Genomic DNA, 56069 nt, shown 5'->3' on the forward strand with positions numbered 1-56069 from the left:
GCATCAGCCAGGAGGGGCAGGCCAACCTGGAGCAGGCGCTGCGGGAGGAGACCGGCCCGGCCGAGGGCCATCCGCTGCACACCTGGTGGTGGGTCAGGTCGGCTGGATGTGCAGCACCGCCATGGCCGTCACCGGACGCGAGATGGTCAAGGGGCTCGATCCGCGCGAAGTGTCCCGTGAGGTCCTGGAACTTTTGGATGACATCGAGGAGCTGTTGAGCGAGAAGGTGCTCAAGTACGCCGTCCGTGCCCCGGAATGACCCGTGCCGGTGTGATGTCCGTCATCTGAGACGTGACGCGCGTTACTAACCGGTCACACCGGCCCTCACGAGCGCTAGTGTCCGCCCGAGAGGCATAGAAGGCGCGTCAGGGGAGTCGCACAGTGGCACGGAAGCTTGCCGTCATCGGGGCCGGACTCATGGGTTCTGGTATTGCCCAGGTATCGGCCCAGGCCGGCTGGGACGTCGTCCTCAGGGACGTCACGGACGAGGCGCTGAACCGTGGCACGGACGCCATCAAGGCGTCGTACGACAAGTTCGTGAGCAAGGGCAAGCTGGAGGCGCAGGACGCCGACGCGGCGCTCGCCCGCATCACGGCGACCACCGACCTCGACGCCGCCGCCGACGCGGACGTCGTCATCGAGGCCGTCTTCGAGAAGCTCGAGGTCAAGCACGAGATCTTCCGGACGCTCGACAAGCTCGTACGCGAGGACGCCGTGCTCGCGTCCAACACCTCCGCCATCCCGATCACCAAGATCGCGGCGGCCACCGAGCACCCGGAGCGCGTCGTCGGCGTGCACTTCTTCTCGCCGGTTCCGATGATGCAGCTCGTCGAACTCGTCCGCGGCTACAAGACGAGCGACGAAACCCTGGCCACCGCCCGCGAGTTCGCGGAGTCCGTCGGCAAGACCTGTATCGTCGTCAACCGCGACGTCGCCGGTTTCGTGACGACCCGTCTCATCTCGGCACTCGTCGTCGAGGCCACCAAGCTGTACGAATCGGGCGTGGCCACCGCCGAGGACATCGACCTCGCCTGCAAGCTGGGCTTCGGCCACGCCATGGGACCCCTGGCCACCGCCGACCTCACCGGCGTCGACATCCTGCTGCACGCCACCGGCAACATCTACACCGAGACCCAGGACGAGAAGTTCGCTCCGCCCGAGCTGATGCGCCGGATGGTTGACGCGGGTGACATCGGCCGCAAGAGCGGGCAGGGCTTCTACACGTACTGACACCGCGGGCCCTCTCGGGGATCACCCTCCCGGGTGAATTCGGTATCGGTTCGCCAACGATCGGCAACCTGACCGCTCTCCAGGCAGTCAGACGTTGCACAACCACAACGCGGAGTAGACAGCGACGCACTCTCGGGGAGCGCATATGCACATCAGGGGCGACCACGCCGAGCTGGTCGTCGGGGGCCGCCTCGACGTCCACAGCGCGGCGGACGCCCGTACGGTCCTGCACTCGGCCGTCGACGACGGCGTCGGCGACCTGGTGCTCGACCTGTCCGAACTGGACTCCTGGGACGCCACTGGGCTCGGGGTGATCATGGGGGCCCACCGGCGGGCCGGGCGGTGCGGCCGACGGCTGGTGCTGCGTGGTGTACCGCCGCAGATGCAGCGCCTGCTGGTGGCCACCCGACTGCACCGGATCCTGGCCATCGAGGGCGGCATCGGGGTGGAGTCACTGCCCCGGGTCTGACCGGGCGGTGACCGGACGGCACGGGTTTCGCCGGCGCCAGGCGGGTGACCCGGAGACCGGCCCCCAGGGGTGAACGCCGACGAAACGTGCGTCGTGCGCAATCCTCACGAGACTGTGATGTCTCGGACGGCGCGGTACCCCGGCCTGTCGGAGATACTGACCGAAGGTTTAGGGTTCGGCTGCCCGCCGCCCTCAGGCCCTCGAGCGGGCACCGGACCAGAAGCGACAGCGCAGTGTGCGGCAAGGCCGGGAGGGGCTCAGGCACACGACGCTTTTGGGGGGCTTGGACCTATGGACCCGAACAACCCGGGACCCGAGCAGTACGGCCGGGACGGCGCTGGCGACGCGCCGGGCCGACGACCGCCGCGGGACCCCATCACACCCGACTTCGGACAGCCGGCACCGGCACTCGCCCGTACCGTCCAACTCGTGACGGGCGACTTCCTGCTCACCGTCAACCCCGTCGACGGCAGCGAGATCGAGGTCTGCCCGCCTGGGGAGCGCCCCGCGCGCCCGGCCAGGTGCACCGCCGACGAGCGCAGCGGCCGCGAGCGCGCCGCCAGGCCGCCCGTACCGCCCGGGCCCTCGCAGGCACGGCTGCCGCTGCTCGAGCGCCAGGAGGAGCGCGAGCGGCTGGTGCGGCTGCTGGCCCGCGGCCGCTCGGTCCGGCTCACCGGACCCTCCGGCTCCGGTCGCACCACGCTCCTCGACGTCGTCGCCGAGGACTGCGCGGATCTCGCGCCCGACGGCGTCGTACGCCTGACCGGCTTCCGGCGCACCACCGACGACCTGCTGTACGACCTCTTCGCCGCCGTCCACAAGGCGCCTCGGCACCGGCCCGACCGGGAGGAGCTGCTCGGGTACGTCCGCGAGATCGGCGCCGTCGTCGTCCTGGACGACCTGGAGTTCGGCGGCAGCGCGCTCGACGAGCTGCTGGACGCCACACCCGAGTGCGCGTTCCTGCTCTCCGCCACGCCCGACGTGCCCGCGCCCTCCGCCGGCTCGCACGTGGAGGAGGTCTTCCTCGGCGGACTCGCCCGCGCCGGAGGCCTGGAACTCCTCGAACACGCGGTCGGCCGCGACCTCACCGAGGAGGAGGCGAACTGGGCGGGCGACCTGTGGTTCGAGTCCGAGGGACTGCCGCTGCGCTTCGTGCAGGCCGGGGCGCTGCTCAGGCAGCGCGACCGGCAGCGGGCCGACGAGGGCGCCGTCGACGAGTTCGGCGTCTTCCAGGACGTCGACGTCCCCGTCGACGCGCCCTTCGACGCCGGGGACGACCGTGACGTGCCGCTGCCGTCACTCGCCGAGGCCGCCGCGCCCGCCCCGCTGCTCGCCTCCCGGCTCAGCGCCTCCGCGCGTGAGACGCTGAAGTTCGCGGTCGCGCTCGGCGGAGAGGTGCCGCACCAGACGCACCTGCCGGCCCTCGTCGACGACACGCACGCGGACGCGGCGCTCGCCGAACTCGTCGGCTGCGCCCTGGTCTCCCCGGTCGGCTCCCGATACCGGCTCGCGGCCGGAGTGCTGACCCAGCTGGAGGCCGCCGGATACGCGACCGGCGCGGAGGAGTACGCGCTCAAGGCCGCCCAGCACTACTCCTGGTGGGCCGGGCACCCCTCGGTCACGCCCGAGAGGGTCTCCGCGGAGGCCGACGCCGTACTGGCCGCGCTGAGCGCCCTCGTGCCCGTCACCTCCCCGCCCGCCGAGGGCGAGCACAGCGCGGCGGTCCTCCTGGCCCGGCAGGCGGCGCCCGCGCTGGCCGCGGGGCTGCACTGGAGCGCCTGGGAGCGGGCACTGCGCTCCGGCGCGGAGGCGTCCCGGCTGGCCGGTGAGGTCGGGGAGCAGGCCTACTTCCATCACGAGCTGGGCGTCTTCGCGCTCTGCGGCGGACAGCTCGACCGGGCGCGGGCCGAGCTGGAGGCGTCCATCGGGCTGCGCGGCGCCCTCGCCGACAAGCGCGGCACGGTCGCGGGGCGGCGCGCCCTTGCCCTGGTCGCCGACCGGTCCGGTGAGACGCCGCCCGGTGTGGAGCTGCCCGCGGAACCGACCCCGCCGACCGGCTTCCTGGTGCCCACGCCCTCCGACGACATGGGGACCCTGCTCACCCGGCAGGCGTCGGCCCGCCCGTCCGGCGGCCTGCGCGGCGCGGCCAAGGGCACCCGGCGCAACCTGGTGGCCGCGGGTGCGGGCGCGGCCCTGGTCGCGGTGCTCGGCACGGTCGTCACGCTCGGCATGACGTCGAACGACGACGGCAAGGCCCCGGCGGACCAGGTCCGCGTGGGCCCTTCGGCAAGCCAGGGCACGGACGGCGGAGGCTTGGGAGCGGACAAGGCGGGCGACGACTCGGGCGGCAAGTCCGGTTCGGGCTCGGTGGGCGCGGCGACGGCGAAGGCTTCCGGCGGGACCGGCACGCCCGGTACTACGGGCGGCCCGACGCCGGGCACCTCGGATCAGCCGTCGAGCGATCCGACGGGTACGCAGGGGTCGACTCCGCCGAAGTCGACCTCGAAGCCGTCGTCGAAGCCGACTCCGACGAAGTCGTCCACGCCGACGCCCCCCAAGCCGTCGTCGAGCAGCCCGTCGCCGGACCCGACGCAGACGACGCCGCCCGCCGACCCGCCACCGACGACCTCGGCCCCGCCGAGCACGTCCACGTCCGCCAGCGGCCCCGCCTCCAGCGCCCCTGCCACGTCAAGCAGTTCGGCAAGTGCCCCCACCACCACCGGCTCCGGCACCCCGAGCAGCCCCGGCACGGTGATGTAGCGCCCCGGCGACGCAAAAGGGCCGGGTCCGCCTTCCGGACCCGGCCCTCTGCCGTCGTACCGTCCCTCGGGACGAATCGCCTCAGAACAAGCGGAGCTTGTCGTCCTCGATGCCCCTGAGGGCGTCGTAGTCCAGCACCGCACAGCTGATCCCGCGGTCCGTGGCCAGCACGCGGGCCTGCGGCTTGATCTCCTGGGCCGCGAAGATGCCGCGCACCGGCGCGAGGTGCGGGTCGCGGTTCAGGAGTTCCAGGTAGCGCGTGAGCTGTTCCACGCCGTCGATCTCGCCACGCCGTTTGATCTCCACCGCCACGGTCTGCCCCTCGGCGTCCCGGCACAGGATGTCCACCGGCCCGATCGCCGTCATGTACTCGCGGCGGATCAGCGTGTAGCCCTCACCGAGGGTCTCGATGCGGTCGGCGAGCAGTTCCTGAAGGTGCGCTTCCACGCCGTCCTTGATCAGCCCCGGGTCGACGCCGAGTTCGTGCGAGGAGTCGTGGAGGATCTCCTCCATCGTGATGATCAGTTTCTCGCCCGTCTTGTTGATCACGGTCCACACGCCCTCCTCGTCGCCCGAACCCTCCTTCAGCGTGCAGGGCGGCGACATCCAGTTGAGGGGCTTGTAGGCACGGTCGTCCGCGTGGATCGAGACGCTTCCGTCCGCCTTCACCAGGATCAGGCGGGGAGCGGAGGGGAGGTGAGCGGTGAGACGGCCCGCGTAGTCGACGGAGCACCGGGCAATGACGAGACGCATGGTCGGCAACGCTACTCGACGCCCCCGTCCGCACGCGATTCGACCTTGAGCGAGCCGGCCCCCGGCGCTCCTCCCTTTTTCCCGAGATGCCCCCGTTCGGTAATGGCTGGTTGTGTGCCCAGTGGGATTTCGCTGTGTTCGCATTTTCCTGGTGCCGTCATCGGCGGTTGCCTACCGTAGTGAACGGGAGGTCGCGAGGTGTGTACTCAGCGTGTTCGATATAGCGAACTCCCTCACTTGTCCATCAACCCCTGTTGTCTCGGGGTGCGAGAGGAGAACCCATGTCGCTCGACGTCTCACCGGCCCTACTCGAACAGGCCGAGCGAGGCGAGGTCGACGAAGCCGAATTCGTCGACTGCGTCCGGACCTCCCTGCCCTACGCGTGGGAGATGATCAGCTCCCTGGTGGCCCAGCTGAAGGTGGACGGCGGTGACTTCGCCGACAACCAGACGCCCCCGCCGGACGAGCAGGCACGTGGACAGCTGCTGCGCGCGCTCGCGAGCGACGCGATACGCGGCGCGTTGCAGCGGCACTTCGGAGTGCGCCTGGCGTTCCAGAACTGCCACCGAGTGGCGGTGTTCCCGCTGGACTCCTCGGTGGACGACACGCTGGCCCGCTTCACCTCGGTCCGCAGCCAGCTCCTCAACCAGTCACCGGAGTTGCGCGACTGCTGAGACCCGCGGAGTCGTACGGCTTGCCGCTCCGCACGCGGGAAGTGCATCGGTTTCGGAGCGGCAAGCTCCCGCGTGTGCGGCAATGCGGCAAGCTCCCGCATCCGTGACCCGCCCGGTGGTCAGCGGAGGTGGGGGAGTACCTCGGCGCCCAGCCTGCGGACGTTCTCCACCGTCGCCGCCAGGTCGCCGGAGCCCTCGACGAGCAGCGCGAAGCGTGTGATGCCGGTCCGCTCGGAGGTCGCCGCGAGCCGGTCGGCGCACAGCCGCGGGGTGCCCACCGGGTGCAGCCCGCAGAGGAGTTCGGTGTACGCGAGCGGGTCCCGCATCGCGCGGGCCCGCCCGTCCACCGTCACATGCGCGTCGAGCCCCTGTTTCAGCCAGCCTGGCATCGCCTTCGTCAGCGCCTCGACGGCGTCGGTGCGCCGGTCGGCGATCTGGCAGACACCGGCCGAGACATGGGCGGCGCCGGCGATCGTGTCGCCGTCGACTCCGGCCGCCTGCGCCTGACTCCGCCACAGCGCGACCATGTCCGCCTTCTCCTCGTCCCCCACGTGCATGCCGAGCAGCATCGGCAGCCCCCGCTCGGCCGCCAGCCGTACGCTCGCCGGCGAGGTGCAGGCGACGACGACCTCCGGGCCCTCGGCGTCCGTGAGTGACTCCGACGGGCGCGGGACGACGGGGACTTCACGGAAGGTGAATCGTTCCCCCGCGGCGGCGACGGACGGTTCGCGCAGCCAGCGCACCAGCAGATCGAGTGATTCCGGGAAGCCCGTCTCATACGCCTTCAGTCCCGCGCCGAACACCTCCAGGTCCACCCACGGTCCGCCGCGCCCCACGCCGAGCGAGAACCGCCCGCCGGAGGTGATGTGCAGCAGCGCGGCCTGCTCGCCGAGTGCGACCGGGTGCGCGGTGGGCAGGACGCTCACCGCCGTGCCGACCCGGATCCGGCGGGTGCGGCCCAGCAGGAGGGCCGCCAGCGTGATCGCCGACGGGCAGGTCCCGTACGGCACGAAGTGGTGCTCGGCCAGCCACACCGTGTCCAGGCCCGCCTCCTCGGCGGCCTCGGCCGACCGCACCGCGCGGTGCAGCGCCTCCCCCTGGCCCTGTCCCGGAAACTGGGCGGCCAGTACAAAACTTCCAACGCGCATCGCACTTCCTGCTTTCCTGGCTCCGACGCGGAGCTCCCCCACGGGGCATAACTGCCTGACATGTGCCCAAGTCACGGGTTGGCGGAGAGATTTGCGGATTGTCTGCCGAATGGGCCGTTGGGAGGGCGGATCCGCGGAGTTGGTGACGTACGCGTACCCCTGTCGGTGCCGCGTAGGCTGGATACGGCCGCTGCTCCCTGTATAGCCCTGTGAGGTGTCCCGTGTCCCCGCGTCGCAACCGACCCAAGGGCCCAGGCTCGTCCGGCCGGACCGCGGACGACGACAGGGAGCGGTACGGCGGCTGGCAGTCCACCGAGAGCTGGCAGGGCGAGGAGTGGAGCGTGCGCCATGTGGCGGGCGCGAGCGCCGAGGGCAAGACCTACCGGTGCCCCGGCTGCGACCAGGTGATCTCCTCGGGCGTCCCGCACGTGGTGGCCTGGCCCGCGTTCGCGGGGGTGGACGAACGCCGGCACTGGCACAAGTCCTGCTGGAACGCGAAGGACCGCCGCACCACGCGGGTGCAGCGGTCCCGTAACGCGCCGAAGTACTGAGGCCCCGGGCCCGGGGCCTACACGTCCCGCCGCTCCAGCAGCAGCCAGGCGCCGGCGAAGGCGACGGCCGCGAGGCCGAGGACGATCCACACCGGCTCCCAGCCCGTGGGGCCGGAGCCGCCGAGGGACTCCCCGTACAGGGCGCTGAGCTGGCTCGGGATCGAGTACTCCAGCAGGAACCTCTGCAAGCGCTGCATCGACTCCGAGAACAGGAACATCGCGATGACGAGCGGGGCGAGCACCAGGCCGATCATGATGGTGATGGCACCCGCCGAGTGCCGGATGACGGAGCCCACGAACAGCGACAGCAGGCCGAGCAGCGCCACGTACAGGCCGATGCCGACCGTACCCTTCAGCCACTCCATGCCGGTGGGCTGGGCCAGGCCGTAGCTCTTCAGCATGGCGGTCTGGAGGATGCCGACGAGCAGCGCGGACACCGTCGTGATCACGAACGCCACGGCGAAGAAGACGATCGCCTTCGCCAGCAGCACCCTGGTCCGGCTCGGGCACGCGGTCATGGTCGTCCGGATCATCCCGGTGCCGTACTCGGACGCGGTGGTCAGCACGCCGAGCGTGATGATGCAGATGCTGCCGGTCAGGACTCCGCCGATCCCGAGGCCCAGCGGCGAGTTGCCCTCCAGGCGGGCATCCGACGCGGCGGCGATGGCGGCGAACAGCGTCCCGATGCCGATCATGAGGACGAGGAAGACACCCAGCGTCCACATCGTGGAGCGCACCGACCTGATCTTCGTCCACTCCGAGGCGATGGCGTGTCCGAGGTGGGTGCGCACCACGGGGATCGGCGAGGTGTAGGTCGGGTACCCGGAACCGGGCGCCGCCTGCCAGGTGGGCGCGGCCTGCGGCATGGGGGGCTGGGGCGTGCTCATCGGGCGTCCTCGGACTTGGTCGGGTCGGCAGCGGCGGTGGCGTCGGCGGCGGGCGCCTGCGCGGGCGGGGCGGCGGGGACCGGTGCCTGGTCCTGGGGCGCCGGCTGCGCATAGGGATTCGGCTGCTGCCCGGCGGACGGTGCGGGCGGGGCGGTGTACGGCCCCGTGGGCGGCTGCCCGGGCTGCGCCGGCATGGAGAACGGCTGTCCGCCCTGCTGCGGCGGCGGTGGGGCGTACCAGCCCGGCTGGCCCTGCCCCGGCACCGGGACCGGCGGCTGGACGCCGGGCGGCAGCGGCTGCATCAGGCCCGCCTTCTGGTCGATGCTCGAGCGGTAGTCGACGGCTCCCTGCGTCATCCGCATGTACGCCTCTTCGAGCGAGGCCTGGTGCGGCGACAGTTCCCACAGGCGCACGTCGGTGTCGTGCGCGATGTCGCTGATGCGGGGCAGCGGCAGCCCGGTGACCCGCAGCGCGCCGTCCTGCTCGGGCAGCACGTGCCCACCCGCCTCGGTGAGTGCGGCCGTCAGCTTCTCCCGCTGCTGCGGCTCGGTGTCGGGGGTGCGCACGCGGGCGAAGTCGGCGGAGTTGGCGGAGATGAAGTCCTTCACGCTCATGTCGGCGAGCAGCTGCCCGCGTCCGATCACGATCAGATGGTCGGCGGTGAGCGCCATCTCGCTCATCAGGTGGGAGGAGACGAAGACCGTACGGCCCTCCGCCGCGAGGGACTTCATCAGGTTGCGGACCCACAGGATGCCCTCGGGGTCGAGGCCGTTGACCGGTTCGTCGAACAGCAGCACCTGAGGGTCGCCGAGCAGCGCGGCGGCGATGCCGAGCCGCTGCCCCATGCCGAGCGAGAAGCCCTTGGACCGCTTCCCGGCCACCTCCTGCAGGCCCACGACGGCCAGCACCTCGTCCACGCGGCGGGCCGGGATGCCCGAGAGCTGGGCGAGGGACAGCAGGTGGTTGCGGGCGGCCCGGCCGCCGTGCACGGCCTTGGCGTCGAGCAGGGCGCCGACCTGGCGGGGCGCGTTGGGCAGCTTCCGGTAGGGGTAGCCGCCGATCGTCACCGTCCCCGAGGTCGGGTTGTCCAGGCCGAGGATCATCCGCATGGTCGTCGACTTGCCCGAGCCGTTCGGCCCGAGGAAGCCGGTGACGGCTCCCGGCCGCACCTGGAAGGAGAGGTTGTACACAGCGGTCTTGTCGCCGTAGCGCTTGGTCAGGCCGACTGCCTCGATCATGCTCCGCACCCATCGCAAGGTTCAGCACAGCGGGGCGCACGCCCCCCGTAAGGGTTAGGAGGATATCGGGGCGCTGACGGTTCCGCCCAAGGGCAGGTAAAACCGCCTGCGGCCGGGCGTCGCGTCGTTTTCCACCCCCCGAACACGGTCCGAGGCCACCCCGAGACGGCGCGAAGCCCCCCGCCACTCGAGTGACGGAGGGCTTCGCGGATGTTCAGACGCCGTACGGCCCGGTGTTACCGGGACTGCTGCGCCGGGACCCCGCGCGAGATCGGCTCGTCCTCGGCCGGCGTGCCGGTCGCGGCGACCGCGGCGCCCGTGAGCGTCGCCAGCATCTCGCGGACGTTGGTGAGCTGGGCGTTGATGGAGTCGCGACGGTTCGTCAGCGCCGCCAGCTCGCGCTCGGATTCCGAACGGATGCGGTCGGCCTTGGCGTTCGCGTCCGCGACGATGTCCTCGGCCTGGCGCTGGGCCGTCTCCACCGTCTGGCGAGCGCGGCGCTCGGCGTCCGTGCGCAGCTTCTCCGCCTCCAGGCGCAGCTGCTCGGCGCGGTGCTCGATCTCCGCGAGGCGCTTCTCGGCCTTGGCCTGACGGGAGGCCAGGTCCCGCTCGGACTGCTCACGCCGCTTGGCGAGGTTCGTCTCGAAGTCGGCGGCGGCCTGCGCGGCCTTGGCGCGGGTCTCCTCGAAGAGGGCGTCCGCCTCCTCGCGCTTGGACTGGGCGTCCTTCTGGGCCTCGGCACGCAGCTGAGAGGCGTCGCTCTTGGCCTTCTCGACGATGCGGATGCCCTCTTCCTCGGCCTTGGCCTTGCGGTCCGCGGCGAACGACTCCGCGTCGTTGCGCACCTGCTGGGCGGCCGACTCCGCGAGTTCGCGGTGCTGCTCGGCGGCGCGGCGGGCCTCCTCGCGCAGGTCCTTGGCCTCTTCCTCGGCGAGGCGGAGGATCTTCTCGACGCGCGCGCCGAGACCCGCGTAGGACGGCTCCGCGTCGCTGACGGCGGCCTGGGCGTTCTGCGTCTCGAGGTGGAGCTCCTCGATGCGCTTCTCCAGGGCGGTGATGCGGGCGAGAGCACTGTCACGGTCGGAGACGAGCTTGGAGATCCGTTCGTCCACCTGAGCGCGGTCGTACCCACGCCGCACAAGCTCGAAGCCGTAGGGGGAAGTGTCGCTCATGGGGTTCCTGTCGAATGAGACCGGTGAGGTGATAGGGGAATCCTAGGGCGCAAAGCGGCGTGTCATCGAGCGGATGCGTGTTTGATCTGGAGAATGACACTCCTTTTGGGTGGCTGAGCTGTCGGGGGGCTTGCCAGGAGCTGTACGGAGCCTCCCGGCAAGCATAGAACGACGCTTCTGGCTAGCCTTCTGACGCCTTGCCACCCGAACGAGGTGCACCCACGGTGGCGCCCGCCTTGACACCCGAGTCCTTGCCGGCGGACGGCGCCTCGAAGGACTCGAGCGCCTCCAGGACGTCCTGGACACGGGAGATCTCCGCGTTGATGTCCTCCCGCCGGCGCACCAGGATCTCCAGCTCCCGCTTGCCCTCCTCGACGGCCTTGCGGGCCTCGCGGATCGCCTCGGCCTTGATCTGCTCGGCCTCGGCGACCAGCGTGGCCTTCTTCTGCTCGGCCTCCTTCAGCAGACCCTCGGCCTTCTTGACGGCGGCGATACGGACCTTGCCCGCCTCGGAGTTGGCCTCCGACAGCAGCTCCTTCGCCTGCGCCTTGGCCTTCTCCAGCTGCTCCTCGGCGGCCTTGACCAGTGCGTCGCACCGCTCGCCCGCCGACTTCATCGCCTCGGCCGACTCGCGCCGCGCCCGCTCGTGCAGCTCCTCGATCTCGGCGGTGATGCGCTCGCGCAGCTCCTCCGCGCGCTCCCGGATCTGGGTGGCGTCCCGGCGCGCACCGACGAGCAGTTCGTCCGCGTCCGCCCGGGCCCGCTCCACCAGGGTGTTGCCCTCGACCGTCGCCTCGGAGACCAGACGGTCGGCCTCCGTGCGGGCGGCACCCACCATCGTGTCGGCCTGCGCCTCGGCGTCCGCGGTCGTCTTGCGGGCCGTCTGCTGGGCCTCCGTGAGGAGCTTGTCGGCCTCTGCGGCGGTCTCCGTGATGAGCTTGTCCACCTGCTCGGCCGCCTCGGAACGCCGCTTGTTGGCGTCCTTGCGGGCCTCGTCCAGGGTGCGCTCGGCCTCCTCGCGGGCCGCCGTCGTGATCCGCTCGGCCTCCGCCTCCGCGTCCGCCTTGACCCGCTCCGACTCGGTGCGGATCCGCTCGGCGTGCGCCTGCGCGGAGCCCACCGTCTCGGCGGCCTCGGCGCGCAACCGCTCCGCCTCGTCGGTGGCGTCCGACAGCAGCTTCTCCGCCTTGGCCACGGACTCCGCGCGCACCCGCTCGGCCTCGGCGGCGGTCTCCGTGGTGAGCCGCTCGGCCTCCGCGCGCGCCTCGGTGATGAGGGTGTCCGCCTGCGTGGCCGCGTCCGACCGGATCCGGTTGGCGTCCTCGCGCGCCTCCGCACGGGTGCGCGCCGCCGCCTGGTCGGCCTCGGCGAGAGTGTCCGACGCCTCGGTCCGCACGCGCTGCGCGTGCTCGGCGGCGTCCGTACGGAGCCGCTCCGCCTCGGCGATCGCCTCCGAAACCGTCCGCTCCGCCAGCGCCTTGGCTGCCTCCGACTCCTCGGTGGCCTGCCGCCGGATGCGGTTCGCGTCCTCGGTGGCCCGCTCGCGCTCCGCGTAGGCGTCGGAGCGGACCCGGTCGGCCTCCTCCTGCGCCTCGGTGCGCGTACGCTCCGCCGCGTGCTCGGCCGCGGAGCGCAGGCCGGTGATCTCCTCCTGCGCCTGCTCGTGCAGCCCGGCCACGGAGTCCCGCACCTGCTGGGCGTGCTGTTCGGCCGCCGACACCATCTCCGTGGCGCGCCGGTCGGCCTCCTCCACCAGCCGTACGGCCTCGGCCTGGGCCTCCTCGACCCGGGCGCGCGCCACCGCGAGCAGCTCCTCGCTCTGCTCCCGGGCGCGCTCGCGCTCCTGGTCGGCCTCCTGGCGGGCGGCGCCGAGGAGTTCCTCGGCCTCCCGGCGGCGCCGGGCGGCCTCCTCCTGGGCGGCGGCCAGCGTCTCCGAGGCCTCCGTGCTCAGCCGCTCGGCCGCGGCCTGCGCCTCCGCGCGAACCCGGTCGGCGGTGTCCTGCGCCTCCGACTTCAGCCGCTCGGCCTCGGCCGCGGCCTCCGAGCGCAGGCGGACGGCGATGGCCTCGCCCTCCGCGCGCGAGGCCGACGCGTCCGAGGCAGCCTCCGTGCGCAGCCGCTCTGCCTCGGCCTCGGCCTGCGCCTGCAGCGTACGAATGCGCTCGGAGGCCTCCGTGCGCAGCCGGTCGGTCTCCTCGGCGGCCTCCCGGCGGATCCGCTCCGCCTCCGCACGGGCGTCGGAGAGGGCCTGCTCGGCCGAGGCGAGCCGCTGCTCGGCCTCCGACTGCAGGCGGGCCAGCTCCTCGGCGGCCTCCGCGCGGCGGGCCTCCACGGCCCGCTCGCTCTCCTCGCGCAGGGCGCGGGCGACCTTCTCGGCCTCCTCCTTGATCGCGTCCGCCAGCTCGACGGCCTCGGCGCGCTGGGTCTCGGTCTCCTTGCGGGTGCGCTCCAGGGCCTCCTCCGCCTGGCGGCGCAGCATCGAGGCGCGCTCGATGGCCTCGGTGCGGACCTTCTCGCTGTCGGCGGTGGCGGTGGTGCGCAGCTCGTCCGCGTCGGCCTTCGCCTTGGCGAGCAGCTCCTCGGCGGTCCTGGCCGCCTCCTCGATCTGCTGGACGGCCTCTCGGCGCGCCTCGGCGCGGATCTTCTCGCCCTCGGCGACCGCCTCGGCGCGCAGCTGCTCGGCCTCGCCGCGCAGCCGGCGGGCCTCCTCCTGCAGCTCGACCGTCTTGGCGCGGTACTCCTTGGTGTCGTCCTTGGCGGCGCCCTTGAGCTGCTCGGCGATGTCGTGCGCCTCGGCGCGCAGCCGGTCCGCCTCGGCCTCGGCCTCCTTGCGGATCCGGTCGGCCTCCTCGGCGGCGGCCTTGGTGGTCGCGGCGGCGTCCTGAGACGCCTTGTTGAGGACCTCCTCGGCCGTACGGGCCGCCTTGCCGAGCTGGGAGGCGGTCTCCTCGGCCGTGATCGTGCGGGCCTTCTCGGCGGCCTCCGCGACGATCTTCTCGGCCTCGGCGCGCGCGTCCGCGACGACCTGCTCGGCCTCGGCCTTCGTGGCCTCGGCCTCCTTGGTTGCCTCGCTGACCAGCCGGGCGACCTGCTCCTTGGCGGTACGGGTGCGCTGCTCGCCCTCCGTCTCGGCGCTCGAAAGGGCCTTGGCGGCGGCCTCCTTCGCCTCCGCGACGACCTTGTCGGCCTGGGCGCGGGCCTCGCGCAGCGCGGCCTCCGCCTCGGCCATCCGCTGCTCGGCGGCCCGGCTCAGCTCGGACGCCTGCCGACGGGCGGCCTCGGACTCGGTGGCGGAGCTGGAGCGCAGCTGCTCGGCGTGGTCGGTGGCCTCCTGGGCCTGGGTGGAGGCGGCGTTCAGCAGCCGTTCGGCGTCCGCGCGGGCGCGGCGCAGGATCTGGTCGGCCTCCGCACGCGCGGACTCGGCGTCGCTCTGCAGCCGCTGCCGGGCCTCGGCGACCAGCCGCTCGGCCTCGGCGCGGGCGGCGGCGAGGGCCTGCTCGGCCTCGGCGCGGGACTCCTCGACCAGGCGGCGGGCCTGGGCCTCGGAGCGGGCGCGCAGCTGCTCCGCCCAGGCCACGTTCTCGTTGACGTGCGACTCGACGGTCGCCCGGCGCTCGGCCAGCTCCTGGTCGAGCTGCTGGCGGCGGGCGACCGCCTCCGCGTGCAGCTCCGCCTGGAGGCGGGCGGCCTGCTCGGCGTGCTCCTGGAGGATGCGCTGGGTCTGCGCGCGGGCCTGGCTCAGCTCGCGCTCGGCCTCCGCCCGCAGCTGGTCCGCCTGCATCTGGGCGGTGCGCAGCATCTGCTCGGCCTGGTAGCCGATGTCGGCCCCGTCGTACGCGGGACGGGACATGAGGGTGCGGCGCGCCTCGTGCAGCTTGGCGCGCAGCACCTCGACCTGGTAGCCGAGGTCCTCGGCGTGCTGGATCGCCTTTTCCCGCTCGGTCTTCAGCCGCTCCATCTCGGCCTCGAACCGAGAGAGGTGGTCGACGTCAGCCGCCGGCTCTCGCTCCTGGCGTTCGTAGCCCCGCACTGCGCGGTCCCATCCGTCCCCTGGTCGCAAGTCTCTCCAAACGAGCTCCGTCCATCCGCCGAACGGGGCCCCCGGGGAATGGTGTCAGATCAACGGCGGAGCATGGGCTGCTGCCCCGGCGCTCGTCCCCCGAAACCCGGACCCCGGCACGTCCCGCCGGTGTCACGGCGGGACCCGGTCGCCCTGCTGGAGCGGCGACCGCCCCCAACCCTACCGGCCCCTATGTACGGGAGTCAGTGCTCAGGTGTCTCAACGGCCGCCGATGTGACCAGTTCTGTGAGAACGCCGTGGCAGTCCTTGGGGTGCAGGAAGGTGATCCGCGAGCCCATGGAGCCGCGCCGCGGCTCGTCGTACAGCACCCGCACGCCCTTGTCCCTGATGTCGGCGGAGTCGCCGTCCACGTCCGCCGTGCCGAAGGCGATGTGGTGCACGCCCTCGCCGTTCTTCGCGAGCCACTTGGCGACGGTGGAGTCCTCGCGGATGGGTTCCAGCAGTTGCAGGTAGGAGGCGCCGCCGTCGTCCGTGTTGTTGATCTTCAGCATGGCCTCGCGGACACCCTGTTCCTCGTTGACCTCGGTGTGGAACACGGAGAAGCCGTACGTCGAGGTGTAGAACTCGACGGTCTTCTCGAGGTCGAAACAGGCGATTCCGATGTGGTCGATTCGCGTCAGCATGGATTCAGTGCAGCGCTCCTCGTGTGGTTACGCAACGTGCGCGCGATCACACTGACAGCCCGGTGACGGTTTGCCCTACCGCTCAGTACATTCGAAGTAAACCCTCGTTCACTCCTCGGCTGTGCAGGCCGGAAGGGGATCGCAGCTCATGTCTGGAACGAACAGCACGACCAGCGTCATCGTCGCGGGTGCGCGCACACCGATGGGGCGGCTGCTCGGCTCGCTGAAGTCCTTCTCCGGAGCCGACCTCGGCGGCTTCGCTATCAAGGCCGCCCTCGACCGTGCGGGGATCGGTGGCGACCAGGTGCAGTACGTCATCATGGGCCAGGTGCTGCAGGCCGGGGCCGGGCAGATCCCGGCACGTCAGGCCGCGGTCAAGGCGGGCATCCCGATGAGCGTCCCGGCCCTGACGATCAACAAGGTGTGTCTGTCGGGTCTCGACGCGATCGCGCTCGCGGACCAGTTGATCCGTGCGGGTGAGTTCGACGTGATCGTCGCGGGCGGCCAGGAGTCCATGACCAACGCCCCCCACCTGCTGCCCAAGTCCCGGGAGGGCTTCAAGTACGGCGCGGTCCAGATGCTGGACGCGATGGCGTACGACGGGCTGACCGACTCCTTCGAGGGCATCGCCATGGGCGAGTCCACCGAGAAGCACAACACCCGCCTCGGCATCGGCCGCCAGGAGCAGGACGAGATCGCCGCCCTGTCCCACCAGCGGGCCGCCGCCGCCCAGAAGAACGGCGTCTTCGAGGCGGAGATCACCCCGGTGGAGATCCCGCAGCGCAAGGGCGAGCCGGTCCTCTTCGCCAAGGACGAGGGCATCCGCGGCGACACGACGGTGGAGTCGCTGGGCAAGCTGCGGCCGGCGTTCAGCAAGGACGGCACGATCACGGCCGGTTCCTCCTCGCAGATCTCGGACGGTGCGGCGGCCGTGGTCGTGATGAGCAAGGCCAAGGCACAGGAGCTGGGCCTGGAGTGGCTCGCGGAGATCGGCGCCCACGGCAACGTGGCGGGGCCGGACAACTCCCTGCAGTCGCAGCCGTCGAACGCGATCCTGCACGCTCTGAAGAAGGAGGGCCTGGAGGTCGCCGACCTCGACCTGATCGAGATCAACGAGGCCTTCGCTGCGGTCGCCGTGCAGTCAATGAAGGACCTTGGGGTTTCCACCGAAAAGGTGAATGTCAATGGCGGTGCCATTGCCCTGGGGCACCCGATCGGGATGTCCGGCGCCCGGCTCGTCCTGCACCTCGCCCTGGAGCTGAAGCGGCGCGGTGGCGGCGTGGGCGCGGCGGCGCTGTGCGGGGGCGGCGGCCAGGGTGACGCGCTGATCGTGCGGGTACCCAAGGCCTGAGCACCCTCGAACCGACCTCTTTGCGTGAACACGTGAACGGAGCTGTGATGCAGGACGTCTCCTCGCTGGTGGCCCAGGCCAGGGAAGGCCGGCCGCGGGCCGTGGCCCGGCTGATCTCCCTGGTGGAGGGGGCGTCCCCGCAGCTCAGGGAGGTCATGGCGGCGCTGGCCCCGCTGACGGGCAACGCATACGTGGTGGGCCTCACCGGCTCACCGGGCGTCGGCAAGTCCACCTCCACGTCGGCGCTCGTGACCGCGTACCGCAAGCAGGGCAAGCGGGTCGGCGTGCTCGCCGTCGACCCGTCGTCGCCCTTCTCGGGCGGCGCCCTGCTCGGCGACCGGGTGCGGATGTCGGATCACGCCTCCGACCCCGGCGTCTACATCCGCTCGATGGCCACGCGCGGCCACCTGGGCGGTCTGGCGTGGGCGGCCCCCCAGGCCATCCGGGTCCTGGACGCGGCGGGCTGCGACGTGATCCTGGTGGAGACGGTCGGCGTCGGCCAGTCGGAGGTCGAGATCGCCTCCCAGGCGGACACCTCGGTCGTCCTGCTGGCTCCCGGCATGGGCGACGGCATCCAGGCCGCGAAGGCGGGCATCCTCGAGATCGGTGACGTGTACGTCGTCAACAAGGCCGACCGGGACGGCGCGGACGCCACCGCGCGTGAGCTGAACCACATGCTGGGCCTGGGCGAGTCGCGGGCTCCCGGCGACTGGCGCCCGCCGATCGTGAAGACGGTCGCGGCCCGTGCCGAGGGCGTCGACGAGGTCGTGGAGGCGCTGGAGAAACACCGGGCGTGGATGGAGGAGCGCGGAGTCCTGGCGGAACGCCGCCTGGCCCGCGCGGCCCACGAGGTCGAGACGATCGCGGTGACGGCACTGCGCGAACGCATCGGAGACCTCCACGGCGACCGCCGACTGAGCGCGCTGGCGGAGCGGATCGTGGCGGGGGAGCTGGACCCGTACCGGGCGGCGGACGAACTGGTGGCGGGGCTGACGCAGGGCTGACGGGAAAGTGCGTGGTTCGCACGCGGGTGCGTTGATACGTTGATCCGCATGTTCCGCCTCTTGGCCTAGGGCCCGCCCAGGACCGCGACCGACGAGCAGCAGTGGCTGTCGTCGTCGCGGCACTCCGGCGTCCCTTCATCGCCTCGAGCCGAGGAACTTTGCGCGTGTCCACGCCCCCTTCCGCTGCTTGCGTGCGGCCCTCCTACGCCGCCGTTCTCCGTGCCCCGCACGTCCGCCGTACCCTCGCCGCCTCCCTGGTCGCGCGGCTGTCGTACGGGACGGCTCCCCTCTCCGTGATGCTCGCCGTGACCCGGGCCAGCGGGTCGTACGCCGTGGCCGGGACGGTCCTGGCGTTGTTCGGGGCCACGACGGTCCTGCTGTCACCGCTGAGGGCGGCGTTCGTCGACCGCTACGGGCCCCGGCGGGCGCTCCTGACGATGGCCCTGCTCTACGCCTGCGTCCTGTGCCTGCTCGCGGTGGTCAGCCGGCGGCCCGGCGCCCCGGCGCCGCTGCTGGGCGCCCTGGGCGCCGCCGCCGGTGTCTTTCCACCTCCGCTCGGGCCCACCGTGCGGGCCGTGTGGAGCGCCCTCTTCGACGACCGCCGGCTGGTGCAGCGGGCGTACGGACTGGATGCCGTGGTCGAGGAGCTGACGTTCGTCGCGGGCCCGCTGCTGGTCGGCACGACGGTCCGGTATGCACCACCGGCGGCCGGAGTGGCGCTGAGCGCGCTGTTGGTGACGGCCGGGACGATCGCCTTCGTCACCTCCCCGGGGGTGGCGCGTGTGCGGCCGCCCGCGGGGTCACAGGTGCGCCTGATGCGCGGACGGCTGCGGGATGCGCGGGGACTGGCGCAGCCGGTGCTCGTGGCCGCAGGCGCCGGACTGGCCGTCGGCGCGCTGGACCTCCTGGTCATGGCGTTCGCCGAGCAGCGAGGGCATGGCGACGACGTGGTGGCCTGGGTGCTCGCGGCACTGTCCGCGGGCAGCGCGGTCGGCGGGCTGCTGAACGGGGCGGTCGAGTGGCGGGGGAGCGCTCGGGTGCGCCTGCCGCTGCTGGGCGCGGGTCTGGGGCTGGCGGTGGCGGCGGCGGGGCTCGCACCGGGCCTCGGCGTCCTCACGGCGGCGGTGATCTGCGCGGGCCTGTTCATCGCCCCGGCCCTGACGACGTCGTACCTGCTCGCGGACGAGTCGTCCCCTGCGGACTTCCGCACCCAGGCGGGCGCCTGGGTGAACATGGCCGTGAACGGCGGCATCTCGGCCGGCTCCGCAGCGGTAGGGGCGTTGCTGGGGCATCTGCCGCTGGGATGGTGCTTCGCGGTGTCGGGGGCGGTCACGGTGGCTGCTGCGGGCTTGGCCGCCGGTGGCTGTCCCCGCGCCCGAAGGGGCGCGGGGCGTGGCATCACGCGGCTCGGCCGCAGGGGCGCGACCAGCCACCGGGCCCGCAGGTGAGCACTGACGCGCGCCCCCTGCGGCTCCACCCGGCGGAGCGCTACGGCTTGCCCCGCTGGCCCCGCAGATGTTCCGCGATGGGGCGCAGGGACTTGTGGAGGTGCTCCAGGTCGTCCGGGGGCAGCAGGTCGATGAAGTGGCGCCGCACGGACGCCACGTGGTGTGGCGCGACCTTCTTCATCGTCTCCAAGCCGTGGTCCGTCAGGACCGCGTACAGACCCCGGCGGTCGGACTCGCAGTTCTCCCGGCGTACCAGATCCGCGTTCTCCATACGGGTGATCTGGTGCGAGAGGCGGCTCTTGGACTGGAGGGTGGCCGCGGCCAGGTCGCTCATGCGCATCCGCAGGCCCTCCGACTCCGAGAGGTTCACCAGGATCTCGTAGTCGTTCATCGTCAGGCCGAACGGCTGCAGATCCCTTTCCAGCTGGTAGGTCAGCAGCTTGTTGACCTCCAGGTGGGTGCGCCAGGCGCACTGTTCCGCATCCGTCAGCCAGCGCGTGGCCGTCTCGGTCTCCATGTATGAAGTCTACCTAAAAGGTTGAAAGGCGAACTAGTGAGGGTGGTGTGACTGTGCGCACGCGTTCGACGTCACACTCCGCAGACTACCGCTCACAGCCCGAAGCGACGCTGGAGGTCTCCCAGCTGTCCGGGAAGACGCGGTGTCCCCGGCTGCCCCTGGTGGCCGGGTACCCCACCGCCGCCGGGTACGCCGGGCTCCTGCGGGACCACCCCGGTGTCCTGCTCGGCCATCAGCGTCTCCGAGGACTGCAGGAGCACCGTGCCCGCCCCGACGAACTCGAACTGGTGCTCCTCCCCGGAGGCCCCGCCGAGCCCCGTCATCGCACGTAGACCGCCCCATACGCCCGTCAGGTACCCATGGTCGTAGTGGTGGCACGGCGACGGGCAGTCGGCCCAGCCGACCAGCGCCTGCGGGTCCACCCGGATCGGGGGTTCCATGAACACCACCGGACCGTTGGACGCGGCCACGAACTTCCCGGTTCCGATGAGCGTGAGGAAGCCCGGAATGATCGACTGCTTCAGCGACAGACTTGGCTGAAAAGCGAGCAGGTTGCCCGAGCGAATGGTCAGATTGCCGTCCTCGAGGTCGTACGAATTCACGTCGAAGGCCCGGTCGGCGAGCAGCATCTTGCCCGAGCCCGCCGCCACCACCCAGTCGCTCGCGTGCAGTGGCGAATGGAACGACGTACGGACGAGACGGTCCAGACGGCCGTGCCCGATGCCGTTGAACTCCATCGAGCCGTAGTAGGCGATCATCTTGCCCTTCTGCAGGAACCACTGGCTCCCCTTGAGCTCCACGCAGAAGGTGTACTTGTCGACGTTGTCGTCGGCCGGCAGCGTCATCGGGTCGTACACGACGGGCCCCGCGCCCGGGTAGGTGGTCACAGCTTCTCCTCCGACGCCTGCACGTACACCACACCACTGCCGCTCAGCTCCAGCTGGAACGCCTCGCCGGAGCCGCGGCCCACCATGTCGCGCCAGCCGAGCGCGGTGGACAGCTTGTTCCGCACGTCGCCGTGGTGCGCGACATACGCCTGGGGGTCGACGTGGACCGGGCGCTGCGGGGTGATCGGCACCTCGAAGACGCCGCCGTGCGCCATGACGGCGACCGCGCCGTGCCCCGTCAGGGTGGTCGTGAACAGGCCCTGGCCGGTGACCTGGCCCCGCACCAACCCCATGACACCGCCCTGGGAGCCCATGAACATCGTGCCCTGCTGGAGGGTTCCCTCGAAGGCGAGCAGCCGGTCCGCCTCGACGTACAGCGTGTCGCCGGTCAGGTTGATCACCTGGACGTGGTGGCCGCCGTGCCCGAACAGCACGGTGCCGCTGCCCTCGACGGTCATCAGCGGCGTCGCCTCGTTCGCGATGCGGCGGCCGATCATCGACATGACCCCGCCCTGGCCGCCCTGGATGTTGGGGGTGAAGGAGACGTCGCCCTTGTAGGCGAGCATCGCGCCGCGCTGGCTGAACAGCCGTTGCCCGGGGATCACCGTCGCCTCGATCATCTTGGAGTTCACTTCGCGGAAGGCCATGTCAGAGGTCCCCCGCGATCGTGTTGCGCTCGCTGGGCTGTACGTACACCAGTCCGTCCCCCTCGAAGCGGATCTGGAAGGCCTCGCCGCCGCCCTCGCCGAGGAATGTGCGGAAGGTCACGCCCGACTGGAACGACTGCCGCAGGTTCCCCTGATGCGCCACGTACGCGCCCGGGTCGACGGTCAGCGGGTACTGCGCGCTGACCCGCAGCACCACCGCCGGGCCGTCCGACATGATCGCCGCCTGGCCGTGGCCCTCGACCGTCGTCGTGAACAGGCCGTTGCCCTGCGAGGCGCCGCGCAGGCCGGTGAACGTCGTGCCCGTGCGCAGGCCGGCGTCCGTCGCGAGGAGGTTGCTGGACTCGACGAACAGCTTGTCCCCCTGGAGGCTGACGAGGTTGATCTCGGAGGCCCGGTCCGCGAACCAGCACGTCCCGTGCCCCTTCACCTCCATCACGGTCATCTGCTCGCCGGTGAGCCGCCGGGTCACCATCCCGCGGATCCCCTCGCCGCCGCCGGTGAGCTTCTTGAAGGTCATCTGGCCGTCGTACGCGACCATGGAGCCGTTCTTCGCCTTCACGCCGTCCCCGGTCATGTCGACGGCCAGCACCTTGCTGCCTTGGAGTCGGAACATCGCCACGGAGCGAAGGTAACGGCCCGGTGGGTGGAGCGGACAGAGCCCGAAGGTGGATCCGCACCCTGAGCCCACCCCTAGGGGTGTCCGGCGGTCGAGCAAGGGATCAGTCGGCGTGTCGCCGACACCCCGTACCCCGTGCCCGGCCCGCCGCGTCCCGGATGTCACAATGGGCGGGCGCTTGTGCGTGCGTTCACAAAGCGCCCGCCCCTTCCGGACGAACCTCCCACCGAAGGTGACCCGTGGACATAAAGACCGCCACCGCCCTCCGCCGGCTCCGACTGGTCTCGGCCCCCGAGGCCGTCTCCTTCCTGTTGCTGCTCGTCTGCTCGGTACTGAAGCGCACCACCGACTTCAACGCCGTGCCCGTGATGGGCTCGATCCACGGCATCCTGTTCATCCTGTACGTGATCTTCTGGGCGGACGCCTGGAACCGCACCAAGTGGCCGCTGAAGACCGCCGCCGTCTACTTCGTCCTCTCGGTGCTGCCGACCGGCGGCTTCTTCGCCGAGCGCAAGCTGCGCCGCGAGGCCGAGGACGCCGTCATCGCGGCCCGCGCCCGCAAGGAAGGGATCGTGAACGCGTGATCGTCGCCTTCTCCGTGACGCCGCTGGGTGTCGGCGAGGACGTGGGGGAGTACGTCGCCGACGCCGTCCGGGTCGTACGGGAATCCGGTCTGCCGAACCGCACCGACGCCATGTTCACCTCGATCGAGGGGGAGTGGGACGAGGTCATGGACGTGGTCAAGCGTGCCGTCGCGGTGCTCGAGGAGCGGGCGCCGCGGGTCTCCCTGGTCCTCAAGGCGGACATCCGTCCGGGCGTGACGGACGGCCTCACCTCCAAGGTGGAGACGGTGGAGCGGCACCTGGCCGGCGGGTGAGGCACCGCCGCCCGGCGACGGAAAGCGCAACCCCGGCCCCAGGGCCGGGGTTTTTTCACGCCCGCCCGGCGGACCGTGCCGAGGGGCCCTCGCTCAGCTCCCCTGCTCCACGTACTCCTTGAAGTGCTCCAAATCGCTGCGCACCAGCCGTTCGATGGCGCTCGCCTGGGCGAAGCCCCTCGGGCCGCCGAACGTCTCCCTGACCGCACCCGGGTCGTACGCGAGCCGCGCCTGCACCCGGGTGTGGTCCCGGTCGATCGACTGCAGTGAGAAGGAGCCCTTCAGCTGCGGTTCGCCCGTGGTGCGCCACTCCATCACGCGTTCCCCGCCGCGGTCGGAGACCTCCGCCTCGATCTCCCGGGCCCGGCCGCCCGCCTCGACGCCCAGATGCGCCCGTCCGCCCGCCTCCGTACGGGCGTCGCGCAATCCGTCCACGAAGCGCGGATAGTTCTCCACCCGGTGCAGGCTCTCCCAGGCCGTGTCGATCGGGACTCCCACATCCACGTGTTCTTCGAGGGTGCTCATGGCTGACCTCCGCGTTCGGTTCGTCCCCCTCCTGTCTTCTGCTTCCAGTGTGCGCCCGGCGACGGCCCGTGGACCGAAAAGCGAGACGGGGCTGACCAGCATGTGACCGGCCGGTAAGGTCGATGGCGTGCCGAAGCCCCTCAGTCTGTCCTTCGACCCCATCGCCCGCGCCGACGAGCACTGGAAGCAGCGGTGGGGAAACGTGCCGTCCATGGCCGCGATCACCTCGATCATGCGGGCGCAGCAGATCCTGCTGGCCGAGGTCGACGCGGTGGTGAAACCGTACGGACTGACCTTCGCGCGCTACGAGGCGCTGGTGCTGCTCACCTTCTCCAAGGCGGGCGAGCTGCCCATGTCCAAGATCGGCGAGCGGCTCATGGTGCACCCCACGTCGGTCACCAACACGGTGGACCGCCTGGTCAGGTCCGGCCTGGTCGCCAAGCGGCCCAACCCCAACGACGGCCGCGGCACCCTCGCCTCCATCACCGACAAGGGCCGCGAGGTCTGCGACGCGGCCACCCGGGACCTGATGGTGATGGACTTCGGGCTCGGCTGCTACGACGCGGAGGAGTGCGCCGAGATCTTCGCGATGCTGCGTCCGCTGCGTATCGCCGCAGGGGACTTCAAGGAGGACTGACCGGCGGTCGTGCGGCGCTGGGGGTGCCGGGGGTGCCGGAAGATCGACGCAAACCGGCCGTTACGCTCGGAGCCATGAAAAAGAGCGTGCTGACCCGCTACCGCGTGATGGCCTACGTCACCGGTGTGCTGCTGGTCCTGCTGACCCTCGGTGTCATCGCCAAGTACATCCTCGACGTGAACGGCGCCGCCGACTTCACCCGTGTCATCGGCATCGCCCACGGCTGGCTGTACGTCATCTACCTGGTCTTCGCCTTCGACCTGGGCTCCAAGGCGAAGTGGCCGGTCGGCAAGCAGCTGTGGGTCCTGCTCGCGGGGACGATCCCGACGGCCGCCTTCTTCGTGGAGCGCAAGGTCACCCACGAGCTCGAGTCGAAGATCGCGGAGGACGCTCCCGCGGTCGCGAAGGCGTAGCGGACACCGCCGTACGAAGCCGTACGGCGGTCTGCCGTCGACATTTACTTGGACGTCCTAGTAAATTCGGGGGTATGGACGCTGACGCCATCGAGGAGGGCCGCCGACGCTGGCAGGCCCGGTACGACGCCTCACGCAAGCGCGAGGCCGATTTCACGACGCTCTCCGGCGATCCCGTGGAGCCTGTGTACGGGCCCCGGCCCTCGGACACGTACGAGGGTTTCGAGCGGATCGGCTGGCCCGGTGAGTACCCCTTCACCCGCGGCCTGTACCCGACCGGCTACCGGGGGCGGACCTGGACCATCCGCCAGTTCGCCGGGTTCGGCAACGCCGAGCAGACGAACGAGCGCTACAAGATGATCCTGGACGCCGGCGGCGGAGGCCTGAGCGTCGCCTTCGACATGCCGACCCTCATGGGCCGCGACTCCGACGACCCGCGTTCGCTCGGCGAAGTCGGGCACTGCGGTGTCGCGATCGACTCGGCCGTGGACATGGAGGTCCTGTTCAAGGACATCCCCCTCGGTGACGTCACCACCTCGATGACGATCAGCGGGCCGGCGGTCCCCGTCTTCTGCATGTACCTGGTCGCCGCCGAGCGCCAGGGCGTGGACCCCTCCGTGCTCAACGGCACGCTCCAGACCGACATCTTCAAGGAGTACATCGCCCAGAAGGAGTGGCTCTTCCAGCCCGAGCCGCATCTGCGCCTCATCGGCGACCTGATGGAGTACTGCGCGTCCCGCATCCCCGCCTACAAGCCGCTGTCCGTCTCCGGCTACCACATCCGGGAGGCGGGCGCGACGGCCGCGCAGGAGCTGGCGTACACGCTCGCCGACGGGTTCGGGTACGTGGAGCTGGGGCTCAGCCGCGGGCTCGATGTGAACGTGTTCGCGCCGGGCCTGTCCTTCTTCTTCGACGCGCACGTCGATTTCTTCGAGGAGATCGCCAAGTTCCGTGCGGCGCGGCGCATCTGGGCGCGCTGGATGCGGGACGTGTACGGGGCGACGAGCGAGAAGGCGCAGTGGCTGCGCTTCCACACGCAGACGGCCGGGGTCTCGCTGACCGCGCAGCAGCCGTACAACAACGTGGTGCGTACGGCGGTGGAGGCGCTGGCGGCGGTGCTCGGCGGCACCAACTCCCTGCACACCAACGCCCTGGACGAGACGCTCGCGCTGCCGTCCGAGCAGGCGGCGGAGATCGCGCTGCGGACCCAGCAGGTGCTGATGGAGGAGACCGGGGTCGCCAATGTGGCCGATCCGCTGGGCGGTTCTTGGTACGTGGAGCAGTTGACGGACCGGATCGAGGCGGACGCGGAGAAGATCTTCGAGCAGATCAAGGAGCGGGGCCTGAGGGCCCACCCCGACGGGCAGCACCCCATCGGGCCGATGACGTCCGGGATCCTGCGGGGCATCGAGGACGGGTGGTTCACCGGGGAGATCGCGGAGTCCGCGTTCCGGTACCAGCAGGCGCTGGAGAAGGGCGACAAGAAGGTGGTGGGCGTGAACGTCCACACCGGGTCGGTCACCGGGGACCTGGAGATCCTGCGGGTCAGTCATGAGGTGGAGCGGGAGCAGGTACGGGTGCTGGGCGCCCGGCGCGCCGCTCGGGATGACGCGGCGGTGCGTGCGGCTCTGGACGGGATGCTGGCCGCTGCGCGGTCCGGGGCCAACATGATCGAGCCGATGTTGGATGCGGTTCGGGCTGAGGCGACGCTGGGCGAGATCTGCGACGCGTTGCGGGACGAGTGGGGGGTGTACACGGAGCCGGCCGGGTTCTGAGTGCGGCCGGGTGGGGGTGCCCCTGCATGCTCTCGCCCCCGCCGCCCCTACCCTTCCCGTCCCTGGGGGCGCAGCCCCCAGACCCCTTGCCGGGGGTTGCGCCCGCTGACCCGTTGCCGGGGGCTGCCCCCGGCCTCTTTGCCCCTGCCGGGGGCTGGGGGCTGCGCCGTTTGGTCCCGGGTGGGTTGCGCCCCCAGCCCCTCGCCGTCGGTCGCCTGCACGGTCTCGTGCTCAGTCGGCGGGCGGGCTTGCTGCGGTCAACCCGAGCAACAGGACCCGCGTGAGACCCCGCACCCACTCCTCGTCCGCCGGGCGGGCGCTCACCAGGGTGCGGTGCACCACCGCGCCCGCCACCATGTCGAAGATCAGGTCGGCCGTGCGGGCCGCCCCCTCCGGGTCGGTCTCGGGGGGCAGTTCCCCGCGGGCCGTCGCGCGGGCGCGGCCCGCCAGGACCAGGCGTTTCTGGCGGTCGACGATGGAGGCGCGGATCCGTTCGCGCAGGGCGTCGTCCCGGGTGGACTCCGCCACCACCGCCATCAGGCCGCTCTTGGCCTCCGGGCGGTCCAGGATCGCCGCGAACTGCAGCACCACCCCCTCGATGTCCGCGGCCAGGCTGCCCCGGTCCGGCAGCTCGAGCTCGTCGAAGAGTTCGGCCACCGCGTCGACCACGAGTTCGTTCTTGCCCGCCCAGCGGCGGTAGAGGGTCGTCTTCGCCACCCCCGCCCGTGTCGCCACGTCTCCCAGCGTGAGCTTCGACCAGCCCAGCTCGACCAGCGCCTCGCGCGTCGCCGCCAGGATCGCGGCGTCCGCGGCGGCGCTGCGAGGGCGCCCCGGACGGCCGGCGGACGGGCTGCTCTGCATGTCAGTGACCATATCCGGCCCCGTCGATGGCCATATCCGTCCGTCGTGTGAAGTGGTGAGGGAGATCACCGCCGGACTGGTCACAGCCACCCCCGGAGACAGTTACGCTACGACTCGTAGCGAAAGCGTGAGCGCGCACCGCGCGTGCCGTGTTCGCGAGCGACGACCACTGGTGCCGGGTGGGGACCCGGCCACGGAGCACGACCCGCCGGGCGCGGTCCCGGGCACGGCTTTGACCATGCTTTTCACAGCGGCGTACGGAAGGGGGAGGATGTACTCATGCAGCCACGGAACATGTCCATGAGCGGAGTCGTCGACCTCGCCGCGGTGAAGGCAGCCCAGGAGGCGAAGGCGAAGGCGGAGCAGGCGCGCGCCGAAGCGGCCCGGCAGGGCGGGGGAGGGGCGGTCTCCCCGGCCGACCTCGTCATCGACGTCGACGAGGCGGGGTTCGAGAGCGACGTCCTGCAGCGGTCCACCGAGGTGCCCGTCGTCATCGACTTCTGGGCCGAGTGGTGTCAGCCCTGCAAGCAGCTGAGCCCGGTCCTGGAGCGGCTGGCCGTCGAGTACAACGGCCGGTTCGTGCTCGCCAAGATCGACGTCGACGCCAACCAGATGCTGATGCAGCAGTTCGGCATCCAGGGGATCCCGGCCGTCTTCGCCGTCGTCGCCGGGCAGGCGCTGCCCCTCTTCCAGGGCGCCGCCCCCGAACAGCAGATCCGCGCGACCCTCGACCAGCTCGTCCAGGTCGCCGAGCAGCGCTTCGGTCTGACCGGTCTGACCGTCGACCCCGACGCCGAGCCGGGCGGCGCCCAGCCCGCCCCTCAGGCCCCGGCGGGCCCCTACGACGCGGCGCTCGAAGCGGCCGTGGAGGCGCTGGACGCGGGCGACTTGGGCGGTGCGATCCAGGCGTACAAGAACGTGCTGAGCGACGACCCGGGCAACACGGAGGCCAAACTGGGCCTCGCCCAGGCCGAGTTGCTGCAGCGGGTGCAGGGGGCCGACCCGCAGCAGGTGCGCAAGGAGGCCGCGGAGAAACCCGGTGACGTGGCGGCACAGATCGCCGCGGCCGACCTGGATCTGGTGGGCGGACACGTGGAGGACGCGTTCGGGCGGCTCATCGAGACGGTGCGGCGAACGGCGGGGGACGACCGGGACGCTGCGCGGGTGCGGCTGCTGGAACTCTTCGAGGTGGTGGGCGCCGACGACCCGCGTGTGACGGCGGCGCGGAGGGCGCTCGCGAGGGCCTTGTTCTGACCAGTCGCTAAACGCCCGGGGTTGTGATGCCCGGGTGAAAGGTTTGCCGACAGAGGTTGACGGCGGTCGCGCTTTACCAAATCTTGGTAATCGCGGCCGCTGTTACTGCGAGTAAGGCGAGCCCGTTGTTCTGTCGGGTTCTGTCCGCTCTTCAACCGTTTCGCCATCCCCCTTTGTGCCACGAAGAGTTGCCGGGCGATGCCGGGCGGTCGTCGGGCGGTTATCCGGCCGTTACTAGTGAGTAACGAACCCCCTTGCGGGGGCGGCGAGAATGCACCACGATCGGCCACGCTCGGTCCATCGCCGTACCCGACACCCAGCCGGGGCAACGGATTTTCGTGGGTCCCCACCGAGCAGGAGCCGGCGGCAGTGGCGTCGGCTCCTGGACAGGGGGGTCTCCGTCGCGGCGGAGCCTGTCCGGAGGTTGTGCGTGATGCGTGTCAGGCGCGACCAGTGGTTGTCGCTCGGGGGTGATCGCCGGTGATTGGGGCGCGGTTCGCGCCTCCGAGCGCGGGCGCTCTCCTTCCCGAGGACGTAGCACTTCTCCCATCCCTGCCCGGCCAAGCCGCCGACCGGCAGCGAGCCGGGATCAGGAGATGTACGTCCGAGAAGGAGGAAATATGGAGTCCCAGGTGCGTGGCGGGACCAGATGGAAGCGGTTCGCTGTGGTCATGGTGCCCAGCGTGGCCGCGACAGCAGCAATAGGTGTCGCCCTCGCGCAGGGCGCTCTCGCCGCGTCGTTCAGCGTGTCGGGGCAGGATTTCAAGGTCAGTGCCGGGAAGCTGGTCGGCCACGGTTTCACCCAGTACGGCGCTCTCGACACGGGCAAGGGCCTGGATGGCAAGGACCAGGCGCACCCGGTGGCGATCTCCGCGTTCAACAGCGCCGAGATCACCAACATGTGCCAGTCCGTGGTCACCCCGATCCCGTTCTTGAACAAGAACGTCACCTTCAAGCTGACTGCGGGTGACAAGGGCAAGGACGTCGAGGCGGACCAGCTCTTCATCGATGTCGCCAACCTCGACGCGAAGACGGCTGACTTCAGCCACATCGACATCGGCGTCGCGGCCGGAAGTGTCACCAAGGGCCCGAAGCCCAAGGCCGACGAAATCCAGCAGCAGAAGACGAGCCCCTACGGGTTCGCCCAGCAGGCCGACGAGGCCGTGCTGACCGGCGTGCAGCAGACGGCGTGGGCGACCACCGCCGGCACGTTCAAGCTCGCCAACCTGCACATGGGACTGCAGTGGGGCAGCGGCGACGGAATCGAGTGCTACTAGGCACTCGGTGACGGGCGAGGGAGCCACCGGTCTCCCCGCCCGTCGTCTTGCCCTCATCCCCCCACGCAGCACCTCCCCCTCACCGCAGCAACACCGCTCCAGGGAGCTATTCGATGAACGCCGAGTCGCCCGCGCAGAACGAGCACTATCTCCGCGCCTTCCGGCGGCACTTCCGCGACTGGCGGGGCGCCCGTCCGTTCTGGGCCGGACTCTTCGTCCTGTTCGGCGGCTTCCCGATCATGTACTTCCCGTATGCGCACATAAAGATCGGTGCGCTCACGGTGGCGATGGCGACCACCGCGGGGGCGGGTTCCCTGATCATCGGTGTGCTCCTCGTGGTCCTGGGCCTGACCCTCTGGTTCCAGCAGCACGTACGGGTCTTCGCGGGCGTCGCGGCGATCCTGCTGGCGCTGGTGTCCATCCCGGTGTCCAACTTCGGCGGCTTCGTCGTCGGCTTCCTGTCCGCCCTCATCGGCGGGGCTCTGGCCGTGGCGTGGGCGCCGGGTGTGCCGCCCGAGCCGCAGGCGGCGCAGGATGCCGGTCCGGGTGAGGGCGGCGCCCCGGAGGCCGTGGACGGGGTGGGCGAGGCGAACCATCTGTCAGGAACGAGCCCGGCCAACGGGGCGAACGGGAGGCACAGTGCCGGCTGACGAGGTGACCCACGGGGCGGACGTGGACGCGTCCCGTGTGAGAACCGGGCCGCGCCACGCGGCCCCCAGGAAGCCGCTGTTCACCAGGTTCCACATGCCGGCCGGGAAGGCGATAGCCCTGGCGGCGATGCCGACGGCGGTCCTCATGGGCATGGGGCTCACGCCGACGCTCGCCAGCGCCGCCGACCACTCGCCGTCGTCCAAGAACCTGACGGTCGACGAGTACCAGAAGTGCGTGGAGGCCCTGGACAACTCCAAGGACTCCAAGGACGCCTCGGCCTCGCCGTCGCCGTCGTCGTCCGCTTCGGCGAGCCCCTCCAAGTCCGCCGACACCCCCGAGCCGACGTCCTCGGCGTCCCCAAAGGCGAGTTCGGGGAAGACCTCGGACAAGACGTCGGGTACGACCTCTTCGCCGGATTCAGGTTCCGGCGACAAGGCCGCGCCGACGCCGTCGAAGAGCACGTCCGGTACGTCCTCGGGCGGCGGTGCGTCCACGCCGAGCCCGTCGGCCTCCGCGAGCGGCGGGAACCTGCTGGAGACAATCGGCGACGCCATCACGGGCGTTCTCACCGGCGGCGGCTCCACATCCGGTTCCGGCTCCTCCGTGACCCCCTCCGCCACGCCGTCCCCCTCGGCCTCAACGTCCGCCCCCAAGGACACCGGGTCGTCGAAGGACGTGTCCGGTACGGTCAAGGACACGACCGGGAAGGTCACCGGCACGGTCGAGGACACTGTGAAGGGCGCGACGGACACGGCGTCGAAGGCGGCCTCCCAGGCGACCAAGGCGGCGGGCGACACCGTCAAGGCGGCCGAGTCCGCGGCCGCGAGCCCGTCCCCGAGTTCCGGCACGTCCGCCGAGGACTGCCCGGCGGCGACCGACGACGAAGGCGGCGTCGAGAGGATCGTGGCCCTGCCGGACAAGCCGTGGCACCTTGAGGCCAGCTCGCTGACCCTCAGGGGCGCGGACTACCAGGGCGTGGTCAAGGTGCGCACCGCGAGCGGCACGGTCAAGCGCGTCCTGAAGTACGTCATCTCCGACGGCACCATCATCGGTGACCTGCACCAGCTGGTCGACGGCCCCAACGGCGTGACCTACCACGTCCAGTCCGCCAAGGGCATGGACTCCACGATCACCGGCGGCAAGACGGTGATGTACACGGAGAGCATCTCCGGCAACCTGCTGGGCCTGGTCCCGGTCACGTTCACCCCCGACAGCCCGCCGCCGCTGAACATCCCGTTCATCTTCATGACCAACGTGAAGGTCACCCAGGCCGGCCAGTTCGGTGGAACGCTGACCATCCCGGGTATGCATCAGTACGTCACCGGCGCGAACTGAGCGCCCCTGAGGACCCGTTCGGGAGCCGCACACAGAGGGCGCCCCCCGCCGCACGGCAGGGGGCGCCCTCGCGTGTGTCAGTTGCGTCCGCCCTCGCCCAGGTGGTGGACGCGGACCATGTTCGTGGTGCCGGGGACGCCGGGCGGGGAGCCGGCGGTGATCACCACGATGTCGCCGTCGTTGAACCGGTTGAGCTTGACCATCTCCTGGTCGACCAGCTCCACCATCTCGTCGGTGCTGTTCACGAACGGCACGATGTGCGACTCCACGCCCCAGCTCAGCGACAGCTGGTTGCGCGTGGACTCGTCCGTGGTGAACGCCAGGATCGGCTGGGCCGCGCGGTAGCGGGACAGCCGGCGGGCGGTGTCGCCGGACTGGGTGAAGGCCACCAGGCCCTTGCCGCCGAGGAAGTCCGCGATCTCGGCCGCGGCGCGCGCCACCGAACCGCCCTGCGTGCGCGGCTTCTTGCCCGGGACCAGCGGCTGCAGGCCCTTGGAGAGCAGCTCCTCCTCGGCCGCCTGGACGATCTTCGACATCGTCTTGACCGTCTCGATCGGGTACGCGCCCACGCTGGACTCGGCGGAGAGCATGACCGCGTCGGCGCCGTCCAGGATCGCGTTGGCCACGTCGGAGGCCTCGGCACGGGTCGGACGGGAGTTGGTGATCATCGACTCCATCATCTGGGTCGCCACGATCACCGGCTTGGCGTTGCGGCGGCACAGCTCGATGAGCCGCTTCTGCACCATGGGGACCTTCTCGAGCGGGTACTCGACGGCCAGGTCGCCGCGGGCGACCATCACGCCGTCGAACGCCATCACGACGTCCTCCATGTTCGCCACCGCCTGCGGCTTCTCCACCTTGGCGATGACGGGGACCCGGCGGCCCTCCTCGTCCATGATCCGGTGGACGTCCTTGACGTCGTTGGCGTCCCGCACGAAGGACAGTGCGACCATGTCGCAGCCCATGCGCAGCGCGAACCGCAGGTCCTCGACGTCCTTCTCGGACAGCGCCGGCACGTTCACCGCGGCGCCGGGCAGGTTGATGCCCTTGTGGTCGGAGATGACGCCGCCCTCGATGACGATCGTCCTCACCCGGGGGCCCTCGACGTCCAGGACCTTCAGCTCGACGTTGCCGTCGTTGATCAGGATCTGGTCGCCCTTGGAGACGTCCCCCGGCAGGCCCTTGTACGTCGTGCCGCAGATCGACTTGTCGCCCGGCACGTCCTCGGTGGTGATGGTGAACTCGTCACCGCGCACCAGCTCGACGGGACCCTCGGCGAAGGTCTCCAGGCGGATCTTCGGGCCCTGCAGGTCGGCGAGGACGCCGATGGCCTTGCCGGTCTCGGCGGACGCGGCACGGACCCGGACGTAGCGGCCCTCGTGCTCTTCGTGCGTGCCGTGGCTGAAGTTGAAGCGGGCCACATTCATGCCGGCTTCGATCAGCGAGACGAGCATCTCGTGGGAGTCGACCGCGGGGCCGAGAGTACAGACGATTTTCGAACGGCGCATGGGGCGATCCTATCGGTTTGTTTCGCTACGGAATATTCCGTCTGGCGGAAAATACAAATGGGCGGGTTCGCGCTCAGGCGAGAGCCGTCGAATTTCTTCAGTTGCCCTTTCCGGTGCCCTTGCCGACCAGTGCGTAGGTCTGCGTGGCGATCTCCAGTTCCTCGTCGGTCGGCACGACCGCGACCGCCACCCGCGCGGACGCGGGCGAGATCAGCCGCGGCCGGTCGCCGCGCACCGCGTTGAGGTCGCCGTCCACCGCCAGGCCCAGCCCCTCCAGGCCCGCGATGGCGGCCTCGCGCACCGCTGCGGCGTTCTCGCCCACACCCGCCGTGAAGGCGACCGCGTCCACCCGGCCGAGTACCGCGTAATAGGCGCCGATGTACTTCCTCAGTCGATGGATGTAGATGTCGAAGGCGAGCCGCGCCTCCTCGTCGCCCTCGTCGATCCGCCGGCCGATCTCCCGCATGTCGTTGTCGCCGCACAGACCGAACAGACCGCTCCTCTTGTTGAGAAGAGTGTCGATCTCGTCCATGGACATTCCGCCAACACGCTGCAAATGGAAGATGACGGCCGGGTCCAGGTCACCGGAGCGCGTCCCCATCACCAGACCCTCCAGGGGGGTGAGCCCCATGGAGGTGTCCACGCACTTCCCGCCCCTGACCGCCGATGCGGACGCCCCGTTGCCCAGGTGCAGCACGATGACGTTGACGTCCTCGGGCGTCTTGCCCAGCAGCTCCGCGGTCGCCCGGGACACATACGCGTGCGAGGTCCCGTGGAACCCGTACCGCCGGATCCGGTGCCGGTCCGCGATCTTCGTGTCGATCGCGTAGCGCGCCGCGTGCTCCGGCATCGTCGTGTGGAACGCCGTGTCGAAGACGGCGACCTGCGGCAGGTCGGGGCGCAGCGCCATGGCCGTGCGGATGCCGGTGAGGTTGGCCGGGTTGTGCAGCGGCGCGACCGGGATCAGCCGCTCGATCTCGGTGAGCACGGCGTCGTCGATGACGGTGGGCTCGGTGAAGAACATGCCGCCGTGCACCACGCGGTGGCCGACGGCGGCCAGCTCGGGCGAGTCGACGCCCAGCCCGTCCCTGCCCAGCTCCTCGGAGACCGCCTTCAGGGCGGCCTGGTGGTCGGCGATCGGCCCGTTCTGCTCCCGGGTGTCGCCCGTGGTGAGCGCCGTGTGCTTGATCCGCGAGGTCTGCTCGCCGATGCGCTCGACGAGGCCCACGGCCAGCCTGCTGCCGTCACGCATGTCCAGCAGCTGGTACTTCACGGAGGAAGAGCCGGAGTTCAGGACGAGGACACGGGACGGGCTCACTGGGCGGTTGCCTTCTGCTCGGGGGTCTGGGCCTGGATCGCCGTGATGGCGACGGTGTTGACGATGTCGGAGACGAGGGCGCCCCGGGACAGGTCGTTGACGGGCTTGCGCAGGCCCTGCAGGACCGGTCCGACGGCGATCGCGCCGGCCGAGCGCTGCACGGCCTTGTAGGTGTTGTTGCCGGTGTTCAGGTCCGGGAAGATCAGCACCGACGCCTGCCCGGCGACCTCCGAGCCCGGCAGCTTGGTGGCCGCGACGCTGGGCTCGACGGCGGCGTCGTACTGGATCGGACCCTCGATCTTCAGATCACTGCGGCGCTGCCGCACCAGCTCGGTGGCCTCGCGCACCTTGTCGACGTCGGCGCCGAAGCCGGAGCTGCCCGTGGAGTACGACAGCATCGCGATCCGCGGCTCCACCCCGAACTGCTCGGCGGTGGCGGCCGACTGGATGGCGATGTCGGCGAGCTGCTCGGCGTTCGGGTCCGGGTTCACGGCGCAGTCGCCGTAGACGAGGACCTTGTCGGCGAGGCACATGAAGAAGACCGAGCTGACGATCTTCGCGTCCGGCTTGGTCTTGATGATCTCGAAGGCGGGCCGGATGGTGGCGGCCGTGGAGTGCACGGACCCGGACACCATGCCGTCGGCGAGCCCCTCCTGGACCATCAGGGTGCCGAAGTAGTTCACGTCGGAGACGACGTCGTACGCCAGCTCGACCGTGACCCCCTTGTGGGCGCGCAGCGCCGCGTACTTCTCGGCGAAGGCGTCACGCAGCTGAGAGGTGGCCGGGTCGATCAGCTGGGAGTCGCCGAGGTCGATGCCGAGATCGGCGGCCTTCTTGCGGATCTGTTCGACGGGCCCGAGCAGCGTGAGGTCGCACACCCCGCGGCGCAGCAGCACCTCCGCGGCGTGCAGCACCCGCTCCTCGGTGCCCTCCGGGAGGACCACCCGGCGCTTGTCGGCGCGGGCCTGCTCCAGCAGCTTGTGCTCGAACATCATCGGCGTGAGCCGGTCGCTGCTCGGCGCGGAAACCCGCTTGTTCAGATCCACGGTGTAGACGTGCCGCTCGAAGAGCCCGAGCGCCCGCTCCGTCTTGCGCGGGGTGGCCGCGTTCAGCTTCCCCTCCATGGAGAAGAGCTGCTCGGCGGTGGGGAAGCTGGTGCCGGACACCGAGAGCACCGGGGTGCCGGGGGCGAGGCGCGCGGCGAGGGCGAGGACCTCGTCGCGGGGCACCTCGTTCAGTGTCAGCAGCACACCCGCGATCGGCGGGGTCCCGGCGCTGTGCGCGGCCAGTGAGCCCACGACGAGGTCGGCGCGGTCGCCCGGGGTGACCACCAGGCAGCCCGGGGTCAGGGCGGCGAGGAAGTTCGGCAGCATGGCACCGCCGAAGACGAAGTCGAGGGCGTCGCGCGCGAGGCCCGAGTCGTCGCCGAGCAGCACCTTGGCGCCGAGGGCGTGGGCGATCTGGGCAACGGTCGGCGCCGAGAGGGCGGGTTCGTCGGGAAGCACGTAACAGGGCACCGGGAGGCGGGATTCGAGCCCTTCGGCGATATCGTCGCGGTCCTCGCGGGCCACCCGGTTGACGACCATGGCGAGAACGTCGCAGCCGAGTCCCTCGTAGGCGCGGTAGGCGTTCGCCGTCTCGGCGCGCACCGACTCCGCGGTCTGCCGGCGGCCGCCCACGACCGGGATCACCGACGCCCCGAACTCGTTGGCGAGCCGGGCGTTCAGGGACAGCTCGTCCGGGAGCTGGGTGTCGGCGAAGTCGGTGCCGAGGACGAGGACGACCTCGTAGTCGCGGGCCACCGCGTGGAACCGGTCGACCAGCGTGGACACCAGTTCGTCCGCGCCGCGCTCGGCCTGGAGCGCGGCCGCCTCCTGGTAGCCCATGCCGTACACGGTCGCCGGGTCCTGGGACAGCCGGTACCGGGCGCGCAGCAGCTCGAAGAGGCGGTCGGGGCCGTCGTGGACGAGCGGACGGAAGACGCCGACCCGGTCGACCTGGCGGGTCAGGAGCTCCATGACTCCCAGCTCGACGACCTGGCGGCCGTCGCCGCGGTCGATCCCGGTCACGTACACGCAGCGCGTCACGCGTGCTCTCCGTTTCGTCTCTCGAGGGGGTGGGCTTGACCGATTCCGAATGCTTTTGTGGAGTTCTGCGGAGGCTGAAAATCCTCCACGCGGGTGAGCAGAACCCTCTTGACAATACCCCTGGGCGCGGATAAGGCGCCCCTCAGGTACCAGGGATCGGGGGCGGGCATGCGCGATCGGCACCGGCCTGTGAGCCGTGAAACAATCGGACTGGCTCACCGGTATCGACAGCGAGCAGGAGACACAGCACGATGCGCATCGGAGTACTCACCGCAGGCGGCGACTGCCCGGGCCTGAACGCAGTGATCCGGTCGGTCGTGCACCGAGCGGTAGCGCAGTACGGCGACGAGGTCATCGGCTTCGAGGACGGTTACCGGGGCCTTCTGGACGGCCACTACCGCACCCTCGACCTCGACGCCGTGAGCGGCATCCTCGCCCGTGGCGGCACCATTCTCGGCTCCTCCCGGCTGGAGCGCGACCGGCTGCGCGAGGCCTGCGAGAACGCCTCGGACATGATCCGCGACTTCGGCATCGACGCCCTCATCCCGATCGGCGGCGAGGGCACCCTGACGGCGGCGCGCATGCTCTCGGACGCGGGCCTGCCGGTCGTCGGCGTGCCCAAGACGATCGACAACGACATCTCCTCCACGGACCGCACCTTCGGCTTCGACACCGCGGTCACCGTGGCCACCGAGGCCATGGACCGCCTGAAGACGACGGCCGAGTCGCACCAGCGCGTGATGGTCGTGGAGGTCATGGGCCGCCACGCCGGCTGGATCGCCCTGGAGTCGGGCATGGCGGCCGGCGCCCACGGCATCTGCCTCCCCGAGCGCCCCTTCGACCCGGCCGACCTGGTCAAGATGGTCGAGGAGCGCTTCGCCCGCGGCAAGAAGTTCGCGGTGATCTGCGTCGCCGAGGGCGCCCACCCCGCCGACGGCACCATGGACTACGGCAAGGGCGAGATCGACCAGTACGGCCACGAGCGCTTCCAGGGCATCGGCACGGCCCTCGCGTACGAACTGGAGCGGCGGCTCGGCAAGGAGGCCAAGCCGGTCATCCTCGGCCACGTCCAGCGCGGTGGCGTACCGACCGCCTACGACCGGGTGCTCGCCACCCGCTTCGGCTGGCACGCGGTCGAGGCGGCGCACCGCGGCGATTTCGGCAGGATGACGGCGCTGCGCGGCACCGACGTGGTGATGGTGCCGCTGGCGGAGGCGGTGACCGAGCTGAAGACGGTGCCGAAGGACCGGATGGACGAGGCGGAGTCGGTGTTCTAGAACACCGGGTTCGTCGTTCTGGAACCCCGGGTTCGTCGCTAGGAGTTCCTCTCGACCGTCTCCCAGAAGATGTCCACCACGCGGTCGAGGCAGTCGCGGCCGGCCTCGCCGGCGTCGGCCGCGGCGGACCCCGCGCCCCGGTTCAGCGTGGCGGTCATGCGCCCCTGGTAGTCGGCGTGCATCTCCTCGAGGACGTCCTCGAGGAGCGGCCGCTCCAGGGGCAGCAGTTTGCCGACCTGGCGGACGTACGCCTGCCAGCGGGTGGTGACCGCGCCGCGCAGCAGTCGCGCGAGCCGGCCCTCGCGCCCGGTCACGGTGACGAAGTCGGGCAGGGACAGCTGGAGCACCTCGGCGAGCGCGGCGGACTGCCGGTCGTTGCCGCGCCAGGCGTCCGCCTCCTCCATCCGCACGTAGGCGAGGAGCTCCAGGCCCACGGCGTGCGCCACGTCCTCCTGCGCGAGCCCGCGCGCGAGACGGTGCTCGCGCAGGGTGCGGGGCGCGGCGATGAGTTCGCCAGGAGCACACCACAACACGCCCGCGAGCGCGGTCAGTTCGTGCGGCCTCGGAGTGGCGGCCCCGCCCTCCCAGTCGATCACGAGGTCGGGCGTGACATGGGGGAGCCCGTACGAGGAGCGCATGGTGTGGGCGACGTGCTCGGGTGCCATGCCCAGGGCCGCCCGGAGGCGGCGGGCGGCGGCGGCGTCGAAAGCCGGGGTGGGCTGGTGCGGTTGCCGGGCCTGCGGTGGATGCACGAGCACAAGGTAGAGCGCCGGGGCTCAGGCGACTACGGACTGTTCAGCCATACTCACGCATCGTGGATAACGCGTGGTGTCTGTCCGCTCGCCACTGGGCGGCGGCACCCGGCGCGGCCCTCCCGGCACAGCCATGCCATGGGGGTGAGGGCCGCGGCCCCACCGGCCGAGACGCGAGGGCTCGGTGGTGGCGGAGTACTGCGGATGCACCCAGCAGCAGCGCGTTCGGTCGGTAGTGCGGGCCAGGCACGGATCGCTCCAGTGCAGTCAGGTAGTTCCATGAATTCACACCTGTCCTGACTCAAAACCGCACCGGCCCCGCCGCACCATCTCATGAAGCTTGTACCCAAAGTTGCTCGATCGTGAGCAGGTGGGCGAGGCGGGCGCCGCGCCGGGTGGACGAGAAGAGGCCGCTGAAGTTTCAGAGAGGAGAGTCGAGTTGGGTGGAGGAGCCGGCAATTTTCTGATTCACATCACTGGGGGCGGCCGCACCTGCCTTAGCCAACGCCCACCCCAGCGGAACGAATACGGCGAGACCTCCACCAAAGCCAGACCGTGTGGCCCACCAGAGCGACCGCAACGGCAACAGCCGTGAACCGAACGGTGGTCCAGGTACCCAGAACAACCTGACTCGGCCCCCGCGACTCCGTCTCCAGGCGCATGGAAGTCTCATAAAAAGCCACCAGGGGAACAAGCAGCCGGAAGAAGAGGCCGCCGATGCCCGGCACCTGTGCGAGGTTCCCCAGGAGCCCAAGGGGTGCTCCGAAAAAGAATGCCAGCACACCCCAGAGGGCAATTCCGGATGATCCCGCACCTGAGGAATCCAGCCCACCCAGGGACGCGAGGTATCCCTTAGTCAGGTAGTAGGTGACGACACCGATAGTCAGCCCCAGAGGCGCGAGAACAACCGATTCGATTTTGGACCGGCGGAAATAACCCACCAGAAAAGCGTAACAGGCCCACGGCCACCCACCGGTGAAAACGGCGCCCACGGCCGCACCTGGACGGCCGCCCCAATGCTCGGCAGTAGGCCCCATCAGGCCAAGCGACAAGCCAAGCCCGAGTGGCACCACAAGCGACGCGGCCCGAGCACCCCGAAAGTCCACTCTCTCCCCTTCCGGCCCTAATGCGGCAACACTCCGGACCCGTGTGGGCCCGGAGTAATGATCCAATCGAGGGAGATCAGCCCTCATCGCGGTGGACACATTTACGCATTATCGTAATAGGCGTAGCAGGTGTATGCCGCATCTTGTGTCGAGTTGGCGTAGGAGGTCTCCCCCTTCGCCACCCAGCCACTTGAATGGTCGACGTTCTGGACCCTGACCGTTGACTTGTGCTTCACGTCCGCGATGTAGTTCGAGTAGCACTTCTTCCCGGCCGACACCAGATCGTACCCATAGCACCACTTGCCATGAGTCAAATTCTCGCAGGTATTCCCTTGCAGTTGAGCGGTCGAATCTTTGATTTCTAGCTTTACCACACCCCACTCGGAGGGGTTACCCAGCTCAGCGGGCGGCTTCACTCCGTCACCGCGCTTGTGGATGACGGGCCGCCCGGCCGTGAGGCCGTCGGTGGCTTCAATCCCGGCGTTACCGGTCGCTGTGTCACTCTGAGGACTGTACGCGGCTGCCGGGGTGGCAAAGCTGCAAACCGCGAGCGCGGCACTCACGAAGCCGAAAATTATCGATCTTCCGAACTTTTTCACGATGTCCCCTCTTTGTCCCCCCGTTGGGGGTTTCGGGAGGATCCTCTATGAAGGCGCGGTGGCGGTCAATCACATTAAAACGTCGCGAAAACTATTTTCGCTGATTCGCTGATTCGCTGACCCGGCTGGGAGCGCATCGCGCACTTTTTCGCCCGAATTCAGCGAACTGACCTAACCCTTCTCCCTCCGGTGGGCGCTGTGACAGATGGCTTGATCTTGCGCCCACCCAGCCTCGATGCGCGACGCGACCGTGGGTGACTGCGTTGGCCGTCGGCTCCGCAACGATCTGACCCGGTGTCACCAGGGGGAGTCCCCGGCTGCGGAGTTGCTCGGTCGCGAGAAGGCGGGCGAGGCGGGCACCGCGCCGGGTGGACGAGAAGAATGCGCTGAAGTCCCGGATAGGGCAGCCGAGTCGGGCAGGGGCTGGCGATTTCCTGATTCACATCACTCGGAGCTGCCGCACCTGCTTACTGCGAACAGTGACGAAGACGTTGCGTACGGTGACTGTCCGGAGATTGTACGGTGGTGTCCGGGCTGTCGGGACGGGGCGTAGGGGTACGGGCTCGGCGGTACGACGCGGTACGACGGAGGGGCGCGGGTGTCGGTGGACGGCGAGGCGGTTCGGCTCAAGGGGGAGGCGGAGGAGCCGGGGTGGGAGGTGGACCCCGACGATGAGTGGGGCGTGGCTGTCATCACCACCGTGGGGCGGCAGTTGAAGCTGCGGCGGGAGGCCGTGGGGATGCGGGCCGCGGAGTTTCGGGGCGGCGGTCGGGTACGGCGAGGACCTTGTCTACAAGATCGAGGGCGGAAGCGGATCCCACGGCAGGAGTACCTCGACAAGGACGACGAGGTGTTGGGTGCGGGCGGGCTCCTTGCGGCGTCCTGGGAGGACGTGAAGAAGGCCGTGCCGGCCGGTGACTAACGCCCCCGTTCCGCCGCCGTCACCCACCGGTACACCAACTCCGGCCGCCCCACCTGCCCGTACAACGGGCTCCGCCCCGCCCGACCCGCGTCCACCAGGTGCTCCAGATACCGCCGGGCCGTGATCCGCGAGATCCCCACCGCTTCGGCGACCCCCGCCGCCGTGAGCCCCTCCTCCGCGTCCCGCAGCACCCCCGTCACGCGCTCCAGTGTCGGCGCGCTGAGCCCCTTGGGCAGCGCCGCCGGGCCCGGGGCCCGCAGGGTGGCCAGGGCGCGGTCGACCTCGTCCTGGCCGCTCGCCTCGCCCACCGCCTCGCGGAACTCCGCGTAGCGCACCAGCCGGTCCCGCAGCGTCGCGAACGTGAACGGCTTCAGCACGTACTGCACGACCCCCAGGGAGACGCCCTCCCGCACCACCGCGAGGTCCCGCGCCGAAGTCACCGCGATGACGTCCGCGTGGTAGCCGGCCGCCCGCAGGGAGCGCGCCAGTTGCAGACCGTGCACGTCGGGCAGGTGCAGGTCCAGCAGGAGGAGGTCCACCCGCGTGCGCTCCAGGGCGCGGCGCGCCTCCGCTCCCGTGGCCGCCTTGCCGACCGCCGTGAAGCCCGGGACCCGGCCCACGTACATCACGTGCGCGTCGGCGGCGACCGGATCGTCCTCCACGACCAGAACGCGGATGGGCTCGGTCATGCGTCACCTCCGGACGCGGGCGCGGTGCGGGTGCGTCTCATGCGTCACCTCCGGGCAGGGCGGTCTCGGCGGCCGGTGACGTCCGCGGAGCCGCAATGGCCGCCCCCACGGTAGGCAACGGCACCCGGGCCTCGAACTCCGCCCCGCCTCCGGGCCCCTCGGACACCGTGAGAGTCCCGTCGTGGCGGCGTACCGTCTGGCGGACCAGGGCGAGGCCCAGGCCGCGGCCGCCCGGAGCGGTGGCGGGCTTCGTCGACCAGCCGCGTTCGAACACCGCCTCCGCGTGCGCGGGGTCCACCCCGTCCCCGGTGTCCGACACCCGCAGGACCAGCTCCGGGCCCTCCGTGTACGCGGTCACCGTCACCCGGGCGCCCACCGAGCCCTGGGCCGCGTCCACCGCGTTGTCGATCAGGTTGCCGAGGATCGTCACCAGGTCCCGGGAGGGGAGGGAGGGCGGCAGCAGACCGTCGTCGATGCTGCTGTCCTCCGACACCACCAGCTCCACGCCCCGCTCGTTCGCCTGCGCCGCCTTGCCGAGCAGCAGTGCCGCCAGCACCGGCTCGTTGACCGCTGCGACCACCTGGTCGGTGAGGGCCTGCGCCAGTTCCAGCTCGGCCGTGGCGAAGTCCACCGCCTCCTCCGCGCGGCCCAGCTCGATCAGCGAGACCACCGTGTGCAGCCGGTTCGCCGCCTCGTGCGCCTGGGAGCGCAGCGCCTGGGTGAAGCCGCGCTCCGAGTTCAGCTCGCCCGTCAGCGCCTGCAGCTCGGTCACGTCGCGCAGGGTGACGACGGTGCCCCGGCGCTCGCCGCCGGAGACCGGGGAGGTGTTCACCACCAGGACCCGGGTCGCCGTCAGATGCACCTCGTCGACCCGGGGCTCGGAGGACAGCAGCGCGCCCGTCAGCGGGGCCGGCAGTCCGAGCTCCGCCACCGAGCGGCCCACCACCTCGCCGCTCACCCCGAGCAGCTCCCGGCCGCCGTCGTTGATCAGCGCCACCCGGAACTGGCCGTCCAGCATGAGCAGGCCCTCGCGCACGGCGTGCAGGGCGGCCTGGTGGTAGTCGTGCATACGGCTCAGCTCGGTGGCGTTCATGCCGTGGGTGGAGCGGCGCAGCCGGGCGTTGATCACGTAGGTGCCGATGCCGCCCAGGAACAGCGCGCCGACCGCGACGCCGGCCATGGCGGTCACCTGGTCCTGGACCCGGGCCGTGACCGTCTCGATCTTGATGCCCGCGCTCACCAGGCCGACGATGCGGCCGCCGTCCCAGATGGGAGTGACCGCGCGCTCGGACGGGCCCAGCGTGCCGGTGTACTTCTCGGTGAAGGTCTCGCCCTTCAGCGCGCGCTCGATATGGCCGCGGAAGTGCTCGCCGATGCGCTGGGGGTTGGGGTGGGTCCAGCGGATGCCCTGGGGGTTCATGATCGTGACGAAGTCCACGCCCGTGTGCCGCTGCACCTGGAGCGCGTAGGGCTGGAGCGACTTCGTCGGGTCGGCGGTGCGGATCGCCGCCCGGACCGACGGGGAGTCCGCGACCGAGCGGGCCACCGCCGTCGCCTGCCGGTCGGCCGCCTGGCGGGCCTGGCTGTGGTCGCTGACGTAGGTGAAGAGCGCGTACCCGGCGACGAGCACCGCGATCAGCACGGCCTGCATGGCGAACAGCTGACCTGCGAGGCTGCGGGGTCTCGGTATGTGGGGCACACGCATGGGTTCAGTCTGCCTCGCCGTTCCCGCTCCCCGTATAAGCGAGAACTAAATGAACGGAAGGGTGACCGCCCTCACACGGGCGGGAGATAGTCACCGCATCCCCCGGGGAGCGTGCGCCGCCTCCCGGACCCCGGGAGTACACGCCCCGGATCACGGGAGTACACCCCCCGGAATCCTGGGAGTACACCTCCCGGAATCCTGGGAGTACACCTCCCGGAACCCGGGAGTACGCCTCCCGCCATCCCCCGGACGTGAGCCGCACGCCGGATCAACCGACGTCGTCGTCGAGGAGGGCAGCCGTGGCCAGCACAGCCCGAACGGCACCTGCCGCGCCCGCAGCCAAGCGGGACCGCACCCACTATCTGTACATCGCCGTGATCGTCGCGGTGGCGCTCGGCATCGCCGTGGGCCTGGCCGCCCCCGATACCGCGGTCCAGCTCAAGCCTCTCGGCACGGGCTTCGTGAACCTGATCAAGATGATGATCTCGCCGATCATCTTCTGCACGATCGTGCTGGGCATCGGTTCGGTACGCAAGGCCGCCAAGGTCGGGGCCGTCGGCGGCATAGCCCTCGGCTACTTCCTGGTGATGTCCCTGGTGGCGCTCACCATCGGCCTGGTGGTGGGGAACGTCCTGCACCCGGGTGAGGGCCTGCACCTGACGAACGCGATCAAGCAGGCGGGCCACGCGCAGGTGTCGTCCGACGCTCTGCCGCCGGTCGACTTCGCGCTCTCGATCATCCCGAAGACGTTCGTCTCCGCCTTCACCGAGGGCCAGGTCCTGCAGACCCTGCTCGTCGCGCTCCTCGCCGGGTTCGCGCTGCAGGCGATGGGCCCGGTCGGCACTCCGGTGCTGCGCGGCATCGAGCACGTCCAGCGGCTCGTCTTCCGCATCCTCGCCATGGTGATGTGGGCCGCGCCGATCGGCGCCTTCGGTGCCATCGCCGCCGTCGTGGGCTCGTCCGGCCTGGCCGCGCTCAAGAGCCTCGCCGTGCTGATGCTCGGCTTCTACGTCACCTGCGTCCTGTTCGTCTTCGTGGTGCTCGGAGCGGTGCTGCGCATCGTCTCGGGCCTGAACATCTTCTCGCTGCTGAAGTACCTGGCCCGTGAGTTCCTGCTGATCCTGTCCACCTCCTCCTCCGAGTCCGCCCTGCCGCGGCTCATCGCGAAGATGGAGCACCTGGGCGTCAGCAAGCCGGTGGTCGGCATCACCGTCCCGACCGGCTACTCCTTCAACCTCGACGGCACCATGATCTACATGACCATGGCGTCGCTCTACATCGCCGACGCGCTGGGCACGCCGATGTCCGTCGGCGAGCAGATCCCGCTGCTGCTCTTCCTCCTCGTCGCCTCCAAGGGCGCGGCGGGTGTCAGCGGCGCCGGCCTCGCCACGCTGGCCGGCGGTCTGCAGTCGCACAAGCCCGCGCTGGTCGACGGCGTCGGCCTGATCGTCGGCATCGACCGCTTCATGAGCGAGGCCCGTGCCCTGACGAACTTCGCGGGCAACGCCGTGGCCACCGTCCTGATCGGCACCTGGACCAAGGAGATCGACAAGGAGCGGGTCCGGCAGGTGCTCGCCGGGCAGCTGCCCTTCGACGAGACCACGCTGCTGGACGAGGGCCACTCGGCGGTCCCGGCCGACGAGGCCGAGGTGGCCGGGCAGGACGGCGACAAGGAGCTGGCCAAGGCGTAGGCGCTGCGCCGGTGGGGCGGTCCGGCACCTGCGGGCCGTCCGTGGCTGGTCGCGCACCTTCCCCGCGCCCCTTGAGGGGCGCCACTCACCCCGAGCGGTCGAGCCTCCCCCCGTGGGCTCGGCCGCTCGGCCTTTTCCGTTTCCAGGGCGGGCTTCAGCCGCTGAGCTTCGCCACCAACTCGCCGGCCCGCTCAGCGGGCACCCCTGCCGCGGTCAGCAGCGTGACCGCGGCGGAGCCGCCCGCCTCCCGCGCCGCCAGCAGGCCGTCGTTCACCGCCTCCATCAGTGCGAACAGCATCTGCTCGTGCACATACGCCAGCGCCTGCGGCGGCAGCGGCGATGCGAAGACGCCCTGCTCCAGACCGCGCGCCAGGATCTCCGCACACGCCTTGCGGACCGGTGCCAGCCGGTCGCGGATGCCCTGCACGGTGACGCTGCGCTGGGCGAGCGCCACCAGGATCCGGTAGCGGTCGGCGACCTCCCACACCGCGAGAGCGGAGCGGGCCAGCGCCTCGGCCGGGTCCGTGACGCCCTCGCGGCCCGCCGCGTGCGCCGCCGCCACCGCCTCGACCGCGCCGTCGACGAGGGTGCTGATCAGCGCCTCACGGCTCGGAAAGTGCCCGTACACCGTGCGCCGTACGACGCCCGCGGCCCGGGCGATCTGATCCATGGACGCGTCCGGGTCGCGCAGCAGCTCGGCCAGCGCGACATCCAGGATGCGGCGGCGGTTTACATCGGCCCGGCTGGCGTTACCCGTGGTCATGGCTGCCATTGTGCACGGCCCCGCGTGGTGTCCGTACGCCTCCACAGGGCCTCCACCTCCTCCATTTGCACACCGCTGTGCAATGCCGTACCTTGCACAGTGTTGTGCAGTTGCACGGTGATGTGCAAGTCGCTGTGCACGTCATGGGCGATGGAGGAGAGGAAGGCCCGCACTCATGCGTCTCGTCATGAACGAACCGGTCGAGAGGACGGACCGGCCCTACCCCCGGCGCTGGTGGGCGCTGGGCGTGCTCTGCCTGAGCCTGCTGATCATCGTGATGGCGAACACCGCCCTCACCGTCGCCGCCCCCGACATGACCCGCGACCTCGGCCTGTCCAGCGCCGACCTGCAGTGGGTCATCGACGGCTACACCGTCCCGTACGCGGCGCTGATGCTGCTGCTCGGCGCGATCGGCGACAAGTACAGCCGACGCGGGGCGCTGGTCCTCGGGCTCGTCGTCTTCGGCGGCGGCGCCGTCTTCGGCTACCTCGCGGACAGCGCCGCCACCGTGATCGCGGCGCGCGCCGTGATGGGCGTCGGCGCCGCGCTGATCATGCCCGCCACGCTCTCCCTGCTCGCCGCGACCTTCCCGCGCGCCGAACGCGCCAAGGCGATCACCCTGTGGACCGCGACCGCGGGGCTCGCCATCGCGGCCGGACCGGTCGTCGCGGGAGCGCTGCTCAAGGACCACGGCTGGTCCTCGACCTTCCTGATCAACGTGCCGATCGCCGCCGTCGCCCTGGTGGCCGCCTTCGTCCTGGTCCCGCCGTCCAAGGCCGCCCACCACGACCGGATCGACGTCGTCGGCGGACTGCTGTCGGTGGTCTGGATCGGCTCGCTCGTCTACATGATCATCGAGGGGCCGCACTTCGGCTGGGGCACCAAGGCCGTCACGGCCGCCGTGGTCGCGGGAGTCGGCCTCCTGCTGTTCGTCGCCTGGGAGCTGCGCCACCCGCGCCCGGTCCTGGACGTGCGCCGCTTCGCACACCGCCGCTTCGCCGGCTCCAACCTCGCCGTCGCGCTGTTCTTCCTGGCGGTCTTCGGCGCCTTCTACTACCTCACCCAGCACCTGCAGTTCGTCCTCGGCTACGACGCCCTGCAGACCGGTGTGCGCATGCTGCCGCTCGCCGGAGCCGTCTTCGTGGGCTCGGCACTGACCGGGTTCCTCACCCCGCGCGTCGGCATGAGGATCACCGTGACCGCGGGCATGGTCGGCGGCACGGCGGCGCTCGCGCTGCTCACCCGCGTCGACGCCGGATCCACCTACGGCGACTTCGTGCTGCCCCTGGTGATCCTGGGCCTCGCGATCGGCCTCGCGCTCTCGCCGTGCACCGACGCGATCATGGGTGCGTTCCCGGAGTCCGAGCTGGGCGTCGGCGGCGCCGTCAACGACACCTCGCTCGAACTCGGCGGCTCGCTCGGCATCGCCCTCCTCGGTTCGGTGCTCGCCGACTCCTACTCCTCGCACCTGGCGGACGCCACCGCGGGCAGCCGGCTCCCGGCGAACACGCTGGACACCGCGCAGGACTCCGTCGGCGCCGGATACGCGGTGGCGCAGGGCATCGGCGACAAGGCCCGGCAGCTCGCCGAGCAGGCCGCACACGCGGGCAGCGCCCAGCAGGCCGCACAGCTCAAGGCACAGGCCGGGCAGCTCGCGGACGGCGCCCGGCAGATGGCCGACGCGGTCGGCTCGTCCTTCGCGGACGCCGTCGCCCACACCAGCCTGGTCGGCGCGGTGATCCTCGGAGCAGGCACCCTCCTGGTCGCCGCGCTGCTGCCGCGCAGGGACCGCCCCGCGCAGCCCGCCGCCGAGGAGCAGGCCGAGGAGCGGGATCTCGTGACCGCCGAACGCCACTGACCTCGACGGGAACCCCCCGCCCTGCCCCCACGTCTCGTAGGACATGCACTACCGTGCCGTGCCGGAACGACCGGCACGGCACCTTCATGCGGGAGGCACGGGGGCAATGAAGATCGACTGGGACCGGCGCACCTGCGCGCGCCGCGGTCATGTGACCTACGCGCCGGACGACCCCCGGCTGCGGATCCGGCTGCACGCCCAGACCGCACTCGGGGACGTGTGGCGCTGCCTGCGCTGCGGGGACTTCGTGCTCGGCGAGCCGCACGGCTCGGGACCGGCCGGCGACGCCCCGCTCGTGCCGCGCGGCAAGGTGCTGCGCGACCTGTTCATCCTGCGCTTCCTGGCGATCGAGCGGGCCGTTCGCGGGGTGTTCATCGTGCTGGTCGCGGTGGCGGTGTGGAGGTTCAGCAACAGCCAGGACGCGGTGCGGCGGCTGTTCAACGAGTACCTGGAGGTCTTCCGGCCGGTCTTTCGGCACTTCCACTACGACCTCGACCACTCGCCCGTGGTCGGCACCATCCAGAAGTCCTTCGGCTACCGGCACTCCACGCTGATCCTGGTGGCCGGGCTGCTGCTGGCGTACGCGCTGATCGAGCTGGTCGAGGCGGTCGGCCTCTGGTACGCCAAGCGCTGGGCGGAGTACCTGACGGTCGTCGCCACCGCGGCCTTCCTGCCGCTGGAGGTGTACGAACTCACCGAGCACATCAGCGGCCTGAAGATCGCGACACTGGTCCTCAACATCCTCGCGGTCCTCTACATTGCGTTCGCCAAGCGCCTGTTCGGGCTGCGCGGCGGCCGCAAGGCGTTCGAGGAGGAGCGGCGGAGCGCCTCCCTGCTGGAGGTGGAGGAGTCGGCCGGGGTCTTGCTCACGCCCTGAACCGTCCCGGTCGGTCCGGCGGTGGGGCCGCCGGACCCTCCCGGCCGGGCGTCTCATGACGTACCGGCCGCGTACCGCCAGAAGTCGCGCATCAGGGCGGGCGGGGTCGGGCTCTCCATCGCGCGCTGGGTGAGCAGGATCGCGACCGTCCCGGTGGCCGGGACGACGTGGGCGCTGGTGCCGGTGCCGCCGATCCAGCCGTAGCGGCCGGGGACGGTCCAGGGATCGGAGGCCGCGATGTCCACCGAGCCGCCGTAGCCCCAGCCCTGCCCCTCGAGGAAGAGGGCGGCCCTCGCCCGCTGCGCCGGGGCGAGATGGTCGGCGGTCATCCGGCGCACCGACTCCGTGGCGAGGACACGGCGGCCGTCGGGCGTGGTCCCGCCGGCCAGCAGCATGCGGGCGAAGGCCAGCCAGTCGGCGGCCGTACCGGCGAGGCCGCCCCCGCCGGACGGGAACGCGGGCAGACTGCTCCAGCCGCCGTCCGGGGTGTCGACGACCTCCAGGCCACCCGTGCCGTCGGGGCGGTAGGCGGTGGTGAGGCGATGGCGCTTGGTGGCCGGCACCTCGAAGGCGGTGTCGGACATGCCCAGCGGCTCGAGGATCCGCTCGGCCAGCACCTCGGGCAGCGGACGGCCGGTCGCCCGGGCGATCAGCACGCCCTGGAGGTCGGAGCAGGTGTGATAGAGCCAGGCCTCGCCCGGCTGGTACAGCAGCGGGAGGCGGGCCAGCTCGGCGACCCAGGTGTCCGGGTCGGGGAGGGCGCCCGGATCCGCGCCGGGCCTCTGCACCTCGAACAGGGCCTTGACCTGGGGCAGGGAGAAGTCCGACGGGAAGCCGTACCCCGCGCGGAAGGTCAGCAGGTCCTGGACCGTGATCTGCCGGGAGGCGGGCACCACGTCGTCGAGCGGACCGGCGGGGGTGCGCACCACGGTGGGGTGCGCCAGCTCCGGGATCCAGACGGCGATCGGGGCGTCGAGGGCGAGGGTGCCGTCCTCCACGAGGGTCATCACGGCGGCGGCCACGAGGGGTTTGGTGATCGAGGCGAGGCGGAAGATCGCGTCGGGCGGCATCGGCTGCGCGCCGGTGGCGTCCAGCGAGCCGACCGCCGCGGTCTCCGTACGGCCGTGCCGCTCCACCAGGGCCACGGCGCCCGGCGCCCAGCCCTTGTCGATGTACGTCTTCACGAGGTGGTGCAGGGTGGTCATGGGTCCGTCCGTCCGCCGTCGCCGGGTCCTGTCACAGATGAGACCGCCGGGGCGGGCCGGAGTCATCGGTGCGCGCCGGGGGAGTGGCGGGATTTTTCCCGGGGCTCGCGTGACCGTCGGGGGCGCGGCCTGCCTGCGGCCTTGCCTTGACGTCGGCGTCAAGGACTACCGTCGCGGACATGCGAATCGGCGAGCTGGCGGCGCGGGCCGGGACCACCACGCGGACCCTGCGGTACTACGAGTCGCGGGGGCTGCTGCCCGCGCGGCGCGGTGACAACGGATACCGGACCTACGACGAGCGCGATCTGCGGCTGCTCCAGCAGATCCGCACCCTGCAGGACTTCGGGTTCGACCTGGAGGAGACACGGCCCTTCGTGGAGTGTCTGCGGGCCGGGCACCCGGAGGGCGACTCCTGCCCGGCGTCGCTCGCGGTCTACCGGCGCAAGCTGGATGAACTGGACGCGCTGATCGGGGAGTTGCAGTCGGTGCGGGAGAAGGTCGCCGGACAGCTGGCGCGCGCCGAGCAGGCCCGCGACGGACTGGCCGCCGAGGCGCTGGTTCCGGGAGGTCCGGAACCGCTGTGCGAGCTGGGAGGGCAGGAGCGGTGATCAAGGCGGATGGTGTGACCGAGGTGACGGACGCGGACTTCGGGGCGGAGGTGCTCGCATCGGATCTGCCGGTGCTGGTGGAGTTCACCGCCGACTGGTGCCCGCCGTGCCGGCAGATGGGGCCGGTGCTCAGCTCCCTGGCTTTCGAGGAGGGTGACCGGCTCAAGGTGGTCCAACTGGATGTGGACACCAATCCGGAGACGACGAACGCCTACAAGGTGCTGTCGATGCCGACCTTCATGGTGTTCCGGAACGGTGAGCCCGTGAAGGCGATGGTGGGGGCGCGGCCCAAGCGGCGGCTGCTGGAGGAGCTGTCCGACGTGCTCTGATGCCCCGACCGCCACAGCAGAAATCCCCCGAGTAATTGCGCTCGGGGGATTTCTTTGCGTATATTCAATGGTTCGCGACTTGAGGATGGGTCGGGTCGCGAAGAAGTTCAGTGAGCACAGTGTATCCGGGCGGGAGCTGAATTGTCAAACACCGAATTTCCGGACGATGAATTGCGGCACGAGCAGGAATTCATCGACGGGTTGTACACGCGGGTGGACGCGTTGCGCGGCGACACCGAGGGTTCCGTCGCGGACGCGCTCGCCCAGGGCGACAAGCCCATGCAGGCCCGCCTGGAACGGGACATCCTCGTCGCCGAACGCTCGGGCCTGCTGGCCGCGCTGAACGCCGTGGACGGCTCGCTGTGCTTCGGCCGTATCGACCTCACCTCCGGGACGAGCCACCACATCGGCCGTATCGGACTGCGCGCCGACGACGCCGAGCGCACACCGATCCTGATCGACTGGCGGGCCGAGGTCGCCCGCCCCTTCTACCTGGCCACCGGACACACCCCGATGGGCCTGCGCCGGCGCCGGCACATCTCCACCGAGGGCCGCCGGGTCACGGCCCTGCACGACGAGCACCTCGACGTCGCCGACCGCGAACGCACCGGCCACGAGGACCCCGCCGGGGACGACGTGCTGCTCGCCGCGCTCAACGCGGCCCGCACCGGCCGGATGAGCGACATCGTCCGGACCATCCAGGCCGACCAGGACCGCATCATCCGTGCACCCCACCGGGGAGTGCTGGTGGTGGAGGGCGGCCCGGGCACCGGCAAGACGGCCGTCGCGCTGCACCGCGCGGCCTACCTCCTCTACGAGCACCGGGAGCTGCTCGCCCGCCGCGCCGTCCTCATCGTCGGCCCCAACCCGGCGTTCCTCGGCTACATCGGCGAGGTGCTGCCCTCCCTCGGCGAGACCGGCGTGCTGCTCGCCACGGTCGGCGAGCTGTTCCCCGGCGTGAAGGCCACCGCCGCCGACACACCTGAGGCCGCCGCGGTGAAGGGCCGCGCCGAGATGGCCGACGTGCTCGCACGGGTCGTCGCCGACCGGCAGGCGCTGCCCGACCCGGTCATCGCCATCGAGCACGACCGGGACGTCCTGCTGCTCGACGACGGGCTCGTGAACGTGGCCCGCGAACGCACCCGCGCCGCGAAGCTGCCGCACAACGCGGCGCGCGAGCACTTCGAGGGCCACATCCTCAACACGCTGACGGACATGGTCGCCGAACGGATCGGCACCGACCCGTACGACGGCTCGAACCTCCTCGACGCGAGCGACATCACCCAGATCCGCGACGAACTGGCCGAGAACCCGGAAGTCTGGTCCGCGATCGACCAGTTGTGGCCGCGTCTGACCCCGCAGCGGCTGGTCGCCGACTTCCTCGCCGATCCGGAGGGCTATGTGTCCGACGAGGACGCGGCCGCCATCCGCCGCCCGGTCACCCGCGCCTGGACGACGGCCGACATCCCGCTGCTCGACGAGGCGGCCGAACTCCTCGGCGAGGACGACCGCTCGGCCCGCGCCCGCGCCGAACGCGAGCGCGAGGCGCAGGTGTCGTACGCGCAGGGCGTGCTGGACGTGTCGTACGCCTCCCGGACGTACGAGTTCGAGGACAAGGAGGACAGTGACCCGGAAGCGTCGGAAGTCCTGTCCGCGCACGACATCATCGACGCCGAACGGTTCGCCGAGCGGCACGAGGAGGCCGACCACCGCAGTGCCGCGGAGCGCGCCGCGGCCGACCGCACCTGGGCGTTCGGGCACATCATCGTCGACGAGGCGCAGGAGCTGTCGCCGATGGCCTGGCGGCTGCTGATGCGGCGCTGCCCGACCCGCTCGATGACCCTGGTCGGGGACCCGGCGCAGACGTCCGAGGCCGGCGGGGTCGGCTCCTGGTCGAAGATCCTCGCGCCCTACGTCGAGGACCGCTGGGAGCACACCCGGCTCGGCGTCAACTACCGCACGCCCGCCGAGATCATGGAGGTCGCGGCGGCCGTGGTCCGGGCGGAGCACCCCGGCTTCGAACCGCCGAGCTCGGTCCGTTCCACCGGCGTACGGCCGTGGGCGCGCCGCGCGGTGGACGACCTGCCCGGCACGGTGGCGAAGGCGGCCGCCGAACTCACCCCCACCGAGGGCCGGCTGGCGGTGATCGCCCCGCGCGAGCTCCACCGGGCGCTGGCCGCGCGGATCGACGGGGTGACCGCGGGCGGCGAACCGGACCTGACCCGGACCGTGGTCCTGCTCGACCCGCGCCAGGCCAAGGGCCTGGAGTTCGACTCCGTCCTGGTGGTCGAGCCGGGGCGTTACGGCACGAGCGACCTCTATGTGGCGCTGACGCGGGCGACGCAGCGGCTGGGCGTGGTGCACAGCGGGGAGCTGCCCGAGCCACTGGCGGCGGCACTGACGGACGCGGACGACGCGCGCCGGAACGCACCGGAAACGAAGATCACCGGGGCATAACAGTTCACGCTTCGATCACCGGCCGTGCACGTCCGGTGCGGTATGCGTGTCGGTATGGACGCCCAACCGTACGCGACCGCGCCGGCCGACAGCCCGTCGCTCGCCTCGCTGCCGGTACCGCCGCTGCTCACCTCGGAGTTCGACGCGGATCCCGAGGGCGTGTACGAGCGGCTGCGGCGCACCTACGGCCCGGTCGCGCCGGTCGGGCTGATGGGGGTGCCCGTGTGGCTGGTGCTCGGCTACCGCGAGGTCCTTCAGGTGCTGCGGGACGAGAGCGTGTGGCGGCGGGACGTACGGTACTGGCGGGCCCGGGCGCAGGGGTGGCTGCCCGCGGACTGGCCGCTGCTCGCGGGCTACGAGGTGCGGCAGACGATGTTCATGGACGGCGACGAACACCGGGCGGCCCGCCGCACCCACCACTCGGCGCTGCGCCCCTTCCAGGACGGGCACACGCCGCAGGGCTGGGAACTGCGGGCCGCCGTCGCCCGCTACACGGACGAGCTGATCGGCGTGCTGGCCGCCGACTCGGGGCCGACGGGGTTCGCCGACCTCGGGGCGCAGTACACACGGCCGTTGCTGCTGATGGTGACGACGCGGCTGTTCGGCTGCCCGGTGGAGCTGGGCGACGAGCTGGTCATGGACCTGTGGCGGATGCTGGACGGCGGGTCGGACGCGGGGGCGGCGACGGGCAGGGCGCTTGCGGCCATGACCCGACTGGCGGCGCACCGCCGGGCGCGGCCCGGTGACGACCTGACCTCGTACATGCTGCTGGCCGATCCCGACCTGTCGGACGAACGGCTGGGCCGGGAGCTGTTCATGAACGCGGTCTACCTCAACGACGTCACCGGGAACATGGTGCTGAACACGCTCCTGGAGGTGCTGCGGGGCAACGCCACGGTGCGGCTCGGTCTGTCGGCCGGGCAGCTGGGGGAGACCGTGAACCGGGCGGCGCTGGTCAATCCGCCGGTGGCCAACATGTGCTTCCGCTTCGCGGCGCGGGATGTGCGGCTGGGCAACTTCTGGATCCGGGCGGGCGACGCGGTGTCGCCGTCCGCGGCGGCCGCGCACCGGGACCTGCTGGCGCTCGACTCGTCCTCGGCGGTGGACCCGACGATCAGTACGCGGGCGCATCTGGGGTGGGGGGCGGGTCAGCACCAGTGCCCGAGTGCGGCGCGGGAGCTGGGCGGGATGATCGTGGCGACGGCGGTGGGGCGGGTCTTCGAGCACTTCGCACAGGCGGAACTGACGTTGCCGCCCGATCAGTTGCCGTGGCGGTCGGGGCCGGTGGTGCGGGGGCTGCGACTGCTGCCGATCCGCTACGCGTTGCACGGGGACGTGCCGGTGCCGGGTGCGCGTGGCGCCTCGGGGGGAGCCACGGAACCCCCGGAGGAGCCGCGCGGTGTGGAGCGGGAGGCGAAGGGGTTGCTGGCGGGGCTGCGGAGGCTGATGTTCGGCGGCCGCTGAGCCGACCACGAGGGTGTCCCGCCGGGTGACCCGCCCCCGCCGCCCCTACCCTTCCCGTCCCTGGGGGCTGCGCCCCCAGACCCCCGCTTCCGGCGAGAAACCTAGGCCGGGCGGAGCCAGAGCGTTGCCAGCGGGGGCAGCGTCAGGCGGAGGCTGGCCGCACGGCCGTGCCACGGCGTGGGTTCCGGCTTCACCGGCCCCGGGTTGCGGACGTCGCTGCCTCCGTACGCCGCCGCATCCGTGTTCAGCACCTCGTGCCAGGCCGGGACGTCGTCCGGGACGCCCAGGCGGTAGTCCTGGCGAACGACGGGGGAGAAGTTCGACACGGCCAGCAGAGGTCCGCCCTCCGCGTCGTGGCGCAGGAACGCCAACACGTTGTCGTCCGCCGCGTCACCCACGACCCAGCTGAAACCGGACGGTTCGGTGTCCCGCTCCCACAGCGCCGGCGTGCCGCGGTACACGGTGTTGAGGTCGCGGACCAGGTCCCGCACCCCCCGGTGGTCCGCCTCCGCGCCGTACTCCGGATCCAACAGCCACCAGTCCGGTCCGTGCGCCTCCGACCACTCCGCACCTTGGGCGAACTCCTGTCCCATGAAGAGGAGTTGCTTGCCCGGGTGCGCCCACATGAAGCCCAGGTACGCACGGAGGTTCGCCCGCTGCTGCCACCAGTCGCCCGGCATCTTCGACACCAGCGACCGCTTCCCGTGCACCACCTCGTCGTGGGAGATCGGCAGGACGTAGTTCTCGCTGTAGGCGTACACCATCGAGAACGTCATCTCGTTGTGGTGGTAAGCGCGGTGGATCGGGTCGTGGGCCATGTACTCCAGCGAGTCGTGCATCCAGCCCATGTTCCACTTCAGCCCGAAGCCGAGGCCGCCGAAGCCGCTCGGCCCCCGGTGGTGCGTCGCCCGGGTCACCCCGTCCCAGGCGGTGGACTCCTCCGCGATCGTCACCACGCCGGGGTTACGGCGGTACACCGTCGCGTTCATCTCCTGGAGGAACGCGACGGCGTCCAGGTTCTCCCGGCCGCCGTGCTCGTTCGGGATCCACTGGCCGGGCTCGCGGGAGTAGTCGAGGTAGAGCATGGAGGCGACGGCGTCCACGCGCAGGCCGTCGATGTGGAACTCCTCGCACCAGTACACGGCGTTGGCGACCAGGAAGTTGCGCACCTC

At 71.0% G+C, this 56069-nt stretch carries 51 protein-coding genes and 1 pseudogene; 27 read left to right on the top strand and 25 right to left on the bottom strand.

What is annotated here, in order from left to right:
- Positions 1 to 106 precede the first annotated feature (106 nt).
- From SY2F82_RS39690 to SY2F82_RS14165, 4 genes are all read left to right on the top strand, one after another.
- Positions 107 to 259: a hypothetical protein gene (locus SY2F82_RS39690; protein WP_200419350.1), complete on the top strand. Its 153-nt coding sequence runs from the start codon at positions 107 to 109 to the stop codon at positions 257 to 259.
- 122 nt (positions 260 to 381) lie between these two features.
- Positions 382 to 1230 carry a 3-hydroxyacyl-CoA dehydrogenase family protein gene (locus tag SY2F82_RS14155; protein ID WP_200419351.1) on the top strand — a complete coding sequence of 283 codons (849 nt, stop codon included), beginning with the start codon at positions 382 to 384 and terminating at the stop codon, positions 1228 to 1230.
- A 145-nt stretch (positions 1231 to 1375) separates the two neighbouring features.
- Positions 1376 to 1699 carry an STAS domain-containing protein gene (locus SY2F82_RS14160; RefSeq protein WP_103838618.1) on the top strand — a complete coding sequence of 108 codons (324 nt, stop codon included), beginning with the start codon at positions 1376 to 1378 and terminating at the stop codon, positions 1697 to 1699.
- Between the two features lie 291 nt (positions 1700 to 1990).
- A complete protein-coding gene (locus tag SY2F82_RS14165; RefSeq protein WP_200419352.1) occupies positions 1991 to 4459 on the top strand; it encodes an ATP-binding protein in 2469 nt (822 codons plus the stop codon).
- A gap of 81 nt (positions 4460 to 4540) precedes the next feature.
- On the opposite strand, the gene nucS is transcribed toward SY2F82_RS14165, so the two are convergent.
- Positions 4541 to 5212 carry an endonuclease NucS gene (nucS, locus tag SY2F82_RS14170; protein ID WP_103838620.1) on the bottom strand — a complete coding sequence of 224 codons (672 nt, stop codon included), beginning with the start codon at positions 5210 to 5212 and terminating at the stop codon, positions 4541 to 4543.
- Between the two features lie 281 nt (positions 5213 to 5493).
- Between nucS and SY2F82_RS14175 the strand changes: the two genes are divergently transcribed.
- Positions 5494 to 5886, top strand: coding sequence for an SCO5389 family protein (locus tag SY2F82_RS14175; protein ID WP_200419353.1), 393 nt, complete (start codon positions 5494 to 5496; stop codon positions 5884 to 5886).
- Between the two features lie 119 nt (positions 5887 to 6005).
- Here the strand turns inward: SY2F82_RS14175 and SY2F82_RS14180 are convergent, their stop codons facing one another.
- Positions 6006 to 7034, bottom strand: coding sequence for an LLM class flavin-dependent oxidoreductase (locus SY2F82_RS14180; protein WP_200419354.1), 1029 nt, complete (start codon positions 7032 to 7034; stop codon positions 6006 to 6008).
- A gap of 221 nt (positions 7035 to 7255) precedes the next feature.
- On the opposite strand from SY2F82_RS14180, the gene SY2F82_RS14185 reads away from it, so the two are divergent.
- A complete protein-coding gene (locus tag SY2F82_RS14185) occupies positions 7256 to 7585 on the top strand; it encodes an ATP/GTP-binding protein (RefSeq protein ID WP_200419355.1) in 330 nt (109 codons plus the stop codon).
- A gap of 17 nt (positions 7586 to 7602) precedes the next feature.
- Here the strand turns inward: SY2F82_RS14185 and SY2F82_RS14190 are convergent, their stop codons facing one another.
- The 5 genes from SY2F82_RS14190 to mce all read right to left on the bottom strand — a co-directional run bounded on the left by SY2F82_RS14190 (position 7603) and on the right by mce (position 15586).
- Positions 7603 to 8472, bottom strand: coding sequence for an ABC transporter permease subunit (locus SY2F82_RS14190; RefSeq protein WP_200419356.1), 870 nt, complete (start codon positions 8470 to 8472; stop codon positions 7603 to 7605).
- The gene (locus SY2F82_RS14195; RefSeq protein ID WP_200419357.1) at positions 8469 to 9710 is read right to left on the bottom strand and encodes an ABC transporter ATP-binding protein; all 1242 of its coding nucleotides are present in this window, start codon (positions 9708 to 9710) and stop codon (positions 8469 to 8471) included. The genes SY2F82_RS14190 and SY2F82_RS14195 overlap by 4 nt, the downstream gene beginning before the upstream one ends.
- 236 nt (positions 9711 to 9946) lie before the next feature.
- The gene (locus tag SY2F82_RS14200) at positions 9947 to 10882 is read right to left on the bottom strand and encodes a cellulose-binding protein (protein ID WP_200419358.1); all 936 of its coding nucleotides are present in this window, start codon (positions 10880 to 10882) and stop codon (positions 9947 to 9949) included.
- 181 nt (positions 10883 to 11063) lie between these two features.
- A complete protein-coding gene (gene scy / locus SY2F82_RS14205) occupies positions 11064 to 14912 on the bottom strand; it encodes a polarized growth protein Scy (protein ID WP_200419359.1) in 3849 nt (1282 codons plus the stop codon).
- Positions 14913 to 15145: 233 nt separating this feature from the next.
- On the bottom strand, positions 15146 to 15586 hold the full coding sequence (gene mce, locus SY2F82_RS14210) for a methylmalonyl-CoA epimerase (protein WP_200419360.1): 441 nt from the start codon (positions 15584 to 15586) through the stop codon (positions 15146 to 15148).
- Between the two features lie 148 nt (positions 15587 to 15734).
- Here mce and SY2F82_RS14215 point away from each other — a divergent pair, with 148 nt between their 5' ends.
- The 3 genes from SY2F82_RS14215 (at position 15735) to SY2F82_RS14225 (ending at position 19389) form a co-directional block, all read left to right on the top strand.
- Entirely contained in the window at positions 15735 to 16937 is a 1203-nt protein-coding gene (locus tag SY2F82_RS14215) for an acetyl-CoA C-acetyltransferase (RefSeq protein WP_200419361.1), read from the top strand.
- Between the two features lie 47 nt (positions 16938 to 16984).
- Positions 16985 to 17941 (top strand): methylmalonyl Co-A mutase-associated GTPase MeaB, encoded by a 957-nt coding sequence (meaB, locus tag SY2F82_RS14220; RefSeq protein ID WP_200419461.1) that lies wholly within the window; start codon positions 16985 to 16987, stop codon positions 17939 to 17941.
- Between the two features lie 164 nt (positions 17942 to 18105).
- Positions 18106 to 19389, top strand: coding sequence for an MFS transporter (locus tag SY2F82_RS14225; RefSeq protein WP_236041408.1), 1284 nt, complete (start codon positions 18106 to 18108; stop codon positions 19387 to 19389).
- A gap of 40 nt (positions 19390 to 19429) precedes the next feature.
- Here the strand turns inward: SY2F82_RS14225 and SY2F82_RS14230 are convergent, their stop codons facing one another.
- The 4 genes from SY2F82_RS14230 to SY2F82_RS14245 form a co-directional block, all read right to left on the bottom strand.
- Positions 19430 to 19906, bottom strand: coding sequence for a MarR family winged helix-turn-helix transcriptional regulator (locus SY2F82_RS14230; RefSeq protein WP_200419362.1), 477 nt, complete (start codon positions 19904 to 19906; stop codon positions 19430 to 19432).
- 92 nt (positions 19907 to 19998) lie between these two features.
- Entirely contained in the window at positions 19999 to 20793 is a 795-nt protein-coding gene (locus tag SY2F82_RS14235; RefSeq protein WP_200419363.1) for an AIM24 family protein, read from the bottom strand.
- Positions 20790 to 21440, bottom strand: coding sequence for an AIM24 family protein (locus SY2F82_RS14240; RefSeq protein ID WP_200419364.1), 651 nt, complete (start codon positions 21438 to 21440; stop codon positions 20790 to 20792). Before SY2F82_RS14240 ends, SY2F82_RS14235 begins: the two co-directional genes overlap by 4 nt.
- Position 21441: 1 nt before the next feature.
- Positions 21442 to 22074 carry an AIM24 family protein gene (locus SY2F82_RS14245; protein ID WP_200419462.1) on the bottom strand — a complete coding sequence of 211 codons (633 nt, stop codon included), beginning with the start codon at positions 22072 to 22074 and terminating at the stop codon, positions 21442 to 21444.
- 242 nt (positions 22075 to 22316) lie between these two features.
- On the opposite strand from SY2F82_RS14245, the gene SY2F82_RS14250 reads away from it, so the two are divergent.
- Together SY2F82_RS14250 and SY2F82_RS14255 are read left to right on the top strand one after the other, a co-directional pair.
- Positions 22317 to 22661, top strand: coding sequence for a DUF3817 domain-containing protein (locus tag SY2F82_RS14250; RefSeq protein WP_200419365.1), 345 nt, complete (start codon positions 22317 to 22319; stop codon positions 22659 to 22661).
- Positions 22658 to 22954, top strand: coding sequence for an MTH1187 family thiamine-binding protein (locus SY2F82_RS14255; protein ID WP_200419366.1), 297 nt, complete (start codon positions 22658 to 22660; stop codon positions 22952 to 22954). Before SY2F82_RS14250 ends, SY2F82_RS14255 begins: the two co-directional genes overlap by 4 nt.
- A 93-nt stretch (positions 22955 to 23047) precedes the next feature.
- On the opposite strand, the gene SY2F82_RS14260 is transcribed toward SY2F82_RS14255, so the two are convergent.
- On the bottom strand, positions 23048 to 23479 hold the full coding sequence (locus SY2F82_RS14260) for an SRPBCC family protein (RefSeq protein WP_200419367.1): 432 nt from the start codon (positions 23477 to 23479) through the stop codon (positions 23048 to 23050).
- A 127-nt stretch (positions 23480 to 23606) separates the two neighbouring features.
- Here SY2F82_RS14260 and SY2F82_RS14265 point away from each other — a divergent pair, with 127 nt between their 5' ends.
- From SY2F82_RS14265 to SY2F82_RS14275, 3 genes are all read left to right on the top strand, one after another.
- Entirely contained in the window at positions 23607 to 24116 is a 510-nt protein-coding gene (locus SY2F82_RS14265) for a MarR family winged helix-turn-helix transcriptional regulator (RefSeq protein WP_200419368.1), read from the top strand.
- Between the two features lie 74 nt (positions 24117 to 24190).
- On the top strand, positions 24191 to 24529 hold the full coding sequence (locus SY2F82_RS14270; protein WP_103838639.1) for a DUF3817 domain-containing protein: 339 nt from the start codon (positions 24191 to 24193) through the stop codon (positions 24527 to 24529).
- Between the two features lie 74 nt (positions 24530 to 24603).
- Positions 24604 to 26304, top strand: coding sequence for a methylmalonyl-CoA mutase (locus tag SY2F82_RS14275; protein WP_200419369.1), 1701 nt, complete (start codon positions 24604 to 24606; stop codon positions 26302 to 26304).
- A gap of 231 nt (positions 26305 to 26535) precedes the next feature.
- On the opposite strand, the gene SY2F82_RS14280 is transcribed toward SY2F82_RS14275, so the two are convergent.
- The gene (locus tag SY2F82_RS14280; RefSeq protein ID WP_200419370.1) at positions 26536 to 27165 is read right to left on the bottom strand and encodes a TetR/AcrR family transcriptional regulator; all 630 of its coding nucleotides are present in this window, start codon (positions 27163 to 27165) and stop codon (positions 26536 to 26538) included.
- A 279-nt stretch (positions 27166 to 27444) separates the two neighbouring features.
- On the opposite strand from SY2F82_RS14280, the gene SY2F82_RS14285 reads away from it, so the two are divergent.
- The 3 genes from SY2F82_RS14285 to SY2F82_RS14295 all read left to right on the top strand — a co-directional run bounded on the left by SY2F82_RS14285 (position 27445) and on the right by SY2F82_RS14295 (position 30346).
- A complete protein-coding gene (locus tag SY2F82_RS14285; RefSeq protein WP_200419371.1) occupies positions 27445 to 28419 on the top strand; it encodes a tetratricopeptide repeat protein in 975 nt (324 codons plus the stop codon).
- Positions 28420 to 29039: 620 nt separating this feature from the next.
- A complete protein-coding gene (locus tag SY2F82_RS14290; protein WP_200419372.1) occupies positions 29040 to 29696 on the top strand; it encodes a DUF6230 family protein in 657 nt (218 codons plus the stop codon).
- Positions 29697 to 29809: 113 nt separating this feature from the next.
- Complete coding sequence (locus tag SY2F82_RS14295; protein WP_200419373.1) at positions 29810 to 30346, top strand: DUF6114 domain-containing protein; 537 nt, start codon at positions 29810 to 29812, stop codon at positions 30344 to 30346.
- Here the strand turns inward: SY2F82_RS14295 and SY2F82_RS39865 are convergent.
- Positions 30296 to 31039 (bottom strand): hypothetical protein, encoded by a 744-nt coding sequence (locus tag SY2F82_RS39865; protein ID WP_374707155.1) that lies wholly within the window; start codon positions 31037 to 31039, stop codon positions 30296 to 30298. The genes SY2F82_RS14295 and SY2F82_RS39865 overlap by 51 nt on opposite strands.
- Here SY2F82_RS39865 and SY2F82_RS39870 point away from each other — a divergent pair.
- Positions 31023 to 31682: a hypothetical protein gene (locus SY2F82_RS39870; RefSeq protein ID WP_374707156.1), complete on the top strand. Its 660-nt coding sequence runs from the start codon at positions 31023 to 31025 to the stop codon at positions 31680 to 31682. The genes SY2F82_RS39865 and SY2F82_RS39870 overlap by 17 nt on opposite strands.
- Before the next feature lie 77 nt (positions 31683 to 31759).
- Here the strand turns inward: SY2F82_RS39870 and pyk are convergent, their stop codons facing one another.
- From pyk to pta, 3 genes are all read right to left on the bottom strand, one after another.
- Positions 31760 to 33190: a pyruvate kinase gene (gene pyk / locus SY2F82_RS14305; RefSeq protein WP_200419375.1), complete on the bottom strand. Its 1431-nt coding sequence runs from the start codon at positions 33188 to 33190 to the stop codon at positions 31760 to 31762.
- 97 nt (positions 33191 to 33287) lie between these two features.
- Complete coding sequence (locus tag SY2F82_RS14310) at positions 33288 to 34508, bottom strand: acetate kinase (protein WP_200419376.1); 1221 nt, start codon at positions 34506 to 34508, stop codon at positions 33288 to 33290.
- Positions 34505 to 36595, bottom strand: a complete 2091-nt coding sequence (gene pta, locus SY2F82_RS14315; RefSeq protein ID WP_200419377.1) for a phosphate acetyltransferase — start codon at positions 36593 to 36595, stop codon at positions 34505 to 34507. The genes SY2F82_RS14310 and pta overlap by 4 nt, the downstream gene beginning before the upstream one ends.
- Before the next feature lie 251 nt (positions 36596 to 36846).
- Here pta and SY2F82_RS14320 point away from each other — a divergent pair, with 251 nt between their 5' ends.
- Entirely contained in the window at positions 36847 to 37872 is a 1026-nt protein-coding gene (locus SY2F82_RS14320) for an ATP-dependent 6-phosphofructokinase (protein WP_200419378.1), read from the top strand.
- A gap of 38 nt (positions 37873 to 37910) precedes the next feature.
- On the opposite strand, the gene SY2F82_RS14325 is transcribed toward SY2F82_RS14320, so the two are convergent.
- The 3 genes from SY2F82_RS14325 to SY2F82_RS14335 form a co-directional block, all read right to left on the bottom strand.
- A complete protein-coding gene (locus SY2F82_RS14325) occupies positions 37911 to 38630 on the bottom strand; it encodes a helix-turn-helix transcriptional regulator (RefSeq protein ID WP_200419379.1) in 720 nt (239 codons plus the stop codon).
- 491 nt (positions 38631 to 39121) lie between these two features.
- A complete protein-coding gene (locus tag SY2F82_RS14330; protein ID WP_236041410.1) occupies positions 39122 to 39616 on the bottom strand; it encodes a hypothetical protein in 495 nt (164 codons plus the stop codon).
- Positions 39617 to 39831: 215 nt separating this feature from the next.
- Positions 39832 to 40329, bottom strand: coding sequence for a lactococcin 972 family bacteriocin (locus tag SY2F82_RS14335; protein WP_200419381.1), 498 nt, complete (start codon positions 40327 to 40329; stop codon positions 39832 to 39834).
- Between the two features lie 598 nt (positions 40330 to 40927).
- Here SY2F82_RS14335 and SY2F82_RS14340 point away from each other — a divergent pair.
- Positions 40928 to 41230: pseudogene (locus SY2F82_RS14340) on the top strand (helix-turn-helix domain-containing protein); the annotation flags it as partial.
- A 17-nt stretch (positions 41231 to 41247) separates the two neighbouring features.
- On the opposite strand, the gene SY2F82_RS14345 reads toward SY2F82_RS14340, so the two are convergent.
- Positions 41248 to 41940, bottom strand: coding sequence for a response regulator (locus SY2F82_RS14345; protein ID WP_200419382.1), 693 nt, complete (start codon positions 41938 to 41940; stop codon positions 41248 to 41250).
- A 37-nt stretch (positions 41941 to 41977) separates the two neighbouring features.
- Positions 41978 to 43645: a sensor histidine kinase gene (locus SY2F82_RS14350; RefSeq protein WP_200419383.1), complete on the bottom strand. Its 1668-nt coding sequence runs from the start codon at positions 43643 to 43645 to the stop codon at positions 41978 to 41980.
- Positions 43646 to 43944: 299 nt separating this feature from the next.
- On the opposite strand from SY2F82_RS14350, the gene SY2F82_RS14355 reads away from it, so the two are divergent.
- A complete protein-coding gene (locus SY2F82_RS14355) occupies positions 43945 to 45336 on the top strand; it encodes a cation:dicarboxylate symporter family transporter (protein WP_200419384.1) in 1392 nt (463 codons plus the stop codon).
- Between the two features lie 154 nt (positions 45337 to 45490).
- On the opposite strand, the gene SY2F82_RS14360 is transcribed toward SY2F82_RS14355, so the two are convergent.
- Entirely contained in the window at positions 45491 to 46108 is a 618-nt protein-coding gene (locus SY2F82_RS14360; protein WP_200419385.1) for a TetR/AcrR family transcriptional regulator, read from the bottom strand.
- 166 nt (positions 46109 to 46274) lie between these two features.
- Here SY2F82_RS14360 and SY2F82_RS14365 point away from each other — a divergent pair, with 166 nt between their 5' ends.
- Together SY2F82_RS14365 and SY2F82_RS14370 are read left to right on the top strand one after the other, a co-directional pair.
- Positions 46275 to 47957, top strand: a complete 1683-nt coding sequence (locus SY2F82_RS14365; protein WP_200419386.1) for an MFS transporter — start codon at positions 46275 to 46277, stop codon at positions 47955 to 47957.
- A 106-nt stretch (positions 47958 to 48063) separates the two neighbouring features.
- Positions 48064 to 48834: a DUF2127 domain-containing protein gene (locus SY2F82_RS14370; RefSeq protein WP_200419387.1), complete on the top strand. Its 771-nt coding sequence runs from the start codon at positions 48064 to 48066 to the stop codon at positions 48832 to 48834.
- Between the two features lie 53 nt (positions 48835 to 48887).
- On the opposite strand, the gene SY2F82_RS14375 is transcribed toward SY2F82_RS14370, so the two are convergent.
- Positions 48888 to 50039, bottom strand: coding sequence for a serine hydrolase (locus tag SY2F82_RS14375; RefSeq protein WP_200419388.1), 1152 nt, complete (start codon positions 50037 to 50039; stop codon positions 48888 to 48890).
- 179 nt (positions 50040 to 50218) lie between these two features.
- Between SY2F82_RS14375 and SY2F82_RS14380 the strand changes: the two genes are divergently transcribed.
- The 4 genes from SY2F82_RS14380 to SY2F82_RS14395 all read left to right on the top strand — a co-directional run bounded on the left by SY2F82_RS14380 (position 50219) and on the right by SY2F82_RS14395 (position 54897).
- Positions 50219 to 50647 carry a MerR family transcriptional regulator gene (locus tag SY2F82_RS14380; RefSeq protein WP_200419389.1) on the top strand — a complete coding sequence of 143 codons (429 nt, stop codon included), beginning with the start codon at positions 50219 to 50221 and terminating at the stop codon, positions 50645 to 50647.
- Positions 50644 to 50976 (top strand): co-chaperone YbbN, encoded by a 333-nt coding sequence (locus SY2F82_RS14385; RefSeq protein ID WP_308437763.1) that lies wholly within the window; start codon positions 50644 to 50646, stop codon positions 50974 to 50976. The genes SY2F82_RS14380 and SY2F82_RS14385 overlap by 4 nt, the downstream gene beginning before the upstream one ends.
- 141 nt (positions 50977 to 51117) lie before the next feature.
- Positions 51118 to 53433, top strand: coding sequence for an AAA family ATPase (locus SY2F82_RS14390; protein ID WP_236041413.1), 2316 nt, complete (start codon positions 51118 to 51120; stop codon positions 53431 to 53433).
- Positions 53434 to 53487: 54 nt separating this feature from the next.
- The gene (locus SY2F82_RS14395) at positions 53488 to 54897 is read left to right on the top strand and encodes a cytochrome P450 (protein ID WP_200419390.1); all 1410 of its coding nucleotides are present in this window, start codon (positions 53488 to 53490) and stop codon (positions 54895 to 54897) included.
- Between the two features lie 101 nt (positions 54898 to 54998).
- Here the strand turns inward: SY2F82_RS14395 and glgB are convergent.
- The coding region (gene glgB / locus SY2F82_RS14400; protein WP_200419391.1) for a 1,4-alpha-glucan branching enzyme at positions 54999 to 56069 on the bottom strand (1071 nt) is incomplete at its 5' end.

Origin of the sequence: Streptomyces sp. Y2F8-2 (assembly GCF_014905555.1) — a bacterium.
In the GTDB taxonomy this organism is placed as follows: domain Bacteria; phylum Actinomycetota; class Actinomycetes; order Streptomycetales; family Streptomycetaceae; genus Streptomyces; species Streptomyces cynarae.

What these genes read in the sequence shown, in the direction of transcription:
- SY2F82_RS39690 (WP_200419350.1), top strand. Translation starts at nt 107, where the DNA reads ATGTGCAGCACCGCCATGGCCGTCACCGGACGCGAGATGGTCAAGGGG.
- SY2F82_RS14160 (WP_103838618.1), top strand. Translation starts at nt 1,376, where the DNA reads ATGCACATCAGGGGCGACCACGCCGAGCTGGTCGTCGGGGGCCGCCTC.
- SY2F82_RS14165 (WP_200419352.1), top strand. Translation starts at nt 1,991, where the DNA reads ATGGACCCGAACAACCCGGGACCCGAGCAGTACGGCCGGGACGGCGCT.
- nucS (WP_103838620.1), bottom strand. Translation starts at nt 5,212, where the DNA reads ATGCGTCTCGTCATTGCCCGGTGCTCCGTCGACTACGCGGGCCGTCTC.
- SY2F82_RS14175 (WP_200419353.1), top strand. Translation starts at nt 5,494, where the DNA reads ATGTCGCTCGACGTCTCACCGGCCCTACTCGAACAGGCCGAGCGAGGC.
- SY2F82_RS14180 (WP_200419354.1), bottom strand. Translation starts at nt 7,034, where the DNA reads ATGCGCGTTGGAAGTTTTGTACTGGCCGCCCAGTTTCCGGGACAGGGC.
- SY2F82_RS14190 (WP_200419356.1), bottom strand. Translation starts at nt 8,472, where the DNA reads ATGAGCACGCCCCAGCCCCCCATGCCGCAGGCCGCGCCCACCTGGCAG.
- SY2F82_RS14195 (WP_200419357.1), bottom strand. Translation starts at nt 9,710, where the DNA reads ATGATCGAGGCAGTCGGCCTGACCAAGCGCTACGGCGACAAGACCGCT.
- SY2F82_RS14200 (WP_200419358.1), bottom strand. Translation starts at nt 10,882, where the DNA reads ATGAGCGACACTTCCCCCTACGGCTTCGAGCTTGTGCGGCGTGGGTAC.
- mce (WP_200419360.1), bottom strand. Translation starts at nt 15,586, where the DNA reads ATGCTGACGCGAATCGACCACATCGGAATCGCCTGTTTCGACCTCGAG.
- SY2F82_RS14215 (WP_200419361.1), top strand. Translation starts at nt 15,735, where the DNA reads ATGTCTGGAACGAACAGCACGACCAGCGTCATCGTCGCGGGTGCGCGC.
- meaB (WP_200419461.1), top strand. Translation starts at nt 16,985, where the DNA reads ATGCAGGACGTCTCCTCGCTGGTGGCCCAGGCCAGGGAAGGCCGGCCG.
- SY2F82_RS14230 (WP_200419362.1), bottom strand. Translation starts at nt 19,906, where the DNA reads ATGGAGACCGAGACGGCCACGCGCTGGCTGACGGATGCGGAACAGTGC.
- SY2F82_RS14240 (WP_200419364.1), bottom strand. Translation starts at nt 21,440, where the DNA reads ATGGCCTTCCGCGAAGTGAACTCCAAGATGATCGAGGCGACGGTGATC.
- SY2F82_RS14245 (WP_200419462.1), bottom strand. Translation starts at nt 22,074, where the DNA reads ATGTTCCGACTCCAAGGCAGCAAGGTGCTGGCCGTCGACATGACCGGG.
- SY2F82_RS14260 (WP_200419367.1), bottom strand. Translation starts at nt 23,479, where the DNA reads ATGAGCACCCTCGAAGAACACGTGGATGTGGGAGTCCCGATCGACACG.
- SY2F82_RS14270 (WP_103838639.1), top strand. Translation starts at nt 24,191, where the DNA reads ATGAAAAAGAGCGTGCTGACCCGCTACCGCGTGATGGCCTACGTCACC.
- SY2F82_RS14275 (WP_200419369.1), top strand. Translation starts at nt 24,604, where the DNA reads ATGGACGCTGACGCCATCGAGGAGGGCCGCCGACGCTGGCAGGCCCGG.
- SY2F82_RS14280 (WP_200419370.1), bottom strand. Translation starts at nt 27,165, where the DNA reads ATGCAGAGCAGCCCGTCCGCCGGCCGTCCGGGGCGCCCTCGCAGCGCC.
- SY2F82_RS14285 (WP_200419371.1), top strand. Translation starts at nt 27,445, where the DNA reads ATGCAGCCACGGAACATGTCCATGAGCGGAGTCGTCGACCTCGCCGCG.
- SY2F82_RS14290 (WP_200419372.1), top strand. Translation starts at nt 29,040, where the DNA reads ATGGAGTCCCAGGTGCGTGGCGGGACCAGATGGAAGCGGTTCGCTGTG.
- SY2F82_RS14295 (WP_200419373.1), top strand. Translation starts at nt 29,810, where the DNA reads ATGAACGCCGAGTCGCCCGCGCAGAACGAGCACTATCTCCGCGCCTTC.
- pyk (WP_200419375.1), bottom strand. Translation starts at nt 33,190, where the DNA reads ATGCGCCGTTCGAAAATCGTCTGTACTCTCGGCCCCGCGGTCGACTCC.
- SY2F82_RS14320 (WP_200419378.1), top strand. Translation starts at nt 36,847, where the DNA reads ATGCGCATCGGAGTACTCACCGCAGGCGGCGACTGCCCGGGCCTGAAC.
- SY2F82_RS14345 (WP_200419382.1), bottom strand. Translation starts at nt 41,940, where the DNA reads ATGACCGAGCCCATCCGCGTTCTGGTCGTGGAGGACGATCCGGTCGCC.
- SY2F82_RS14350 (WP_200419383.1), bottom strand. Translation starts at nt 43,645, where the DNA reads ATGCGTGTGCCCCACATACCGAGACCCCGCAGCCTCGCAGGTCAGCTG.
- SY2F82_RS14360 (WP_200419385.1), bottom strand. Translation starts at nt 46,108, where the DNA reads ATGGCAGCCATGACCACGGGTAACGCCAGCCGGGCCGATGTAAACCGC.
- SY2F82_RS14365 (WP_200419386.1), top strand. Translation starts at nt 46,275, where the DNA reads ATGCGTCTCGTCATGAACGAACCGGTCGAGAGGACGGACCGGCCCTAC.
- SY2F82_RS14370 (WP_200419387.1), top strand. Translation starts at nt 48,064, where the DNA reads ATGAAGATCGACTGGGACCGGCGCACCTGCGCGCGCCGCGGTCATGTG.
- SY2F82_RS14375 (WP_200419388.1), bottom strand. Translation starts at nt 50,039, where the DNA reads ATGACCACCCTGCACCACCTCGTGAAGACGTACATCGACAAGGGCTGG.
- SY2F82_RS14380 (WP_200419389.1), top strand. Translation starts at nt 50,219, where the DNA reads ATGCGAATCGGCGAGCTGGCGGCGCGGGCCGGGACCACCACGCGGACC.
- SY2F82_RS14395 (WP_200419390.1), top strand. Translation starts at nt 53,488, where the DNA reads ATGGACGCCCAACCGTACGCGACCGCGCCGGCCGACAGCCCGTCGCTC.